At 28.7% G+C, this 57,671-nt stretch carries 56 protein-coding genes and 1 pseudogene (2 of these 57 running past the window's edge); 25 read left to right on the plus strand and 32 right to left on the minus strand.

Going from position 1 to position 57,671, the window contains the following annotated elements:
* The 7 genes from ACY2RW_RS06445 to ACY2RW_RS06475 all read left to right on the plus strand — a co-directional run.
* A protein-coding gene (locus ACY2RW_RS06445; protein WP_490121884.1) for an RNA polymerase sigma factor crosses the window boundary here: on the plus strand, positions 1-405 show its 3' portion. The gene continues 126 nt to the left of window position 1, outside the view; the window shows 405 of its 531 coding nt (coding positions 127-531); its start codon lies beyond the left edge, outside the window; it ends in the stop codon at positions 403-405.
* Positions 406-1,197, plus strand: a complete 792-nt coding sequence (locus ACY2RW_RS06450) for an anti-sigma factor (protein WP_490121885.1) — start codon at positions 406-408, stop codon at positions 1,195-1,197.
* A gap of 600 nt (positions 1,198-1,797) precedes the next feature.
* Positions 1,798-2,628 carry an ion transporter gene (locus tag ACY2RW_RS06455; RefSeq protein WP_490121886.1) on the plus strand — a complete coding sequence of 277 codons (831 nt, stop codon included), beginning with the start codon at positions 1,798-1,800 and terminating at the stop codon, positions 2,626-2,628.
* Between the two features lie 7 nt (positions 2,629-2,635).
* Positions 2,636-3,553, plus strand: a complete 918-nt coding sequence (miaA, locus tag ACY2RW_RS06460; RefSeq protein WP_490121887.1) for a tRNA (adenosine(37)-N6)-dimethylallyltransferase MiaA — start codon at positions 2,636-2,638, stop codon at positions 3,551-3,553.
* Positions 3,543-4,814 (plus strand): DUF2254 domain-containing protein, encoded by a 1,272-nt coding sequence (locus tag ACY2RW_RS06465; protein WP_490121888.1) that lies wholly within the window; start codon positions 3,543-3,545, stop codon positions 4,812-4,814. Before miaA ends, ACY2RW_RS06465 begins: the two co-directional genes overlap by 11 nt.
* A 77-nt stretch (positions 4,815-4,891) precedes the next feature.
* The gene (locus ACY2RW_RS06470; protein ID WP_490121889.1) at positions 4,892-5,413 is read left to right on the plus strand and encodes an OmpH/Skp family outer membrane protein; all 522 of its coding nucleotides are present in this window, start codon (positions 4,892-4,894) and stop codon (positions 5,411-5,413) included.
* 171 nt (positions 5,414-5,584) lie between these two features.
* Positions 5,585-6,382, plus strand: coding sequence for a carbonic anhydrase (locus ACY2RW_RS06475; protein WP_490121890.1), 798 nt, complete (start codon positions 5,585-5,587; stop codon positions 6,380-6,382).
* Positions 6,383-6,595: 213 nt separating this feature from the next.
* Here the strand turns inward: ACY2RW_RS06475 and ACY2RW_RS06480 are convergent, their stop codons facing one another.
* From ACY2RW_RS06480 to ACY2RW_RS06500, 5 genes are all read right to left on the minus strand, one after another.
* On the minus strand, positions 6,596-7,426 hold the full coding sequence (locus tag ACY2RW_RS06480; RefSeq protein ID WP_490121891.1) for a prohibitin family protein: 831 nt from the start codon (positions 7,424-7,426) through the stop codon (positions 6,596-6,598).
* Between the two features lie 44 nt (positions 7,427-7,470).
* A complete protein-coding gene (locus tag ACY2RW_RS06485) occupies positions 7,471-8,373 on the minus strand; it encodes a cation diffusion facilitator family transporter (protein ID WP_490121892.1) in 903 nt (300 codons plus the stop codon).
* 56 nt (positions 8,374-8,429) lie between these two features.
* Positions 8,430-10,586: a TonB-dependent receptor gene (locus tag ACY2RW_RS06490; protein WP_490121893.1), complete on the minus strand. Its 2,157-nt coding sequence runs from the start codon at positions 10,584-10,586 to the stop codon at positions 8,430-8,432.
* A 76-nt stretch (positions 10,587-10,662) separates the two neighbouring features.
* Positions 10,663-11,001, minus strand: a complete 339-nt coding sequence (locus ACY2RW_RS06495; RefSeq protein ID WP_490121894.1) for a hypothetical protein — start codon at positions 10,999-11,001, stop codon at positions 10,663-10,665.
* 28 nt (positions 11,002-11,029) lie between these two features.
* Positions 11,030-13,015 carry a VWA domain-containing protein gene (locus ACY2RW_RS06500; protein ID WP_490121895.1) on the minus strand — a complete coding sequence of 662 codons (1,986 nt, stop codon included), beginning with the start codon at positions 13,013-13,015 and terminating at the stop codon, positions 11,030-11,032.
* A gap of 193 nt (positions 13,016-13,208) precedes the next feature.
* On the opposite strand from ACY2RW_RS06500, the gene ACY2RW_RS06505 reads away from it, so the two are divergent.
* Positions 13,209-14,714: a hypothetical protein gene (locus tag ACY2RW_RS06505; RefSeq protein WP_490121896.1), complete on the plus strand. Its 1,506-nt coding sequence runs from the start codon at positions 13,209-13,211 to the stop codon at positions 14,712-14,714.
* Positions 14,715-14,835: 121 nt separating this feature from the next.
* Here the strand turns inward: ACY2RW_RS06505 and fabG are convergent, their stop codons facing one another.
* From fabG to ACY2RW_RS06555, 10 genes are all read right to left on the minus strand, one after another.
* Positions 14,836-15,576 (minus strand): 3-oxoacyl-[acyl-carrier-protein] reductase, encoded by a 741-nt coding sequence (gene fabG, locus ACY2RW_RS06510; protein WP_490121897.1) that lies wholly within the window; start codon positions 15,574-15,576, stop codon positions 14,836-14,838.
* A gap of 118 nt (positions 15,577-15,694) precedes the next feature.
* Positions 15,695-18,658 (minus strand): M16 family metallopeptidase, encoded by a 2,964-nt coding sequence (locus ACY2RW_RS06515; protein WP_490121898.1) that lies wholly within the window; start codon positions 18,656-18,658, stop codon positions 15,695-15,697.
* 103 nt (positions 18,659-18,761) lie between these two features.
* Complete coding sequence (sucD, locus tag ACY2RW_RS06520) at positions 18,762-19,634, minus strand: succinate--CoA ligase subunit alpha (RefSeq protein ID WP_490121899.1); 873 nt, start codon at positions 19,632-19,634, stop codon at positions 18,762-18,764.
* A gap of 107 nt (positions 19,635-19,741) precedes the next feature.
* Positions 19,742-20,671, minus strand: a complete 930-nt coding sequence (locus tag ACY2RW_RS06525) for a UDP-3-O-(3-hydroxymyristoyl)glucosamine N-acyltransferase (RefSeq protein ID WP_490121900.1) — start codon at positions 20,669-20,671, stop codon at positions 19,742-19,744.
* Positions 20,672-20,677: 6 nt separating this feature from the next.
* Positions 20,678-21,445 carry a class I SAM-dependent methyltransferase gene (locus ACY2RW_RS06530; RefSeq protein ID WP_490121901.1) on the minus strand — a complete coding sequence of 256 codons (768 nt, stop codon included), beginning with the start codon at positions 21,443-21,445 and terminating at the stop codon, positions 20,678-20,680.
* A 6-nt stretch (positions 21,446-21,451) separates the two neighbouring features.
* On the minus strand, positions 21,452-22,018 hold the full coding sequence (gene efp / locus ACY2RW_RS06535; protein WP_490121902.1) for an elongation factor P: 567 nt from the start codon (positions 22,016-22,018) through the stop codon (positions 21,452-21,454).
* Between the two features lie 85 nt (positions 22,019-22,103).
* On the minus strand, positions 22,104-22,889 hold the full coding sequence (gene lpxA, locus ACY2RW_RS06540; protein WP_490121903.1) for an acyl-ACP--UDP-N-acetylglucosamine O-acyltransferase: 786 nt from the start codon (positions 22,887-22,889) through the stop codon (positions 22,104-22,106).
* 3 nt (positions 22,890-22,892) lie between these two features.
* On the minus strand, positions 22,893-24,284 hold the full coding sequence (locus ACY2RW_RS06545) for a bifunctional UDP-3-O-[3-hydroxymyristoyl] N-acetylglucosamine deacetylase/3-hydroxyacyl-ACP dehydratase (protein ID WP_490121904.1): 1,392 nt from the start codon (positions 24,282-24,284) through the stop codon (positions 22,893-22,895).
* Positions 24,277-25,320, minus strand: a complete 1,044-nt coding sequence (gene lpxD, locus ACY2RW_RS06550; protein ID WP_490121905.1) for a UDP-3-O-(3-hydroxymyristoyl)glucosamine N-acyltransferase — start codon at positions 25,318-25,320, stop codon at positions 24,277-24,279. Before lpxD ends, ACY2RW_RS06545 begins: the two co-directional genes overlap by 8 nt.
* Positions 25,321-25,365: 45 nt before the next feature.
* A complete protein-coding gene (locus tag ACY2RW_RS06555; protein ID WP_490121906.1) occupies positions 25,366-26,589 on the minus strand; it encodes an HD domain-containing protein in 1,224 nt (407 codons plus the stop codon).
* Between the two features lie 143 nt (positions 26,590-26,732).
* On the opposite strand from ACY2RW_RS06555, the gene porX reads away from it, so the two are divergent.
* The 5 genes from porX (at position 26,733) to ACY2RW_RS06580 (ending at position 31,064) form a co-directional block, all read left to right on the plus strand.
* Positions 26,733-28,280, plus strand: coding sequence for a T9SS response regulator signal transducer PorX (gene porX / locus ACY2RW_RS06560; RefSeq protein WP_490121907.1), 1,548 nt, complete (start codon positions 26,733-26,735; stop codon positions 28,278-28,280).
* Between the two features lie 86 nt (positions 28,281-28,366).
* A complete protein-coding gene (locus ACY2RW_RS06565; RefSeq protein WP_490121908.1) occupies positions 28,367-28,945 on the plus strand; it encodes a DUF1287 domain-containing protein in 579 nt (192 codons plus the stop codon).
* A 43-nt stretch (positions 28,946-28,988) separates the two neighbouring features.
* Positions 28,989-29,396: a tRNA (adenosine(37)-N6)-threonylcarbamoyltransferase complex ATPase subunit type 1 TsaE gene (tsaE, locus tag ACY2RW_RS06570; RefSeq protein WP_490121909.1), complete on the plus strand. Its 408-nt coding sequence runs from the start codon at positions 28,989-28,991 to the stop codon at positions 29,394-29,396.
* Positions 29,397-29,403: 7 nt separating this feature from the next.
* A complete protein-coding gene (locus ACY2RW_RS06575) occupies positions 29,404-30,600 on the plus strand; it encodes an alanine dehydrogenase (protein ID WP_490121910.1) in 1,197 nt (398 codons plus the stop codon).
* Positions 30,601-30,695: 95 nt separating this feature from the next.
* Complete coding sequence (locus ACY2RW_RS06580) at positions 30,696-31,064, plus strand: DUF4258 domain-containing protein (protein ID WP_490121911.1); 369 nt, start codon at positions 30,696-30,698, stop codon at positions 31,062-31,064.
* Positions 31,065-31,260: 196 nt separating this feature from the next.
* Here the strand turns inward: ACY2RW_RS06580 and ACY2RW_RS06585 are convergent, their stop codons facing one another.
* Both ACY2RW_RS06585 and ACY2RW_RS06590 read right to left on the minus strand, forming a co-directional pair.
* Positions 31,261-31,854 carry a YdeI/OmpD-associated family protein gene (locus ACY2RW_RS06585; protein ID WP_490121912.1) on the minus strand — a complete coding sequence of 198 codons (594 nt, stop codon included), beginning with the start codon at positions 31,852-31,854 and terminating at the stop codon, positions 31,261-31,263.
* The gene (locus ACY2RW_RS06590) at positions 31,851-32,525 is read right to left on the minus strand and encodes a TrmH family RNA methyltransferase (protein WP_490121913.1); all 675 of its coding nucleotides are present in this window, start codon (positions 32,523-32,525) and stop codon (positions 31,851-31,853) included. Before ACY2RW_RS06590 ends, ACY2RW_RS06585 begins: the two co-directional genes overlap by 4 nt.
* A 34-nt stretch (positions 32,526-32,559) precedes the next feature.
* Here ACY2RW_RS06590 and ACY2RW_RS06595 point away from each other — a divergent pair, with 34 nt between their 5' ends.
* Positions 32,560-33,249, plus strand: a complete 690-nt coding sequence (locus ACY2RW_RS06595) for an SIR2 family NAD-dependent protein deacylase (RefSeq protein ID WP_490121914.1) — start codon at positions 32,560-32,562, stop codon at positions 33,247-33,249.
* Positions 33,250-33,282: 33 nt separating this feature from the next.
* Here ACY2RW_RS06595 and ACY2RW_RS06600 read toward each other — a convergent pair whose 3' ends face one another.
* The 4 genes from ACY2RW_RS06600 to rpsF all read right to left on the minus strand — a co-directional run bounded on the left by ACY2RW_RS06600 (position 33,283) and on the right by rpsF (position 34,940).
* Entirely contained in the window at positions 33,283-33,750 is a 468-nt protein-coding gene (locus ACY2RW_RS06600) for a DUF6495 family protein (protein ID WP_490121915.1), read from the minus strand.
* 85 nt (positions 33,751-33,835) lie between these two features.
* A complete protein-coding gene (gene rplI / locus ACY2RW_RS06605) occupies positions 33,836-34,282 on the minus strand; it encodes a 50S ribosomal protein L9 (RefSeq protein ID WP_490121916.1) in 447 nt (148 codons plus the stop codon).
* A gap of 16 nt (positions 34,283-34,298) precedes the next feature.
* Complete coding sequence (gene rpsR, locus ACY2RW_RS06610; protein WP_490121917.1) at positions 34,299-34,595, minus strand: 30S ribosomal protein S18; 297 nt, start codon at positions 34,593-34,595, stop codon at positions 34,299-34,301.
* 3 nt (positions 34,596-34,598) lie between these two features.
* Positions 34,599-34,940 carry a 30S ribosomal protein S6 gene (gene rpsF, locus ACY2RW_RS06615; protein WP_490121918.1) on the minus strand — a complete coding sequence of 114 codons (342 nt, stop codon included), beginning with the start codon at positions 34,938-34,940 and terminating at the stop codon, positions 34,599-34,601.
* A gap of 114 nt (positions 34,941-35,054) precedes the next feature.
* On the opposite strand from rpsF, the gene ACY2RW_RS06620 reads away from it, so the two are divergent.
* Positions 35,055-35,957, plus strand: a complete 903-nt coding sequence (locus ACY2RW_RS06620; RefSeq protein WP_490121919.1) for a sterol desaturase family protein — start codon at positions 35,055-35,057, stop codon at positions 35,955-35,957.
* Between the two features lie 189 nt (positions 35,958-36,146).
* Here ACY2RW_RS06620 and ACY2RW_RS06625 read toward each other — a convergent pair whose 3' ends face one another.
* The 3 genes from ACY2RW_RS06625 to ACY2RW_RS06635 form a co-directional block, all read right to left on the minus strand.
* Entirely contained in the window at positions 36,147-37,256 is a 1,110-nt protein-coding gene (locus ACY2RW_RS06625) for a hypothetical protein (RefSeq protein ID WP_490121920.1), read from the minus strand.
* Between the two features lie 112 nt (positions 37,257-37,368).
* A complete protein-coding gene (locus ACY2RW_RS06630) occupies positions 37,369-38,211 on the minus strand; it encodes a hypothetical protein (RefSeq protein ID WP_490121921.1) in 843 nt (280 codons plus the stop codon).
* Positions 38,198-38,758 (minus strand): RNA polymerase sigma factor, encoded by a 561-nt coding sequence (locus ACY2RW_RS06635; protein ID WP_490121922.1) that lies wholly within the window; start codon positions 38,756-38,758, stop codon positions 38,198-38,200. Before ACY2RW_RS06635 ends, ACY2RW_RS06630 begins: the two co-directional genes overlap by 14 nt.
* A 152-nt stretch (positions 38,759-38,910) precedes the next feature.
* Here ACY2RW_RS06635 and ACY2RW_RS06640 point away from each other — a divergent pair, with 152 nt between their 5' ends.
* Positions 38,911-39,849, plus strand: coding sequence for a putative phage abortive infection protein (locus tag ACY2RW_RS06640; RefSeq protein ID WP_490121923.1), 939 nt, complete (start codon positions 38,911-38,913; stop codon positions 39,847-39,849).
* A 121-nt stretch (positions 39,850-39,970) separates the two neighbouring features.
* On the opposite strand, the gene priA is transcribed toward ACY2RW_RS06640, so the two are convergent.
* The gene (priA, locus tag ACY2RW_RS06645) at positions 39,971-42,418 is read right to left on the minus strand and encodes a replication restart helicase PriA (protein WP_490121924.1); all 2,448 of its coding nucleotides are present in this window, start codon (positions 42,416-42,418) and stop codon (positions 39,971-39,973) included.
* A gap of 268 nt (positions 42,419-42,686) precedes the next feature.
* On the opposite strand from priA, the gene ACY2RW_RS06650 reads away from it, so the two are divergent.
* A complete protein-coding gene (locus ACY2RW_RS06650; RefSeq protein WP_490121925.1) occupies positions 42,687-43,562 on the plus strand; it encodes an alpha/beta fold hydrolase in 876 nt (291 codons plus the stop codon).
* Between the two features lie 223 nt (positions 43,563-43,785).
* Here the strand turns inward: ACY2RW_RS06650 and capB are convergent, their stop codons facing one another.
* The 3 genes from capB to ACY2RW_RS06665 form a co-directional block, all read right to left on the minus strand.
* The gene (gene capB, locus ACY2RW_RS06655; protein WP_490121926.1) at positions 43,786-45,033 is read right to left on the minus strand and encodes a cysteate-C-fatty acyltransferase; all 1,248 of its coding nucleotides are present in this window, start codon (positions 45,031-45,033) and stop codon (positions 43,786-43,788) included.
* 75 nt (positions 45,034-45,108) lie between these two features.
* Positions 45,109-46,104: a cysteate synthase gene (capA, locus tag ACY2RW_RS06660; protein ID WP_490121927.1), complete on the minus strand. Its 996-nt coding sequence runs from the start codon at positions 46,102-46,104 to the stop codon at positions 45,109-45,111.
* A 96-nt stretch (positions 46,105-46,200) separates the two neighbouring features.
* Complete coding sequence (locus ACY2RW_RS06665) at positions 46,201-48,306, minus strand: S9 family peptidase (RefSeq protein WP_490121952.1); 2,106 nt, start codon at positions 48,304-48,306, stop codon at positions 46,201-46,203.
* Positions 48,307-48,448: 142 nt separating this feature from the next.
* Here ACY2RW_RS06665 and ACY2RW_RS06670 point away from each other — a divergent pair, with 142 nt between their 5' ends.
* Together ACY2RW_RS06670 and ACY2RW_RS06675 are read left to right on the plus strand one after the other, a co-directional pair.
* Entirely contained in the window at positions 48,449-48,772 is a 324-nt protein-coding gene (locus tag ACY2RW_RS06670) for a YbaB/EbfC family nucleoid-associated protein (RefSeq protein WP_490121928.1), read from the plus strand.
* A 116-nt stretch (positions 48,773-48,888) separates the two neighbouring features.
* Entirely contained in the window at positions 48,889-51,480 is a 2,592-nt protein-coding gene (locus ACY2RW_RS06675; protein ID WP_490121929.1) for an AsmA family protein, read from the plus strand.
* An 82-nt stretch (positions 51,481-51,562) separates the two neighbouring features.
* Here the strand turns inward: ACY2RW_RS06675 and ACY2RW_RS06680 are convergent, their stop codons facing one another.
* The 4 genes from ACY2RW_RS06680 to ACY2RW_RS06695 form a co-directional block, all read right to left on the minus strand.
* On the minus strand, positions 51,563-52,003 hold the full coding sequence (locus ACY2RW_RS06680; protein ID WP_490121930.1) for a DUF5362 family protein: 441 nt from the start codon (positions 52,001-52,003) through the stop codon (positions 51,563-51,565).
* 156 nt (positions 52,004-52,159) lie between these two features.
* A complete protein-coding gene (rocD, locus tag ACY2RW_RS06685; RefSeq protein ID WP_490121931.1) occupies positions 52,160-53,434 on the minus strand; it encodes an ornithine--oxo-acid transaminase in 1,275 nt (424 codons plus the stop codon).
* Between the two features lie 149 nt (positions 53,435-53,583).
* Entirely contained in the window at positions 53,584-53,961 is a 378-nt protein-coding gene (locus ACY2RW_RS06690; RefSeq protein ID WP_490121932.1) for a DUF6768 family protein, read from the minus strand.
* Positions 53,958-54,509, minus strand: coding sequence for an RNA polymerase sigma factor (locus tag ACY2RW_RS06695; protein ID WP_490121933.1), 552 nt, complete (start codon positions 54,507-54,509; stop codon positions 53,958-53,960). Before ACY2RW_RS06695 ends, ACY2RW_RS06690 begins: the two co-directional genes overlap by 4 nt.
* Positions 54,510-54,927: 418 nt before the next feature.
* Here ACY2RW_RS06695 and rlmD point away from each other — a divergent pair, with 418 nt between their 5' ends.
* The 6 genes and pseudogenes from rlmD to ACY2RW_RS06725 all read left to right on the plus strand — a co-directional run.
* Positions 54,928-56,379, plus strand: a complete 1,452-nt coding sequence (gene rlmD, locus ACY2RW_RS06700) for a 23S rRNA (uracil(1939)-C(5))-methyltransferase RlmD (protein WP_490121934.1) — start codon at positions 54,928-54,930, stop codon at positions 56,377-56,379.
* Between the two features lie 61 nt (positions 56,380-56,440).
* Positions 56,441-56,665 carry a type II toxin-antitoxin system ParD family antitoxin gene (locus ACY2RW_RS06705; RefSeq protein ID WP_490121935.1) on the plus strand — a complete coding sequence of 75 codons (225 nt, stop codon included), beginning with the start codon at positions 56,441-56,443 and terminating at the stop codon, positions 56,663-56,665.
* Between the two features lie 2 nt (positions 56,666-56,667).
* Positions 56,668-56,976: a type II toxin-antitoxin system RelE/ParE family toxin gene (locus tag ACY2RW_RS06710; RefSeq protein ID WP_490121936.1), complete on the plus strand. Its 309-nt coding sequence runs from the start codon at positions 56,668-56,670 to the stop codon at positions 56,974-56,976.
* Between the two features lie 2 nt (positions 56,977-56,978).
* Positions 56,979-57,176 (plus strand): annotated as a pseudogene (locus tag ACY2RW_RS06715) (23S rRNA (uracil(1939)-C(5))-methyltransferase RlmD); the annotation flags it as partial.
* Between the two features lie 102 nt (positions 57,177-57,278).
* Positions 57,279-57,575: a 4a-hydroxytetrahydrobiopterin dehydratase gene (locus ACY2RW_RS06720; RefSeq protein ID WP_490121937.1), complete on the plus strand. Its 297-nt coding sequence runs from the start codon at positions 57,279-57,281 to the stop codon at positions 57,573-57,575.
* A protein-coding gene (locus ACY2RW_RS06725) for a DUF6452 family protein (RefSeq protein WP_490121938.1) crosses the window boundary here: on the plus strand, positions 57,559-57,671 show its beginning. The gene runs 385 nt beyond the window's last position; only the first 113 of its 498 coding nucleotides appear in the window; its start codon is at positions 57,559-57,561; the stop codon falls past the right edge of the window. Before ACY2RW_RS06720 ends, ACY2RW_RS06725 begins: the two co-directional genes overlap by 17 nt.

Consider the following 57,671-nt stretch of genomic DNA (forward strand, 5'->3'; position numbering starts at 1 on the left):
GCACAAGAAATTACGCAAGACGTTTTTATAAAAGCATGGCACAAAGCAGATACGTACTCTGCTAAAAAAGGTCGTTTTTTTACTTGGATACTCAACATCGCAAGAAATGCAGCCATAGATTATACACGATCTAAAAAATTTAAACAGTCTAAACAAAACCTTAACGCAGATTATTTCGTAGATATATTAGAGACTAATAAAAGTTTAGATACTTCTACAGATACAATTGGGTTAAAAGAATTTGTTACCAAATTAGGTGAAAAATGTAAAGCAGTTATAGAGCTTCTTTATTTTAAAGGTTTTACTCAAAAAGAAGTTTCAGAAGAATTAGATATGCCAATTGGTACAGTAAAAACAAGAAACAGAAATTGCATAGGCGACTTAAGAACTATGCTAGGCGTTTAAATGGATATAAAAAAATACATAGCATCAGGAATTTTAGAATTATACGTTGCAGGTTCACTTTCAGAACAAGAAAACGTAGAAATATTTAATGCAATAAATAGTAATCCAGAGTTATTACAAGAAGTTTTATCTATTGAAAATGCAATTGTAAAACTTACAGCTGCTACTTCTCAGTCTGATAAAAGTTATTTATTTACAACCATTAAAAAAGAAATTGATGGTAAAGAAACTCAAGTAATTTCTATTTCTAAACCAAAACGTAATTGGACACAATTTACAGGTTGGGCAGCAGCCATTGTTGTAGGTAGTGTTTTAGTATGGTCTATTTCTCAAAACAATCAATTAAAAGAACAAATTGCTAACGAAAAAATACAGTTAGAAGAACAAATAGAAAAAGCTTCTAACAGTTTGGCAGAAGCAGAAAAACTAATTACTATTTTTAGAGATAAAGATATTATTTCTGTTCCTTTAGCTGGGCAAAAAGTAGCACCAGAAGCTTACGCAAAAGTTTATTGGGATAAAAAAACAAACAGTATCTATTTAGATGCTAAAGGTTTACCTACTCCACCAAAAGGAAAAGTATATCAAGTTTGGTCTTTAAAATTATCTCCTTTAACACCTACAAGTTTAGGTACTATAGATACATTTACAGCAGATGCTAATAAAATATTTACCATAGATAATGACAACCAATCTGAAGCTTTTGGTATTACTTTAGAGCCAGAAGGTGGTAGCGTTTCTCCTACTCTAGAGCAATTGTACACTTTAGGTGCTGTTGCAGCTACACCATAAAATTAATTCTATTTTTAGTAATAAACGTTAATATTAAGTATAAGAAAACACCCATTACAAATTTGTAATGGGTGTTTTTACTTACTCAAAAGACCTAATTTTTATGGTTACTTTTTATTTTAAAAATAAAAAAAGGCACCTGTATCAAAAAAAAATAACCAATTCAATACTCGATAACAGATGCCATCATCCAACCAAAACTATCTTTAAACTCTTTTATAATTTCTATTGAGTTATTAGGTTTAAAACTGGGGTATTTTAAACTTTAAAATAAACCCCAGAAAACTTAGAGGTAATTACTTTGTTAAAAATACTGACACTATATCCCCCAATATAAGTGTCAGTTTTAATTTCCAATCTTTAATAGATTAGAAACAATTTTATAAATATTTACTATTGCTAGTACTATTTTTTTTCGTTTTAAGAATTTATAAATAATTCTTCATATATATTTACGAGAAAAAAAGAACTAAGGTTTTAAAAAAGTTAGTTTTTTTGTGTTTTTCTTAAAAAACCCTTATAAACAAAGAGAAAAACAAAAGAAAAAGAATTATAAATTCATTAAATATTTGTAGTATTGTATTATAAATCACTTTAAAATTGGAAAATAATTCACAAAAACCATCTTGGAAAACAAGACTTCATGAAATTATTTATGAGGCAGATACTAAAGAGGGTAAACTTTTTGATGTTGTATTATTAGTTGCCATTATTGCAAGTATCTTATTGGTTGTTTTAGAAAGTGTAAAAAGTTTTGATGCTAAATACCATGATTTTCTAAATATAAGTGAATGGATTATTACAATTCTTTTTTCTATTGAATATATTTTAAGAATTGTATCAATAAAAAAACCTTTTAAGTATATTTTTAGCTTTTATGGCATTATAGATTTTTTATCTACAATACCTAAATACTTATCTTTTATATTAGTAGGTACTCATAGTTTAGTTGCTTTAAGGGCTTTAAGACTACTTCGTGTTTTTAGAATTTTAAAATTAGGAAGATACATTGGTGCTTCAAATAACTTAATGCTAGCCTTAAAAGCAAGTAGAGCAAAAATTGCGGTTTTTCTATTTTTTGTAATTATAGTTTGTATTATTTTGGGTACAGTTATGTATATGATAGAAGGAGAAGAAAATGGATTTACCAACATTCCTGTTAGTATTTATTGGGCTATTGTAACCTTAACAACTGTGGGTTTTGGAGATATTGCCCCACAAACTCCTTTAGGACAATTTATTGCAAGTATTATTATGATTTTAGGATATTCGATTATTGCAATTCCAACAGGTATTGTTAGCTCAGAAATGACAAAAAAAGATGCTCATTTAGATACTACAAGTACGCAATCTTGCCCAAACTGTTTAAAAGAAAAGCATAAAGAAAAAGCCCAATTTTGTTATAACTGTGGTAGTATTTTAAATCCGTAAAAGATTTATGAAAAACACTTTAATTACCATTGTTGGTCCCACTGCTATTGGTAAAACAGCTTTGAGTATAGAATTAGCTAATTACTTTAAAAGCGATATAATTTCTTGTGATTCTAGACAATTTTTTAAAGAAATGACTATAGGCACAGCTGTACCAGAACCAGAAGAATTGGCAGCTGCTACTCATCATTTTATTCAAAATAGAAGTATTTTTGAAAACTATAATGTAGGACAATTTGAAAGAGATGCTTTAAAAAAATTAAATTTCTTATTTGCAGAAAATCCAGTACAAATTATGGTTGGTGGCAGTGGTTTATATGTAGATGCTGTTTTAAAAGGGTTGGATTATTTTCCTGAAGTTAGTATAGAAATTCGTAAAAAACTAACCCAAAAGCTAGAAGAAAAAGGTCTAGAAGCTCTTCAAAAACAACTAAAAGAATTAGATATAGAAACTTATAACTCTATTGCTTTAGACAATCCACATCGTTTAATGAGGGCATTAGAAATTTGCATTGGTACAGGAAAACCCTACTCTGTTTTTAAAAATAAGCCTAAAACAAAAAGAAATTTTAATTCTATAAAAATAGGACTAAAAGCAGATAGAGAAATTATTTATAACAGAATTAATAAACGCGTAGATTTAATGATTGAAAACGGTTTGTTAAAAGAAGCAGAAAATTTATATGCAAACAAAGACTTAAATGCTCTAAAAACTGTGGGATATAGAGAATTGTTTTCTTATTTTGATGGAGATTTTACAAAAGAATTTGCCATTTCAGAAATTAAAAAAAATACAAGACGTTTTGCAAAAAGACAAATTACTTGGTTTAAAAAAGATACAGAAATTACATGGTTTGATTATCAAGCAGAGTTGAAAGATATTATTTCATGCATCAACAAAAAAATTGTTTTAAATGAAAAATAAATTTATAAAATACATTCGTTTTATATATAATTTTAAAGACAAAATTGCCTTTTATCCCACAATAATATCAATTGGAGGCTGTTTGTTTGCTTATTTAATGATGCATTTAGAAAGTAATGGTATTTCTAAAACACTATTAAATAATTTTCCTGAATTGGTAATAAATAATATAGAAACTTCTAGAACTATCTTATCTACATTTATAGGCGGTTTAATTTCCATCATGGTTTTTAGCTTTTCTATGGTAATGATTTTGCTTAACCAAGCCTCTAGTAATTTTTCTCCAAGACTTTTGCCAGGTTTAATTTCTAATAGAAAACATCAAATAATTTTAGGTATTTATATTGCTACAATTTTATATTGTATCTTAATTCTTGTTTTTATAGAGCCAGAAGGAAAAAAGTATCAACTTCCTGGTTTTTCTGTACTATTTTCAATCATATTTATGATTGGTTCTTTAGGTGCTTTTATCTATTTTATACATTCTATTTCTCAAGAAATACAGATAGAGAATATTATGTTTAAAATCTTTTCTGAATCAAAAAGTAAAATTGAAAGTCAAATAGAAGATGAAAAAAAAATACAATTAAACTTACCAGAAACCGAAAAATGGAAACAATTTCTTTGCAAAGAAACAGGATATTACCAAAACATATCTTTTGATATTTTAAAAAAAATAGCAGAAAAGAATCATTTTAGAATAGAAATTGTCTCAAAAAGAGCAACGTATTGTAAAAAGGGAGATGTTTTATTTAAAGTTGATGCTGTTTTAGAGCCAGAAATAATTGATAGTATATATAGTTGTTTTCATTTTACAGTAAACGAAATTTTAGATAATAATTACCTATCTGCTTTTAAACAGCTTACAGAAATTGCTGTAAAATCTATGTCTCCTGGAATTAATGATCCTGCAACTGCTATAAACGCTATAAATCATCTATCACAATTATTTAATACTCTATTAAAAAAGAATGAAAAAGATTTAATATTAAAAAATAAAGAACCCCTAATAATTATAAACACAATTTCTTTTCAAAGACTATTATATACGATAATGGTTTCTTTAAGAACGTACTGTAAAAAGGACGTAATTTTAGTTTTAAAATTATTGGCAATGTTAAATTATTTAGAAACTAATGCCAATCGTAAAGAAATTAAAACATCTATAAAACTAGAAATAGACAATCTTCTTGTAGACGCAAAAGATGCTATAAAAAATGAACGTGATTTACAAAAAATATACGATGCTAAAAATATGTGATTTTTAGTTTTTTTTTATGATAGTCATATTTGGTTAGCAACCACACTTTTATATCTTTGTGCCACTAAAATTATAACATGAAATTAAAATTATTATGTATCTGTATGGCTTTTATCAGCTTTGCAGGTTTGTCGCAAACAAAAACAGGAACAATAGACAGCGATTATATTATTTCTATGATGCCAGAAACTAAAATCGTAATTAAAAGAGCTCAAGATTATGGAGCTAAATTAGACACTTCTTACACTAAAAAGTTAGAAATTTACAAAGTAAAATTAGAAAGCTTTAGAACAAACGAAAAAACGTTAGGAGAGTTGGCTAAAAAAACATCTATTAAAGAATTGCAAGATTTAGAAGCAGATTTAAATAAATATAGAGATACAGGAAGAAAATTAATTCAATTAAAAAGAGATGAATTAATGCGTCCTTTATATCAAAAATTAAATGATGCTATTGCTGAAGTTTCTAAAGCAAATAATTACACACAAATTCTTACAGTTACAGGAAACCAATTTGCGTATGCAGATCCCAAATTTGATATTACAGATTTGGTTATTAAAAAACTAGGAATTAAAATTCCAGAACCTACTAAAAAATAAATACAGTAAGTATTTTGTTTTTAAAGCCTCACTTTTCATTATGTATGAAAAGTGAGGCTTTTTTATTTTTAGTTACGAAACCGATTTCTTATTTTTTTTAAAAACATGATAAATGTTATATAACAAAATTGCTTTGTTCATTTACCTTTGTTATATATTATAACATTTAAAATGATGAAAAAAACTTCACTAATAATCGTAGTAGTTTTATTTTTTAGTAGTATTTCTTGCAATACAAACAAACCTTTAAAAAAAACTCATAAAAAGGAAGCAAATAACCATTGGACTTACAATGGAGAAACATCTCCAGAACATTGGGCAGCCATAGAAAAAGATTCAGATTGTGGTGGTAAAAAGCAATCTCCTATCAATATTATTGACATTCACACCCAAAAAAGAACTCAAAAAGATTCTTTACTAAATATAATGTATTCTCCAAAAACACAACTAAATAAGGTGGTTAATAATGGGCATTCCATACAATTCGATTTTGAAGCAGGAGATTCTATAAAATATCAAAACGCGACTTATCACTTATCGCAAATCCATTTCCATGAACCTTCAGAGCATACCATAAATGGAGTTCGCTATCCTTTAGAAATTCATTTAGTACATAAAAGTGAGTCTAAAAAATTTACGGTAATGAGTATTTTGGCTAAAGAAGGAGAAAAAAGTCAATTGTTTGAGTTTTTAGAAAGTTTTTTACCCATAAATGAACATGATACCAAAGAAATTCATCAATCTTTAGATTTATCTACTTTGTTTCCTAAAAGTACTAATTTTTATTCTTACGAAGGTTCTCTTACAACACCTCCTTGTACAGAAAATGTAAATTGGATTGTTTTTAAAGAACCTATTATCATTTCTTTAGAAGAAGTTTTAAAATTGAAAGAAAACATGCCAAAAGACAACTATAGAAACGAGCAACCTATTTATGATAGAATCGTATATCTTAACCAAAATCAGTAACCTTTTTTTTACAGAATGATTAAACTAAAAAGAGGCTGTCTGAAAAAGTATTAAAATTTGTCATTTTTGACTGTAATGGAGAAATCTTATTTATTCAAAATCAACTACATAGATTTTTTGACAAAGCCTGTCTTGAGCGAAGACGAAAGGCTCAAAATGACAACTAAATTAACTTTTTCAGACAGCCTCTTTTAAATTTGTTAAAAATATTTTTTATTGATTTCCTAAAATAATTGGCAAACCATCTTTTCCAGAACCAATAACAATTACTTTACTGTTAGGAGATTTAGACAACTCTAAAGTTGCATCAATTCCTTTTTCTTGTAATATTTTTTCAGTTAATGAAGCACTTAAAATTTTGTTTGCAACTGCTTTACCTTCTGCATCAATTTTTTGTCTTTCTGCCTCTTTTTTAGCTTTTGCTAATCTAAATTCATACTCTAAAGACTCTTGCTCTTGCTTTAATTTAGTTTCAATTGCAGTTCTAATAGTAGTTGGTAATTTTACGTCTTCTACCAAAACTCTTTTTACAGATAAAAATTGCCCTTTTAAAACATTTTGAACTTCGTCTAAAATTTCTTGTTCTATAACATCTCTTTTACTAGAATACAATTGTTCTGGTGTGTAGCGTCCAACAACACTTCTGGCAGCAGCATTTATTGCTGGGTCTAATAACTCACGTTCATAATCCTCTCCTTTTGTTTTAATTAATGAGCCTAAATTTACAAACTCTGGCTCATACCAAATTGTTCCATTTACTTTTACCTCTAATCCGTTTACAGATAGTACATTCATTTCATCAGAAATAGATTGCTGACGTACTTTTCTTACAATCATCTTGTTCCAAGGAGCAACAATATGAAATCCTTCTCCGTAAGTTTTATCAACATTAATACCATCTCCTAAAGTTTCAAAAATAACGCCTCCTTCTCCAGGACCAATTGTTACTGTTGATTTTGAAAATAAAATAATTGCTGCTATTGCTATTATAATAAATAAAATTCCCCCTTTTGGAAATTTTATATCTACTTGATTATTTGCCATTCTTATTTGTTTTAAAATTCATTCAAATTTACAACATAAGTTTATCAAACACAATGGATGTACTCACAATCTTCATTAGAAATTTCTAACTCTAATGTTACGTGTTCTAGACTAAAATTATCATGCAAAACCTTTCTAATTTTACTTTTTAGAGTTTTTGCTTGTTTCCAGGTTAAAGATTCATCAACAATTAAATGCATTGTTAAAACATTATATTCGCCATCCATACTCCATAAATGACAATCGTGAATGTTTTTCACCTCAGTATAATTTAAAATTTGTGCTTTTATTTTATCTACAGACAATTTTACTGGTGCTCTCTGTAAAATAATTTGGATGCTTTCTTTCCCATTTTTAAATACATTGTATAAAATATAAATGGCAATTAATAGTGATAAAATAGGGTCTAATACAGGAATATCCCAAAATTGCATGATAATGCTGGCTATTAAAACTGCAACCCAACCTAAAACATCTTCTAATAAATGCAAAGAAACAACCCTCTCATTAATAGAGGTGCCTTTTTTAAGTTTAAATACTGCAGCTCCGTTAACAATAATTCCTAAAATAGCAAACCACATCATTCCTTTAGCATCAGATTGCTCTGGGTTTATAATTCTTGGAATAGATTCTTTAATAATATAGATGGTACCAATTAATAAAACAATAGAATTTATGATTGCCCCTAACAAAGAAAGTCTTTTAAAACCATAAGAATACTCTTTGGTTGCTTTCTTTTTTGAGGTTTTTTGGAGATACCAAGCCAATCCTAAACTTAAACTGTCTCCTAAATCGTGAATAGCATCTGAAGTAATTGCTAAACTATTGGTGTAAATTCCGCCTATAAATTCTACAATTGTAAAAAATAGGTTCAGAAAAAAAGCAGTGCTTATATTTTCTGTAGAACTATGATTGTGATTATGACTGTGAGTGTGATTGTGTGACATGTTTTATGAATAGACCAATAATTACTTGTAAAGATGCAATTATTGGTCTAATTTTTTTATAGTTTTATTAATATTCCTGTATTAAATATAAATCCGTCTGTTGGAGCCCAAATATCTGTAAATGTTGGGTTGTTATGTGGAGCTTCAATCATAGATTGATAATTTTGCTGTTTTGTATCTGTAAAGTTTTCAAAATTAGCATACAAACTTATTTTATCAAATGTTTTCATCAGCATAAAACCCATTGTCCAGTAATCTGGAGTTGCTGTTAAATTATTTCTTAATTGAGAGCTTTTATAATAAGTTTCATAACCTATTCTCCAAGAATCATGTACTTCATACATTAAAACACCACCAAAACTATGTTTAGGAGTCAATGCTTTTTGGTTATTATCCATTTTGACATCATTAAATGCATAGTTTGTGAATAAAGTAAAGTCATTATACTTCAATTTTAAATTTGTTTCAAAACCTATACTGTTTAATGGTTTTTGGGCATTTACAAATTCAAAATCAGTTCCTTTTTGTTCTAAAATTAATGAATTTTCTAATTTTGTATAGAAAAACAATTGATTTAAAGAAAGAGAAATATAGTCATTCAAAATTTTAGCATTGTAATTAATATCTGCATTCAAACCAAAAGATGTTTCTGCTTTAAAACCTGTAGTGTTAATTGGTAAAACATTTTGGTAAGACCTTAACTCTGCATCTTCTGTAAAAATTGTTGGAATTTTATACCCCAATCCACCACCAATTCTAGAGGTGAGAGCATCATTAAATTCGATAAAAAGCGAGGCTCTTGGCAAAATAAAAGCTCCATAATTATTAGAAAAATCTGTTCTTAAACCACTTTCTAAAGTCATATTCTCTTTAAATTTCCAGCTATTCTGTACAAAACCACCAAAAGTATTTTGATTGTAACTTCTATTTATGGCAGTTGTTGGGTTTTCTTTAAATTTTTCTGTAATAATGTTACCTCCAAAAATCCACTCAGATGAATCAGAAAACATGGTATAACTTCCTTCTGTAAATGTTGCCAATTGATTTCCTAAAAACTGATAATTAGGTAGTAATAAATCTCTATTAAAATAACTGATACTATTTTTTAAAATAAAGGTTTTTGTATCGGAAATTTCTTTATTGTAAGTTAATTGTGTTGCATAACGTTCTGATTTATTTTCTTCAAAAAAGGTGTGTTGTGCACTAGAATTACCAGTTATTACGTCTAAATCTCCTCCAATTCTATTTTCTATGTTGGCATTTACACTTAACCTCCAAGTTTCTTTTTCATTTGGATAATAAAACAAAGAAGGGTTGATACTAAAACTCTTTACTTTAGGAATATCAGAAAAATGGTCTGCATTAACATCTGTAACTTTTTGAAGGTTTCCAGAAGTGTAAAATGTAAGCCCAAATTTGCTGTTTCTCTTACTGTAAAAAGCGTTTAAAGTTTTTCCGTTTCTAGAAGTAACATCTAACATAATATCTAGCTCTGCTTCCTCTTTTGGTGTTTTAGAAACTAAATTTACCAAGCCAGCAATGGCTCCACCACCATATAAAGTAGAAGAACTTCCTTTAATAATCTCAACTTGTTTTAAATCTAAAGGTGGAATTTGCATGATACTTAAACCACTAGAAAAACCACCAAATAAAGGAAATCCATCTTTTAAAAGTTGTGTAAATCTGCCATCTAAACCCTGTATTCTAATACTTTGGTTTGCAGAATTTGCAGATGTTTGTTGCATTTGTATTCCTGTGCTTTCTCTTAAAATCATAGCAATATTGGCAGAATTCATAACTGCTTTTTCGCCCAATTCTTCTAAGCCAACAACTTCTATTCTTGTAGGTATTTTAGCAATACTTCTTTTACTTCTAGTAGACTGAATTACAATTGTTTCTAACATTTGTTCGTCTTCACGTAAAGCAATTATTAGCATTGGATTTTCTACAGGGAATTCTACTTGTTTTTCCACAGTTTTAAAACCAACATAAGAAACTACAACTGTTTGTTTTCCACTTTTAATGTTCTGTAAAATAGCTAAACCATCAAAATTTGTTGTATTGCCAATTGTTGTGTTTTTTATAAACACGTTTGCCCCAAAAATTATTTCTTTTGTTTCTTCAGAAATTACTTTTACTTGTATCTTGTTTTGTGCCAATGATGTATTGACAAATAACCCTATAAATAGGATTACGAATATATTTTTAATCATTTTAATTAATTTTTAAATTATAATTGTGTAGTAAATAGACATCTTTAATTGACTAAAGATGCATTTTAAATATAATTTAAGAATTTTTTGGAGGCTGAAAAACAGTATCTAAATAAGAAGAATAATTAGGGTTTTCATAATAAATAATAGCTTCCTTTAGTTGGTAAGTTGCTATTAAATCTAATTGATTTTCAGTGGAAATAAAAACATTTACAAGGTTTACAGAATTACAATGATGATGATGTTCTGTATTCTTTTCATGTTCAGTATCGTTTTTATGATGCTCTTCTTCATGAGTATTCGCTACATCTACATGATTTTCTATGACATCATTATAGACAATAGTATCTGTATGCGCTTGAATTGGAGGTGCAAGCAACAATAAACTGAATATTATGATAAAGAAATTTTTCATAATTTGATACTACAAAAATACGGAAAATTTAGATTTTTCCATAGTATTTTCTCACAAACCATTCTGTACTAAACAAAATAATAATAAAAAATAATATCCATTTCCAATCGATTAAGTTTTGCTCTTTTACAACAGACTTTTGAGAAGTATAATACGTTTTATTAGCTAATAGTTCTTGTTTTAAAGCTTCTAATTGATTTTTATAAAAAGACTTCCCTCCTGTTCTATTGGCTAATTTTTGAAGTTTATTTGTATTTGCATTTGTAAACTGCTCTTCAATTTGATAATCTGTAATTTTAAATCTTCCGTATTTATGAATGTTTTGTCCAAGTACAGAAACCTTATAATTATAATCTCCAGAAGGAAGATTTTCTATTGCTGTTTGATAGGAAGAATTTAATAACGAAAAAGGAACCTTTGTTACTTTTTTAGTTTTAGAATTTGTAATTGTAGCTTCTAAAGACGCTCTTGCATCAAATTTATAGTTTTTATCTGTGTAAAATGCAGCTATATTAATTGTTGAATTAGCAGGATACAAGCTTTCTGCATTTATTTCTAAACGACTTCTTTTTCTGTTTGATGCTAAATATTGAACCAAATTTCCTAAAAATTCATCAAAATCTTGAAAAGAATTTGTATTTAAAAAACTTGCTGCTCTCCATTTCCAAATACCTTCTCCAAATAAAACAGCCGTTTTTTGATTATTTTGCTCAAAAGTAGTAAGAAAAGGTTGTTGTGTTTCTACTCCATTTATATTTTGATATAATAAATTTTGATGTTCTTTTGTTATAGTTATCTCTCCAAACTTGTCTTTTAAAGGTGGCAACTCATTAAAACTGATGTTTTTTTGTAAAAAAGTTAGAAATCCATCATTATAAATAGCTCCATAATTTTCAGTTTGATTGATGCTTTTTTTTGTAAAACCCAATTGTTTACTATTGATAAAATTCCAATCTGTACTTGCTCCAGAAATTAAAAAATAGTTGCTATTTTCTTGTAAAATTTGATTAAAAAAAAGATTAAATCTATTATTTGGCTGATACAATATAACTAATTGATAGTCTTTTAATTGATTTTTAAATTTGTCTATATTAAAAATGTCTATAGAACGTTGTTTATTACTTTCTATAGACTTTTTAAAAGCTCCTAAATCTGGATGCAACACTGAAGTTAAAATCAAAACTTTGGTTTGCTCATCAATAACTTCTACAGAGAAGTTTTTCGTATTATTTTTTGTGTTTTTTTCTCCATCAATTTTAGCAATTGAAGCAGTATAATATTGAAGTCCTTCTTTGGTTGAAGTTAAATTTGTGGTAATACTTCTAGAGTTTTCTTTCTCAGAAAACTGTAATCGTTTACTAAAAACTGTTTTTCCGTTTTTATAAATAGAAAAACGTGAAGAAACAGCTTCTTTTCCATCATAATTAATAAATACTTCTACAGGAAATTTATTTTTAATATAACTGTATTTATTAACGTTTAACTGGCTTATTTTTAAATCTTTATAACTTACAGTATCTCCAAAAGCAATAGGATATACATTTTGTTTAGAGTTGATAAACTCATAGCTATTACCAACTGTTTGATTTCCGTCTGTTAATAGTAAAATTGGCGCAATTTTATCTTTATACAGTTCATTAGTCTGTTTAATCGCTTCAGAAATATTGGTTTCGCTTTCATTAAAAGAAATGGAATCTTTTATGTTTAAAGATTTACCAAAAGTGAATTCTTTAATATCAAACTTATCATTTAATAGATTGTCTTTTTTAATAAATTCTGCAACTTCTTTTACAGAAGCATCTTCTTTAAAAAAAGGTAAAGACTTAGAGTTGTCAACCAAAACTGCTAAAACTGGTTTTGTGTTTATAATTTCAGTATTTTTTATTGTGGGGTTTATCCATAGTAAAATCAATAAAAAAAGCGCTAAAGTTTTTAATAAAGCCAGTAAAATATGAATCTTTGGAGTATTTTTAACTTTATAATAATATTGAAAATAGGCAATTGCTATACTCAATAAAAATGCTAAAATGATATATAAAATGGAAGTAGTTTGCAACGATTTTTATTTATTGTGAAAGATATAAATAACTATTTTAAAAAGAAAATCTGTACTACTTAAATAAATATAATTTTGCTGAAGTTTATTAAAAAACTAATAGTTTATTAATTATAAATTAATTATTAGTTTTGCGAAAAACAAAAACTTTATGAAGATTATTTTAAAATCATTTATTTTCTTAATTCTTATTAATCTAACTCAATTATATTCTCAAACTTCTCATTTTAAGATAATAGAAAGTCAGAAATATAAAGATCAATTCTCTAAAACTAGTATTTTAAGTATTTATTCTACAAAAGAAAAACTGTCTGTTATTGCTAGAAAAAGTAAAGATTATCTTATTTTTGAAACTTTTGATGAGAATGCTAAAGGAAAAAAAATTCTAAATATTAAACTTTCTAGAAAAGAAAATTTTGTTGGAGAATTAATGTCCAATAATAAATTAAGAATTTTTATGGTAGAAAGTCCTACAAAAAAAATAAGAATACTAAAATGTTATACTTATAATATAGATGCTAATAGTATACAAAAAACTATTTTACTAGAAAAAGAAGTAAAAAAGAAATCACCACTATTTTCTGGTGGAAATAAAAGACAAACAAATTTTTCTATATCACCTAATAATAACTTTATTGCAATAGCTACAGATAATGTTAAAAGGAATTCAAATTCTTACGACATACATGTTTTTAATGCAGAAGATTTATCATTATTATACACTAAAAATTATTTTAATAATAAGGACAAATATTACACTTCTAGTGACATGATAGTCGATAATAACGCTATTGTCTATAACATTGGTAAGGAGTATTTTAAAGGGAAAAGAGAGCGTAAAAATAATAAAGCTAATTATTCTTATATTATTTGTAAAATAGATAAAAACAATATAGAAACTGGTGTTATTAAATTAACGGAAGATGAATATATAAAGGATTTAAATGTATCGTTCTACAACAATCAACTTAGGTTAATTGGGTATTATTCACAAGATAAAGTTTTTGGGATTAAAGGTGTTAGTATATTTGATGTAGATAAAAATAAATTGGCCAATATCAATAAAAAAAAGCAGAGATTGCCAATTAAAGTTTTCGAAGATTTATATGGTTATAGGAATATGAATAGAAAAAAAGATTCTGAATTAACCAGTTTTTATTTAGATTATATATTAGTAGATTCAGAAAACAACACCTATTTAATAGCAGAAGAGTTTTACATAACACAATCTTATGTTAACAATGGTATGAATGGAGGTTATTATATAACAACTTATAATTATAATGATATTTTAATAACAAAGTTAGACCAAAATGGAAATTTAGTTTGGGGAAGAAGTCTATTTAAACGTGATAATAAACCATCTTACAACGTTTTCTTGCATAATGATAAACTACATGTGCTTTTAAATTCTGGTAAAAATTTAGTTAAAAAAGATGATGGTCGCTTAAAGGTTTCTCAAGGCTTGTTCGAATCCAGTTCATTATATCTATTTCTATTTGATAAAGAAGGTAATGTTACTCATGAGAAAATTCAAAATAATAAAGGTAAGACACTTTACATTCCTTACAGAGGTTCTTATGCAGATGGAAAATTTTTAATGTATAACCATTCAAGAGGTAAGAAGCGAATCATGATGCTAAAGTGTTTAGATTAAATTTTATCCATTATATAATGTTTGTGGTGTAAAACTATTTTAGGAAGAGACAAATATCTTTAAAAAACCTGTAACGTTAAATTGTTACAGGTTTTTATATTTTTTTGTTTTTTATCCTATTTTACATTCCTCCATCTACAGATAATGTTTGTCCTGTAATATAAGCACTCATATCTGAAGCTAAAAATACACATGCATTTGCTACATCTATTGGCTGTCCTCCTCTTTTTAAAGGAATTCCATCTCTCCAACCTTGTACAACTTTTTCATCTAATTTATCTGTCATTTCAGTTTCAATAAAACCTGGAGCAATTACATTACTTCTAATATTTCTTGACCCTAATTCTAAAGCCACAGATTTAGAAAACCCAATAATACCTGCTTTTGAAGCTGCATAATTAGCTTGACCCGCATTTCCATTTAAACCAACAATAGAACTCATATTTATTATAGAACCCGCTCTTTGTTTCATCATAGGACGAATAACTGCTTTGGTTAAATTAAATACAGATTTTAAGTTTACCTCAATTATTTTATCAAAATCATCTTCAGAAATACGCATTAACAGATTGTCTTTTGTAATACCAGCATTGTTTACTAAAATATCTATTGTACCAAATTCTGCTAAAACTTCTTTTGCTAGTTCTTGAGCTGCATCAAAATTTGCTGCATTAGATTGGTATCCTTTTGCAGAAACTCCAAAAGCTTTCAATTCTTCTTCCAAAGCATTTGCAGCGTCTACAGAAGAACTATAAGTAAAAGCTACGTTTGCACCTTGTTTAGCAAATTCTACTGCAATACTACGTCCTATACCTCTTGTAGCACCAGTAATAATTGCAGATTTGTTTTCTAATAATTTCATTTGTTTCCTTATTTTTAAAGTGACAAAGATACTAAAATAAAAAAACTCGTAAGTGATGTTATACTTACGAGTTTTGTATTTTACTAAATTAAATTTTGTAAAATAATGAGAATTAAAATTATTGTTTTACTTCTTTATTATCTACATAATTAAATAGATAATCTACTTCTAATTCTTTTATTTTACCTAATTTTTTAAGTGATTTTACATCTAAATCTTTCTTGTTACCAATAACCATAACATTGTAAGATTCTCCCTTAATATTTTTGTTAAAGAAATCTTTTAAATCTTTCATTGTCATATTTTTTATGGTGTTGTACATCACTTCTCTATTATCATTATCTATACCTAGCTTTTTTAACCTTTCATAAGACCAGAAAATATTAGATTTTGTAATTCTTTGTGCTGCTAATTTCTTTAAAGTAGCTTCTTTTGCTGCATTAAATTGCTTTTCTGCTTCTGGCATATTGTTCATTAAATCCATCATTGCATCTACAGCCTGTTCTAATTTATTAGCTTGTGTACCCACATAAGCCATTACATAATTAGGAGAATTCTTTTTAGAAGCATTACTATAAGAAGCAAATGCAGAATAGGCTAAAGATTTAGATTCTCTAATTTCTTGGAATACAATAGATGATAAACCACTACCAAAATAGGTGTTAAATAATGATGATGCTGCCATATTTTCTGCTTTAAATGGCTCTCCTTTGGCTAAAAATAACATTTCTGTTTGCACCATATCATAATCTGTAAAGAATACATTGCCTCCAGTTTCTGTTTCTTTGTACTCTTTTGGTGCTGGGTATTCTTTTAAATCTCCATAAATTTTATGATGATTATTTAAAGCACTTACTGCATTGTCTATGTCTTTACCATAGTAAAAAATACGCTGTTTGTAATTTTTCATGTCTTTTACTAAAGCCACTAACTCTTCTGGGTTCAAAGCTTTTAATTCATCTATTTGGATAATATCTCTTAAAGGAGAATCTTCACCATATTTTCCATAATTCATTAAACCATTCCAAAGAATATTTCCTTTTTGGGTTTTTCCATCTTGACGACCTTTGTAAATTTTTTCTACATATTTGTCATACGCTTCTTGGTCTGCTTTTGCATTGTCCCATAAATGCTCTAACAACTCTAAACCTTTAGGTAAGTTTTCTTTTAAACCATTTAAACCAACATAAGTTTTATCTGCTGCAGTACTTACATAGTAAGAAATTCCTAATTTGTAAAACTCTTTTTTTAATGCTTCATTAGTATATTTATCTGTACCTAAATACTCTAAATAACCAGCAGCTAAAGATAATTTTTTATCTGTATCACTACCCATATCAAAAATGATGTTCATATTAAACAAATCATTTTTTTCATTTAAAACGTAAGAAACTTTAATTCCGTTTTTGGTTTTAGTTTCTTTAATAGCTGTTTTATAATCTACAAATTTTGGTTGTAAAGGAGCAGATTCTATTTTATTAAAGGCTTTAATGTATTCTGAACTTTTGTCTCTGTTTAAGTTTACTGGTGTAATACCTGGGTTTTGTACTTTAACAATATTTTTATCTTCTCCTTTTCTTTTATAAGTTACAACATAGTTATTTTGATAAAATTTATTTGCAAAATCTACCAATTCTTGTTTAGAAACTTTCTTTAAATCGTCTAAAAACTTTACTCTATCTGCCCAGTTTTGTTGATATATAAATGCTTCTACGTATTTATCTGCTAAAGCAGAATTATTTTCATATTGTCTTGTTTCACTCAATTTTAAATCATTTACAACAGCATCAATCATCCACTCATCAAACTCTCCTTTTTTTAATTTTTCTATTTGTGCTAAAAGTAAATCCTTCACTTCGTCTAAAGTCTGTCCAGATTTTGGAGAACCTGTAAAAGTATGATATCCATAATCATTTAAAAATGTAGGAGAACAACCAGCTCTTTGCACCAATTGTTTTTGATTCAAATTTAAATCGATAATACCTGCATTTCCATTAGACATAATCATATCTACTAAAGTTACCATTTTTTCATCTTCTGTATTTACACCTCCAGATCTGTAAGCAATAGAAATTGATTCTGATGTTGGTCCAAAAACTTCATTAACAACAGGAGTTGTAATTGGTTCTTCTTTTGGTAAAGTAGGGTGCGTTAATTCTTTTCTTTCAAACTTACCAAAAGTATCATTTACTTTTTTGATAGTTGGTTCAAATTCAAAATCACCTACTAAAACTATTGCCATATTATTTGGCACATAATATTTATTAAAATAATTATGAATATCTACCATAGAAGGATTTTTTAAATGCTCTCCTGTACCAATAGTAGTTTGTTGCCCATAAGGATGCTTTGGGAATAAACCATTTAACATAGCTGCATAACGTTTTCTAAAATCGTTATCTTGACCTCTGTTAAATTCTTCAAATACAGCTTCTAATTCTGTATGAAACAGTCTTAAAACCAATGTGCTGAAACGTTCTGCTTCTAAATCTACCCATTTATTAAATTCATTCGCAGGTATTTTATTTGTATAAACAGTTTGCTCAAACCAAGTGTAAGCATTTGTTCCTGTAGCACCTAAAGATGCAGTCATTTTATCATACTCATTAGCAACAGAATAGTTAGATGCTTCTAAAGAAACCTTATCTATTTCTTTATATAGTGCTAATTTTTTTGCAGGATCTTTTTCTGCTCTATGTTCTTCGTATAAAGTCGAGATTTTGTCTAAATAGGTTTTCTCTTTTTCCCAATCTACAGTTCCTATTTTATGAGTTCCTTTAAAAACCATGTGCTCTAAATAATGAGCTAAACCTGTAGATTCTTTTGGATCATAATTAGACCCAGCTCTAACAGCAATATAGGTTTGAATTTTAGGCTCATCAGAATTTTGACTTAAATATACTTTTAAGCCATTGTCTAAAGTATAGAGTCTTAAACCTGTAGGATCATTTTCTACAGTTTCATAAGTTAATCCGTTAGTATCTTTTTGAGAAGTAACATTGTACGTTTTTTCTTTATCAGTTTTACAACTTATTGCTGCAACCAATAAAAAGCTAATACATAGCATTTTAAATTGTTTCATAATGTTTAATTTGGGTTGAAATAAAAAATCCGTTGAATTTACAAATTCAACGGATTTTAGAAGTATATATTGTTAAAATTTAACTTTAATTTATCATTATTGTTTAATTTAAAACATTTGCAACCATTTCTCCTATTTTAGCTGGTGAGCTTACAACATGAACTCCATTTTCTGCTAAAATTTTCATTTTTGCTTGTGCTGTATCATCTGCTCCACCAACAATTGCTCCTGCATGACCCATTGTTCTTCCTGCTGGTGCTGTTTGTCCTGCAATAAAACCAACAACTGGTTTTCTATTACCATCTGCTTTAATCCATTGTGCAGCTTCAGCTTCAAGATTTCCACCAATTTCACCAATCATTACAATTGCTTCAGTTTCATCATCATTCATTAACAACTCTACAGCTTCTTTAGTAGTGGTTCCAATAATTGGATCTCCACCAATACCAATTGCTGTTGTTATTCCAAATCCTTGTTTTACAACTTGATCTGCAGCTTCATAAGTTAAAGTACCTGATTTAGAAACGATACCTACTTTACCTTTTTTAAAGATAAAACCTGGCATAATACCTACTTTAGCCTCATCTGGAGTAATAACTCCTGGACAGTTAGGACCAACTAATCTACAATCTTTATTTTCTATATAAGCTTTTACTTTTACCATATCTGCAGTAGGAATTCCTTCTGTAATACAGATAATTACTTTTATACCAGCATCAGCAGATTCCATAATTGCATCTGCAGCAAAAGCTGGAGGTACAAAAATGATAGATGTGTCTGCTTTTACTTTTTCTACAGCTTCTACAACTGTGTTAAAAACTGGTTTCCCTAAGTGTTCTTGACCACCTTTTCCTGGAGTAACTCCTCCAACAACATTGGTTCCATAATCAATCATTTGACCTGCGTGAAAAGTACCTTCACTACCAGTAAAACCTTGTACAATTATATTTGAATTCTTATTTACTAAAACACTCATTGGTTTGTTTATTTTTATTTAATGATGCAAAAATACTCCTTTGTAATCTTTTTAAAAAAGAAAATTGAACAATTATCTAATTTAAAATCTATATAAAAAGTTAAAATTTAACTCCCTTTTTTTCTTTCTTTAAGAAAACGCTTTATTTCTGCTAACTCTTTTAATTTTTCTCTAGATTCAGAAATAGGTGTTCCAAAATAAGATTTTCCTCCAGGAACAGATTTTGTAACTCCTGTTTGCCCTAAAATTACAGCTCCTTTTCCTATGGTAATTCCACTATTTGTACCTACTTGACCCCAAATGGTAACTTCATCTTCTATAATAACACAACCTGCAATACCTGTTTGTGATGCTATTAAACATTTTTTGCCAATTACAGTATCATGCCCAACATGAACTTGATTGTCTATTTTGGTGCCTTCTCCAATAGTTGTATCTCCAGTTACACCTTTATCAATAGTACAAGAAGCGCCTAAATCTACATTATCTTCTAATACTAGTCTACCTCCAGAAATTAATTTATCAAATCCTGTTGGTCTGTTCTTATAATAAAAAGCATCTGCTCCTAAAACTGTATTTGCATGAATGGTTACATTGTTTCCAATAACAGAATTATCATAAATAGTAACATTAGGATGAATAACACAGTTTTTTCCAATAGTAACATTGTTACCTATAAATACATTGGGTTGTATAATTGTTCCTGCTCCAATTATTGCTGAGTCTGAAATACTTTCTTTAGATGCTATAAAAGGATTAAAATGTTTGGTTATCTTATTAAAATCGCGAAAAGGGTCATCAGAAATTAACAATGATTTTCCTTCTGGACATTCTACTTTTTTATTAATTAAAATTGTAGTTGCAGCAGATTGCAGCGCTTTGTCATAGTACTTTGGATGATCTACAAAAACAATATCTCCTTTTTCTACAACATGAATTTCGTTAATTCCTAAAATTTCAAAATTTTTATCACCAATAAAATCAGTATTGATAATTGTTGCAATGCTTTGAAGTGTTTGTGGAAATTGAAATTTCATTGCTTTCTATTTTTTACTTCCATAAATTATTACTCTTGCAAAAAGAGAGTGTAAAAAAGGGATTTTAGAAAAGAAAACATCTAAATTATAACCGAATTTGTTTATCCAGTTGTCATAATTTTTATCTCCAAAAATCTTTAAAGAAATAAAACCAAAAGCAACTGTAAAAAAGTCGAAGAAATAATGATTGAAAGTGAACTTGTTTCTAATTATTTTAAAGTCTTTAGAAACCAAAGCATGTTCATCTGGAGTTCTTTCTTGTGGGTTCATCTTTCTGTACAATTTGTACAAAGGATTCATGTTTAAAGGTTCTAAGAAAACAACTTTTCCTCCTGGTTTTAGAACTCTATATATATGACCTATCGATTTTTCGATATCTAAATGATGTAAAATGGCTCCTCCAAAAACAATATCAAAACTTTCGTCTTCAAAGGTTAAATTATTGGCATCCATTAAATAATGATTCACAGGAAATGACTGCTTATTTGCATGTTGTTTCCCATTTTCTAACTCTACTTCAGAGATATTGATACAGGTTAAACTTTTAGGTTTGGTATCTTTATTAAACCAAGCAGCCCAAGTATAAGAACCAATTTCTAGCACATCTTGTCCGTTAAAATCTTCTAAAAGTTTATTAAGAATCTTTTTTTCTCTTTTGTAAGAATAGAAAAAAGCATGTCTTCTTAATTTTTTAATCTTAGTCCTATCAAGTTTACCTTCATTCCAGTAATCTTTTTCGGTCTGATTAATTTCTTCTCTGGTTTTAGTAGCCATTAACAATTATTCTTTGATACGTTCTTGGTACGTACCTTTTGTAGTTTCTACTTTAATTTTATCACCTTCGTTAATAAACAAAGGCACATTTACACTTGCACCAGTTTCTACAGTTGCTGGTTTTGTTGCATTTGTAGCTGTATTTCCTTTAACTCCTGGTTCTGTATGGGTTACTTCTAAAATAACACTTGCTGGCATTTCTACAGAAAGTGGCATGTTATCTTCTGAGTTGATAATAATGGTTACAATTTCTCCTTCTTTCATTAAGCCAGGATTGTCTAAAGCAGCTTCTAAAAGACGAATTTGAGAATAATCTGCTTCGTTCATAAAATGATAAAACTCTCCATCATTATACAAATACTGAAATTTATGTGTTTCTACACGAACATCATCAATTTTTCTACCAGCAGGAAATGTATTGTCTACCACTTTTCCATTGGTAACACTTTTTAATTTTGTTCTTACAAAAGCAGGTCCTTTTCCTGGTTTTACATGTAAAAATTCTACGATTTTATAGATGTCATTATTATATCTAATACACAATCCGTTTCTAATATCTGATGTTGTAGCCATTTATAGTTTTTGTATTTTATTTTTTTTTTGATGTTTTAAAACTGAATAATTAATCTTTTTAACACCATGTTTATTTTATGTTTTGTTAACTCGCATTAAAGTATCCTTTCATAATTCCTCTATGAGAGTCTTTTATAAATTGAATTATTTCGTCTCTTTCTGGAGTTGCTTCCATTTCTGCCTCAATTATATCTATTGCTTGGGTATAATTGTAATTTTTTTGAAATAGAATTCTGTATATATTTTGAATTTCTCTAATTTTTTCTGTGGAATAACCACGTCTTCTTAACCCTACAGAATTAATACCAACATAGGATAAAGGCTCTCTTGCTGCTTTTACATAAGGTGGAACATCTTTTCTTACCAAAGAACCACCTGTTACAAAAGCATGTTTACCTACTGAAGCAAATTGATGCACTGCAACCATACCTGCTAAAACAACATTATCTCCAATAGTTACATGACCAGCCAAAGTAGAATTGTTTGAAAAAATACAATTGTCTCCAACAAGTGAATCATGAGCAATATGACAATATGCCATGATTAAACAATTGTCTCCAATTTTAGTTTTCAATCTATCTGAAGTTCCTCTGTTTATGGTAACGCATTCTCTTATGGTAACATTATCACCAATTTCTACAGTGGTTTCTTCATCATCAAATTTTAAATCTTGAGGAATTGCAGATATAACTGCTCCAGGAAAAATTCTACAGTTTTTTCCAATTCTAGCACCTTCCATTATAGTTACATTCGAACCAATCCAAGTTCCTGAACCTATAATAACGTTATTATGAATAGTTGTAAAAGGCTCTATAACTACATTTCTAGCAATTTTTGCTTGTGGATGAACGTATGCTAATGGTTGATTCATGTGCTATTTTTTTTTTGCAATTTGTGCCATTAATTCTGCTTCTGCAACTAATTTACCATTTGCATAAGCGTAAGCTTGCATGTGACAAATTCCTCTTCTAATAGGTGTAATTAACTCGCATTTAAATGTTAAAGTATCTCCAGGTAACACTTTTTGTTTGAACTTAACATTGTCCATTTTCATGAAAAAAGTCAAGTAATTTTCTGGATCTGGTACTGTACTTAAAACTAAAATCCCTCCACATTGAGCCATTGCTTCTACCTGTAAAACACCTGGCATTACTGGAGCTCCTGGAAAATGACCTACAAAGAAATTTTCGTTCATTGTTACATTTTTCATTCCAACTACATGCTTATCAGAAAGTTCTAATATTCTATCAATCAATAAAAATGGAGGTCTATGAGGAAGAATGTCCATAATTTGATGAATATCCATTAATGGAGGTTGATTCAAATCATATTGAGGAACATTATTTCTTTTTTCTTGCTTTATAATTTTTGCTAATTTTTTTGCAAAAACTGTGTTTACAAGGTGCCCAGGTTTGTTGGCAATAACTTTACCTCTAATTCTTGTACCAACTAAAGCTAAATCTCCAATAACGTCTAATAACTTATGTCTTGCAGCCTCATTTGCCCAATGCAAAGTAAGATTGTCTAAAATACCATTTGGTTTTACAGTAATATCGTCTTTATTAAAAGCTTTTTTAAGTTTTTCCATTGTACTTCCTGATAATTCTTTATCAACATAAACAATGGCATTATTTAAATCACCTCCTTTAATTAAGTCGTTTTCTAACAACATTTCAATTTCATGCAAAAAACTAAATGTTCTTGCTGCAGCAATTTCTTCTTTAAAATCAGAAATGTTTTCTAGGTTAGCATTTTGTGTTCCTAAGATTTTAGTACCAAAATCTACCATTGCTGTAACTTGGTATTCATCAGAAGGCATTAAAATAATTTCACTTCCGCTAATTTCATCCTTGTAAGAAATGATTTCTTTTACAACATATTCTTCTATCTCTGCATCTTGTTCTTCAATCCCTGCTTTTTCTAAAGCTTCTACAAAATATTTTGATGAACCATCCATAATTGGAGGCTCAGAAGAATCTATTTCTATTAATAAATTATCTATATCTAAACCTACAGCAGCAGCTAAAACATGCTCTGAAGTTTGTATTTGCACTCCATTTTTTTCTAAGTTGGTTCCTCTTTGTGTATTTACAACATAATCTGCTTTTGCCTCTATTGTTGGGGTACCTTCTAAATCTATTCTGCTAAATGCAAATCCATGATTTACAGGTGCAGGTTTTAAAGTCATTGTAACTGTATTACCTGTGTGCAATCCAACACCAGATAAACTAACTTCTTTTTGTATGGTTTTTTGTTTCTTACTCATTTAAAGTAGATTTTTGAGTATTCAACTCTTTTTCTATATTATTTATTTTTGTTGCTATTTTAGGTAAATTTCTAAAATAAACATAACTTTTGTTAAAATCTGAATAACCAAATGCTGGTGTTCCTTGTACTACTTCATCATCTTTATGATTTTTTGTAATACCAGATTGTGCTTGTATTCTTACATTATTACCAATTACTAAATGACCTACAATACCAACCTGACCACCAATCATACAATTTTCTCCAATTTTTGTAGATCCTGCAATACCAGTTTGAGCTGCTATAACAGTATTCTTACCAATTTCTACATTATGAGCAATTTGTATTTGATTGTCTAATTTTACGCCTTTTCTAATAATGGTAGATCCTAAAGTTGCTCTATCTATTGTTGCTCCAGAGCCAATATCTACATTATCTTCTATAACTACATTTCCTATTTGTGGTATGGCTTTAAACTCTCCTTTTTCATCTGGAGCAAAACCAAAACCATCAGAACCAATAATTGCACCTGAATGAATTTTACAAAAATTACCAATTTCTGTTTCTGAATAAATTTTTACACCAGAAAAAATGATACAATTATTTCCAATAACAGTATTATCTCCAAGATAACAATTAGGATATATTTTTACATTATCTCCAATAATTACATTTTCTCCTATATATGAAAAAGCACCTAAATAAACATTTTCTCCTATTTTAGAAGAGTTAGAAATAAAACTGGGTTGTTCTATACCAGTTTTATTATTTTTAACTTGATTATAAAATTCTAATAATTTAGAAAATGCCTTGTATGCATTTTCTACTTTTATTAAAGTGGTATTAATTTCTTTTTCGGGCTCAAAACTATTATTAACAATAGCTATAGAAGCGTTTGTAGTATATAAATAGGAATTGTATTTTGGGTTGGATAAAAAAGTTAAAGACCCTTTTTCTCCTTCTTCTATTTTAGAAAGTTTAGAAACTTCTTCATTAGGATTCCCAACTACATTCCCCTCTAAAATATCCGCTATTTGTTGTGCTGTAAATTTCATTAAACGCAAAAATATAAAATTTATAGTGATTTGACTAATCTCATTTTATTTAGGATAACAAATAAAATGCTTTATCACAGGTTCTGAAAGTGCTTTTATATTTAATTGGTCTGATGCTTTAGCAATATCTTTAAGTTTTCCTTTTTTATTTAAAATAAAAATTGGTTTTTTAGAATTGTAAGCCTGATTGATGATTTGCTTAGAAAAAACAAAAAATTGGCTTTCATTTTTATCTAAATTTAATTTTTGAGACGTTTTATGCAACCTCTTTTTATAGTATTCGTCTTCAAAAGGATTGTTTTGAATTTCTATGCGAAATAAATTTCTATTGATGATCATTTTTGATAATAATGACAATACTTTGTCTGGATGATTTGTCCACTCTTTGATAGCAGACAAAACATCATAATCATCTAATTTAGAGAACATTTCTAGAGTATTAGAGTCAAAGTTATTTTTACCTATATGATTTTTTAAAAAGTAGCTTAAAGCAGTGCTTGCAAACAATTCCTGTCCTTTTTCAGACAACTCTTTAGCTCTTTTAAGCACATTAACCAACATATTTTCTGCAACCAAACCTGTTTTGTGCAAATACACTTGCCAATACATTAATCTTCTGGCTATCAGGAATTTTTCTACAGAATAAATCCCTTTTTTTTCGATAACCAAAGCATCATTTTTTACATTCATCATTGCAATTAATCTGTCTGATGAAATGTTTCCTTCTGTAACTCCTGTATAAAAACTATCTCTTTTTAAATAATCTAATCTATCTATATCTAACTGACTTGAAATAAGTTGACATAAAAACTTGCGAGGATATTTTCCTTCAAATATTTTAATTGCTAGATCTAATTCACCTTTAAATTCTTCATTTAATTTCTTCATAAATTTTAAAGAAATTTCTTCGTGAGAAATACCATTTACAATACTGTGCTCTAGTGCATGAGAAAATGCACCATGACCAATATCGTGCAACAAAATAGCAATATATAAGGCGTTTTCTTCTTTTTTAGAAATATCTACTTGCTTAAATCGTAAAACTCTTACTGCTTTTTGCATTAAATGCATACAACCAATAGCATGATGAAAACGTGTATGATTAGCTCCTGGATAGACTAAATTAGAAAATCCCATTTGAGTAATTCTTCTTAATCGCTGAAAATAAGGATGTTCTATGATATCAAAGATTAAAGAATTTGGAATTTGAATAAACCCATAAATTGGGTCGTTTAAAATTTTTAGTTTGTTGGGTGCTTTTTTATTCAAAAGATGTTTTTTATCAATCTATGGCAAAATACAATTTAATGTCATAAAATTGGCAATATTTTATCATTTTTAAAATCTAAAAAGTATAACAAATACTTACATTTAACGTTAAATATTAATATCTCTAAATTAAAAAACTAAATATGAGCAGCATACATATTTTATGGGTTGATGATGAAATTGAATTACTAAAACCACACATTCTTTTTTTAGAACGTAAAAATTACAAAGTAACCACTTGTACAAATGGTGCAGATGCTATAGATTTAGTAGATGATGAAAATTTTGATATTGTTTTTTTAGATGAAAACATGCCTGGGTTAACTGGTTTAGATACGCTTTCTGAAATCAAACAAAAACAAGCCAATTTGCCTGTAGTTATGATTACTAAAAGTGAGGAAGAATATATTATGGAAGAGGCTATTGGCTCTAAGATTGCAGATTATTTGATTAAACCTGTAAATCCGAGTCAGATTTTATTGAGTTTAAAAAAGAACTTAGATAATTCTCGTTTAATTTCTGAAAAAACAACTTCTAGCTACCAACAAGAGTTTCGTAAAATTGCCATGGATTTGGCAATGGTAAATTCTTATGAAGATTGGATAGAATTATATAAAAAACTCATTCATTGGGAATTAGAGCTAGAAAACATTAGTGATCCTGGTATGTTGGGCATTTTAGAAAGTCAAAAACAAGAGGCGAACAATCAGTTTTTTAAATTTATCAAAAAGAATTATGAAGATTTTTTAACGGCTCATGACAAACCTACTTTTTCTCATACTTTATTTAAAGATTACGTAGTTCCAGAATTAAGCAAAGATCAAGGTGTTTTATGGATTGTGATTGATAATTTACGCTATGATCAATATCGAATTTTAGAGCCATTCATTAATAATCATTACAAAAAAGAAGAAGAATACACCTATTTTTCTATTCTGCCTACTGCAACTCAATATGCTAGAAATGCCATTTTTTCTGGTTTAATGCCTTCAGAAATGGAAAAACGTCATCCAAATTTTTGGAAAAACGATACAGATGAAGGAGGAATGAATTTATATGAAAACGAATTTTTATCGGCTCAAATAAAACGTTTAGGCTTAGACATTAAACACGAATATTATAAGATTTCTTCCTTAAAAAATGGTAAAGAATTAGCTGATAATTTTAATGGTACCAAACAAAACGATTTAACTGCTGTTGTGTATAATTTTGTAGATATTTTATCTCATTCTAAAACAGAAATGGAAGTAATTAAAGAATTAGCTGGAGATGATAAAGCGTATAGAAGTTTAACTTTGAGTTGGTTTAAAAATTCGCCTTTGTTTGAAATCATTCAAAAAGCGCAACAATTAGGACAAAAATTAATTATTACTACAGATCATGGAACTATTAATTGTAAACACCCAACCAAAGTAATTGGTGATAAAAACATTAGCGCAAATTTAAGATATAAAACAGGCAGAAGCTTGTCTTACGAAGAAAAAGATGTGTATGCTGTAAGAAATCCAAAAGATATTTTCTTACCTACAATTGCTATGAATGCTCCGTTTCTTTTTGCAAAAGAAGATTTGTTTTTTGCATATCCAAACAACTTTAATCATTTTGTAAAATACTATAAAAACACCTATCAACATGGAGGAGTTTCTTTAGAGGAAATGATTATTCCTTGTGTGGTTTATAGTCCGAAATAAATTAGTTGGCAGTATCAGTTTTCAGCCTCAGTAAATCTATATTTTCTATGAAATTATGTGGTAAATTTTAAAAAATAGCTAGATATATGAAAAAAATATTCTCAATTCTACTTCTTTTCTTATCAGTAAATATTCTTTTTTCACAAGTTGATGAAGATAAACTATCTATTGCTGCTTTAGAATTAACAAAAGACAAAATTACTTACGACCCAAGTTACTTTTCTATAGATTATCCTAATGGAGACGTACCCAAAGATAAAGGTGTTTGTACGGATGTGGTAATTAGAGCTTACAGAAAATTAGGTATAGATTTACAGAAAGAAGTTCATGAGGATATGAAAAAAAACTTCAGCAAATACCCTAAAATTTGGGGTTTAAAAAAAACCGATAAAAATATAGACCATAGAAGAGTACCAAATTTAATGACTTTCTTCTCAAGAAAAGGGATTGTAAAATCAATTACTAAAAATCCTAAAGATTATATTCCTGGAGATGTTGTTTGTTGGAATTTAGGTGGTGCAATTACACATACAGGAATTGTAGTCAACAAAAAATCGAAAGACAATAAACGTTATTTAATTGTCCACAATATTGGTGCTGGTCAAGTTTTGGAAGATTGTTTGTTTTCTTTTAAAATTATTGGGCATTATCGATATAAAAACTAAAAATTAAATTTGAGAGTTTAATTTCTTCACTATTTTTGTTTTTATGAATAAAAACTATTCTTTAGAAAATTTAGCAGAAGTTGCAAAAGAAATTATTGCTGTTGCAAAAAACAAAAAACTGTTGTTTTACGGACAAATGGGTGTTGGAAAAACAACGCTTATTAAAGAGTTGTGCAAGCAATTAAAAGTTTTGGATAACATCTCCTCTCCTACTTTTTCTTTGGTAAATGAATATCAAACTTCTGAAAATGAAAAAGTTTTTCATTTTGATTTTTATAGGATAGAAGATGAAAATGAAGCATTAGATATGGGAATTGAAGAATATTTTGATAATAATGATTGGTGTTTCATTGAATGGCCAGAAAATATCGAAAATTTACTACCTTTAGATGCTGTTCAGATTCATTTAACTATTTTAGAGGACGGACAAAGAAACATCAACCTAAAATAACCAAACTATGAGTTCATTTTCTCCTTTTAGTAAAGAAGAATTGCTTCCACAAGAAGAAATGCTAGAAATTAAAAAGCAAAAAGGAGAATTGTTTATTGGCTTACCTAAAGAAACCTATTTAGGAGAAAAACGCGTTTGTTTAACACCAGATGCAGTTTCTGCTCTATGTACTCATGGACACAGAATTGTTATAGAAACTGGTGCTGGAGACAATGCAAATTATTCTGACAATGAATACTCTGAAGCTGGTGCAAAAATTTCTTATGATGTAGAGGAAGCTTTTAAATGCAATATTGTTTTAAAAGTAGCACCTCCAACAGAAAAAGAAATTGAATATATGAATCCGCAAACGGTTCTTATTTCTTCTTTACAATTAAAAACTCAGAACAAGAAATACTTTGAAAGTTTAGCTAAAAAAAGAATTACAGCTGTTGCTTTCGATTATATAAAAGATGAGCATAATACGTATCCTATTGTAAAATCTTTAAGTGAAATTGCTGGAACTGCTTCTGTTTTAATTGCTGCAGAATTAATGAGCGGAACAAACAAAGGAAATGGTTTATTATTAGGAAATATTGGTGGTGTGCCTCCAAGTAGTGTGGTTATTTTTGGAGCAGGAACTGTGGGAGAATATGCTGCAAGAACTGCTTTAGGATTGGGAGCTAGAGTTAAGGTTTTTGATAATTCTATTAGTAAACTACGTAAGTTACAACATTCTTTAAACGCGCCAATTTATACATCAACTTTACAGCCAAAATCGGTTGCAAAAGCATTAATGCGTGCAGATGTTGCAATTGGAGCCATTAGAGGAAAAAATAGATCGCCAATTTGTGGTACAGAAGAAATGATTGAAACCATGAAAGAAGGTGCTGTTATTATTGATGTGAGTATAGATAGAGGTGGATGTTTCGAAACTTCTAATGTAACAACACACAAAACACCAACATTTATAAAACATGGGGTTGTGCATTATTGTGTACCTAACATTCCTGCACGTTATGCAAGAACTGCTTCACTTTCTATTAGTAATATTTTTACACCTTATTTATTAAATATTGCAGATGAAGGCGGATTCGAAAATGCAGCTCGTTTTGATAAAAGTCTTAGAAACGGAATGTATTTTTATCACGGAATTTTAACCAACAGAACAGTTGCAAATTGGTTTGATTTGCCTTTTAGAGATATAAATCTGTTGATTTTATAATACTCTGTCTGCTCGAGCGCAGTCGAGAACTATTTCTCTAATAATTTCGAATAACTTGCTTTTAAAATATTAAATTTGCAGTTCAAAAATCTACCATGTTAATTAAAAGAATAGGATATTATTTAGTGGGTTTATCAATAGGTTCTATTGGTGTCTATTTTTTCTGGCAAAAGAAACAAGCTACTTTCGATTATGGTATGGATGCAAGAACACTAAAAACCATAAGAATTAGAAAACGATTATTTTCTGATGAAGCTAAAAATGCAATGGAAAAGCACAATATTGATACTCTTAAAATAGCAACTATTCTTTACAATGGTGATGTTGATTTTGGCAAAGGAAAACCAAGGCAAAAACCCTGTGCAGAATACTATATTACAGGAAAAAAAGAGTTAGCAAACGTGAATTTGTATGTAATAAGGTGTGATTCTACTGCTACTATTGATAAAATTATTGTTGATTAATCCTCCAATGTTATTTGGAAATGAATGAAGAATGAACGATTGAAAAATCTTCCAACCAATACTGTATAAGATTCTTCAATTCTTAGGCAAGATAAAATAAACTGAATGTCATTTCGAAATGAGTGAAGAATGAGCGATTGAGAAATCTTAAAAGGTAAATGAGATTCTTAATCATTTTTCGTTAAAATAACAAAAACTAACAATTCCGATACTTATCATTCAAACCAACTTTATTCAAAATCATTGGAATAATTTTTTCTAATCTAGATTGTTTGGTAGCTGCTCTTTTTGCTAATGATATATACTCACAAAACTCTCTTTGTTTAGATTTTGTAAAGTCATTAAACATATATTTTAATTTTTCATCTTTATCTAAAACTACTTTTAATTCTTCTGGAACAACAACAGGTTTTGTATTTCTTTTGAGTTTAATTTCTAAGCCTGCTTCAGAATTTGCCATCGCTTCTAAAACATATTGCTTAATTATGTTTGCATCAATTTCAGCATCAACTGTAAATCGCATTTGACGCATTCCTTTGGTTTTATCTTCTTGCGCATTGATTAAAATATTTGCTTCGTCTTTTAAAAAACACCCATGATGAAACCAAATTCCACAATAATTTTTAAAAGCAGATAACCCTAAAATGTTCTTTTTCTTATAAATATAAGCTGGAATTCCCCATTTTATATCTTCCTCCAGGTTAAGTTCTAATAAAACGTTTCTAATTATTTCAAGTTCTTTTTCCCATTTTGAGTTTACAGAAATGTAATCGGTTACTTTTGGATTCATGAGTTTAAATTTTGATAGTAATACTGTTCAATTTTACCAACATTTTTAATGGTTTTCTTTACCCAATCAAAATACAAAATTTCTTTTTCTTCTTTTGATAATTGCCAGTTAACATTAGAATTCCTGAGCTTTGTAGTTACATTTTGTAAAATAATTGCAGCAGCCACAGAAATATTTAAACTCTCTGTAAAACCAACCATTGGTATTTTTAAAAATCCGTCTGCATTTTCCATCACATAATCAGAAACTCCCTCTGCTTCTACTCCAAACACAAAAGCAGATTTTTTAGTTACATCAAAATCTTGTAGTAAACAAGAATCGTTATGAGGTGTTGTTGCAATAATTTGATATCCTTTTTCTCGTAAATTATCTAAACAGATCTTGGTATTATCTCCATCAGATTTATAACGTTTTTGTGTAATCCATTTTTGAGAACCTTTTGCAACATGCTTAGAAACCTTGTTTGTGTACTTGTTTTCAATTGCATGCACATCTTGTACCCCAAAAATATCTGCAGTTCTTACAACTGCACTTGCATTATGAGGTTGATAAATATCTTCTAAAACAACAGCAAAATGTCTAGTTCTATCTTCTAATACCTTTTTAAAAAGGTTTTTTCTTTTGTCTGTTAAATATCCTTCAAAATATGCTAAAAGCTTTTTATCAATCATATTTACAAACATAAAATTATTATTTTAGCTTTTAATGAAAAAAATAGTGGTTTTAACAGGCGCAGGAATTTCTGCAGAAAGTGGTATCAAAACATTTAGAGATGCAAATGGTTTGTGGGAAGGACATAATGTTATGGAAGTGGCTTCTCCAGAAGGTTTTGCTGCAAATCCGAATTTAGTTTTCGATTTTTACAATCAACGTAGAAAGCAATTATTAGAAGTTACTCCAAACAAAGCACATTTTAATTTAGCTGCTTTAGAAAACGAATTTGATGTAGAAATCATCACTCAAAATGTAGATGATTTACACGAACGTGCAGGAAGTAAAAACATTATTCATTTGCATGGAGAGCTTTTAAAAGTTAGAAGTACATTTGATGAAAACTACATTTTAGACTGGAATAAAGATTTGGTTTTAGGTGATGTTTGTCCAAAAGGCAACCAATTAAGACCACACATAGTTTGGTTTGGAGAAATGGTTCCAATGCTAGATAAAGCCATACAAATTACAGCTACAGCAGATATTTTAGTAATTATTGGCACTTCTATGCAAGTCTATCCTGCTGCAAGTTTAGTAAACTATATAAAAACTAATACACCAATTTATTTTATAGACCCAAAGCCATCTGTTACTAAAAACGATTTTAATAATTTAACGATTATTAAAGATGTTGCAAGTTCTGGTACTGATAGATTAATCAAACTTCTACAAGGTAGATTTTAAAGATTTCTCGACTGCGCTAAATGACAAAATAAGTTAAGAAATTAACTGATTAAAATACTCAAAAATTTCTCCTTTAGAAATAGAGCTTCCTTTTTCTATTAAATCGAAAATTTCTATGTTTCTTTCTGTATGATAAGGTTTGGTTCCTTTAAAAATATCTACAGAATTATCCATAGGGTTTTTCATTAACCAGTCAAAACCTTTTTGTTCTAGTAAATTAATATCCCAATTAATTTTAATGGCAATTCTATGAATTTCGTTTTCATCGCACTTAAATAAATTTGCAGAAGTTTCTGAAAAATGCTCTATATAATTCGTTTTTGTGAGCACATCATCCCAAACAACATCAGAAAAAACATTCATTTCTTCTTCTGCAATAGTTGGTTTTTCTTTTTTAATGGTATTCCATTCTTTTACATCAATACTTTGCGTTGCTAAAAAACGTGCAAATTCTTCATGTAGACTTTCGAATTGTTCTTTGGTTAATTGTCTATATTTCATTTGGAGTTGGAAGTATGAAGTTGGAAGTAAAAAAGCTCGTTATTTCTAACGAGCTTTTATTTTTTAATACTTAAAAGTTTATTCCTTATTCTGCAACAACTTCAAAAGTAATATCAGCAACTACTGCTCTGTGTAATCTTACAGATGCTTCGTATTTACCTAATCTTTTTACAGAACCACCAACAACTTTTATAAATTTCTTGTCAATTTCTGTACCTGCTTTTGCAAGTGCTGCAGCTAAATCTATGTTATTTACAGAGCCAAATAATTTGTCTCCAGAACCAGTTTTAGATGTAATTTTAATTTCATATCCTTTAATTGTTTCTGCAGTTGCATTTGCATCTTCAATTAATTTAGCTTCTTTGTAAGCACGTTGTTTTAAATTCTCTGCTAATACTTTCTTTGCAGATGAAGTAGCTAAAACTGCTTGCCCAGAAGGAATTAAAAAGTTTCTACCATAACCGTTTTTTACAGATACAACGTCATCTTTAAATCCTAAATTTTCTACGTCTTGTCTTAATATCAATTCCATGTCTCTACTTCTTTAATTATTTTAACAAATCTCCAACGTAAGGCATTAACGCTAAATGACGCGCTCTTTTAATTGCTTGTGCAACTTTACGTTGATATTTTAATGATGTTCCTGTTAAACGTCTTGGTAAAATTTTACCTTGTTCGTTTACTAAATACATTAAGAAGTCTGCATCTTTATAATCGATATATTTGATACCTTTTTTCTTAAATCTACAGTATTTTGATTCTTTTTTAGTGTCTATATCTAATGGCGTTAAATATCTAACGTCAGCAGATTTACCACCTTTTGCTTGTTGTTCTATTGATGCCATTTTTTATTTTTTTGAAGATTTAACACGTTCACTTCTTACTCTAGCCCAAGCTGCAGCATGTTTGTCTAATCTAACAGAAAGGTAACGCATAACGCTATCATCTCTTCTAAACTCTAACTCAAATGCAGCAATTTCTTCTCCAGCTACTTTGTACTCTAATAAGTGATAAAAACCACTTTTTTTCTTTTGGATTGGGTATGCTAATTTTTTTAAGCCCCAGTCCTCTTTAGAGATCATTTCAGCTCCTTTAGAAACTAAATAATCTTCGAACTTTTGTACTGTCTCCTTTATCTGAGTATCAGATAAAACGGGATTCAAAATGAAAACAGTTTCGTAATGATTCATAAATTAAATATTTATTGTTTATTTTTAAGGCTGCAAATATAGTAACTTTTTCTTATTTAAAGACATCTTTTTTGCTTAAAAATTTATTTTTTAAAAACACCATAATTTACTGATATGCAAATTCCTGAATTCCCAAATTTAATTCATTATGCAATTCCTTTTTTTGTTATAACTGTACTTATAGAAGTTATATTAACTGTAAAAGTAAAGTTAGAGGATTATGAATTTAAAGATGCAGGTACCTCTATTTTAATGGGTTTAGGCAATGTTGCTATTAGCCTTTTTACAAAAGGAATAATTTTAGCATTGTTTTTATTGATATACGAATATCGTTTTTTTACCATTCCTTTTACTTGGTGGGCTTGGGTTTTGATTTTATTTGCTGAAGATTTAGCTTATTATTGGGCACATAGAATTGGCCATGTAAGCAGGTTGTTTTGGGCGAGTCATGTTGTACATCATTCTTCAAAAAAATACAATTTAAGTACTGCTTTAAGACAAACCTGGACTGGGGGTTTTTATACTTTTATTTTTTGGATTCCAATTATTTTAATTGGTTTTCATCCAGTTATGCTTTTAGTCCAAATGTCTGTAAGTTTAATTTATCAATATTGGATTCATACAGAAATGATTGATAAAATGCCAAAATGGTTTGAAGCTGTTTTTAATACACCAAGCCATCATAGAGTACATCATGCTACAAACCCACAGTATTTAGATAGAAATTTTGCTGGGATATTAATTATTTGGGATAAACTTTTTGGCAGTTTTGAGCTAGAAGTAGAAAAACCAAAATATGGTTTGGTAAAAAATATAGAAACTTATAACCCATTAAAAATTGCTTTTTTAGAATGGTATACAATGCTAAGCGATTTTTTTTCTTCGAAAACATCCTTCAGAAATAAATTAAAATATTTACTAAAGCCTCCAGGATGGAAACATGATAATACTGGAGTTTTATCTAAAGACTTACGAAAGGATTGGGAAGAAAATAAAAAAGGCTGTCTGAAAAGTTAATTTAGCTGTCATTTTGAGACTTTTGTCTTCGCTCAAGACAGGCTTTGTCGAAAAATCTATGTAATTAATTTTGAATAAATAAGATTTCTCCATTACAGTCGAAATGACAAATTATAACACTTTTCAGACAGCCTCTAAAAAAATAATTCAAATTTATTTTCTTAATAAAGGTTAAATATGGTTTGTTTATTAATTTAAATCTAATCGAACACCTATAGAAATATTTCTAGTTTGAGTGTTTTCAAATAATGGATTTAAATCATATTTTACGTAAAGACTAGTATCTCTGTATCCTAAATAAGCACTCAAACCATAGTTTACAGTATTCATATTAAAATTATTAAATTGTACCTCTTTCACGTTTACACCATTTGCATCTTTGTATTCTAAATATTGTCTTGTGCCTAATTTAAAACCTATAAAACCTCCAACTCCAAAACGAACAGATCTATTTGTTCTATCTCTTACAGTACCATCATCATAAATTTTATTTCTAGAAAAATCCCATTCTAAATGTACAGGAAAAGTCATTTGCACGTGACGTAATCTACTTTCTGACAATTGATTATTAAATGTTTGTATCTCTGTAGTATTTCCATTGTTAACATGAATTTTGTTGCCTTCTAATCGCAAATTGTTCCACAAAAAAGAAGCACCATATTTTAGATATAAATGAGAGGGTCTTTTAGAAAAACGAGTTTTCCAAGTCCATCCTAATTCGTAAAAACGAGAACGCCACAATTGGTATTCAGAATTTTCTAAAGAATTTAATTGATCATCATTTAAAACATTGTTAACTCCCATAGCAAAAACAAATTGAGTAGTTGTAGCTCTTTGTATTTTGTTCTTTTTACGCCATCTTTTTTTTCTTCTATCATCTCTTTCTTTATCATCACTATCTTTTATATTTAACCTAAAAACTTTATTACCAATAGTAAAAATGTTTTCATCATCATCATCAGAATTTATAACATCATCTGAACTAGCAATTTTACCATTGGCTTTGTTTTGCACCAGTTGTTGTAATAAAAGTTCTTGTTCTCCTACCAATTTTTCTATTCTTCTTGCGTGATAAGAAGCAACTTCTTTTTTAAGAACATCTGCTGTAGTATTGCTAATTTCTCCTTTTTCTAAACGCTTATCTATAGCAACTACTTTCATTTTTAAAGAATCTTTCTGAGATTTGGTAATCTGTTCTATCTTTTTTGATATTTTTTTGACTTCTTTCTCAAAAGTTTTTTGCTGAGATAAGGCAATAGTTGTGCTAAACAACACTAGTATTAGTAGTATTCTTTTCATTTTATTTTGGTTTTTAAATTTGTTTTTAATGGGTTATTTACGTGGATATAGAGATGAGATAATCTGTTTTTTTTTACTAAAAAAATACTTTTCTCTGCTCTTAATAATTGATTTAATCGTTTCTACTTGCAATGGCAGTTGCTAATGTTGATATTTTTGATTTTAAAGATTTCATAAAATTGTTCTGAAAATCATCATCATCTATAGTACGTTCTACTTCTGCTAAAATAGTATCTGGATTAATTTTAATATTCGATTTTTTGAGCTCACTTTTAATCGTTTTTAAAACATCTTCTCTACTTACATTATACTTTGCATAATATTCTTTAACTTCTTTTGATGAGTGTGTTACCGCGAATAACAAATCATCACTATTTATTTTAATTCTACTATTTGGGTCTTGTTTTAAAATTTTTATTTTTTGGGGCTTATCAACTTCATTCAAAATGGCGTTTGAATTCTCTACTTTATGTATCTCTTTTGCATCTACTTGCGCAAAACCTTTTTTGTCATTATAAAGAATTTCAGAAGAAGTAATTTTATTATTCGAAACAGACTGCTTTACTGTATTTGCAACAACATTCTTCTTTGTATTTTTAATGTGCTCTTGCCTCTGTTTTATTTTATCATTTTTTACAATTGCTTCTTCTACAGGAACCTCTTTAAACATTTTATCAATTTTCTCATCAATTGTATTGGTATCTATTATAGGTGTTTTAACAATAATTTCTTTTGGTTTAAATGTGTTTTCTTTATCAGAAAAAATCTGAATTCCTATAGAAACCAATAACAAAATAGTTGCTGCTACTCCTATATAAAAAAACCAGCCTTTTTTCTTTTCTTGTGGATGGTTGTCTAATTGATTAGACAAACGCTCCCAAGCAGAATTTGATGGCTTAAAAGTTCTGTTCTGGAACTTTTCTTTTATATTTTTATCTATACTATTTGTTTTCATTTACGGTTTTATTCATTTTGTAATAATTTTGTTGCAATAATTTACGTGCTTTAAATAATTGCGATTTTGATGTACTTTCAGAAATATTTAATTGCTCTGCAATTTCTGAATGCTTATATCCTTCTATGGCGAATAAATTAAACACCATTTTGTAACCTTCTGGTAATGTATCTATTAGTTTTTGAATGTCTTCTACAGATGTATTTTCTAAACTTTCTGTAGCAGCATCATTAAAAACATAGTCTTCATCAGATAGATCTATTACATTTTTTTTACGGAGGTAAGAAATGCATGTATTTACCATAATTCTGCGAATCCAACCTTCAAAACTACCTTCGTGTTTGAACTTGTGTAAGTTGGTAAAAACTTTTAAAAAGCCTTGTAATAGTAAATCTTCTGCATGATGTAAATCTTTTACATACTGCCTGCAAACTCCCAACATTTTAGGCGAATGCTGCTCAAACAATTGTTGTTGCGCTTCTCTATTGTTGTCTATCGCTTTCTTAATAAGCGATTTTTGTGGGTTATGCAATTTGATAATTTTCAAGCCTCTTAATTCGTTTTTTATTGCCTTACAAATATATAGACTACCAAAGTTTTAAAAAGGTTGCTTGGAAGAAAAAAGTTTTTACAAACTTTTTTAGTTTTTTGTTATTGTATGTTGGTTTTAAGTTGGTATATTTATTGGAAATCGAAACTATGGATATTGAAAAAGAAATTAAAGATTCAAAAAACAGAATTGAAGAAAGACAGAGTAAAATCGAAATTAATTTATCAAAATTAGATTCTAAAATTAAAACTTACTCAAACTGGGCTTGGGGATTTGTATTTTTTGGAGTAATTATTACTATTATTTCATCAATTTATTTTGTAAGAATGACTTATGGAGATAAATTTGAACTAAACTTATTAGGAGATTTTTTATCTGGTTCTGTTGCCTCTATTTGGTCTTTAGCTGGTTTGTTTTTTATATATATAGCTTTTCTTGGGCAAAAACAACAATTATTAAATCAACAATTAGAAATTATGTATAGCCAATTAGAAGTTAAATATACTAGGTTAGAATTAGCTGGGCAGAAAGTTGAAATGAAGTTACAAAATGAAACTTTAAGAGTTCAAAAATTTGAAAATACATTTTTTCAAATGTTAAATTTATTGCGAGATTCTGTTAATTCTCTGGATGTCCTTGACGACCATAACAAAACAATATCAGGAAGAGATTGTTTTAAAAGATTTGATTCAGAAGTTAGGAGCAATATTTATTTCTTAAAAAAATTAAAAAATTGGGTTGAATTAGAATCTGTATCAATAAAAGATGCAATAAACTCATATGAGAATGTCTATTATGAAAGAAAATCTGATTTAGGCCACTATTTTAGGACTCTTTATCACATCGTAAAGCTTGTAGATAAATCAAAAATAAAAAATAAAAAACAATATATTTCTATTATTAGAGCGCAATTATCAAGTTTTGAACAAATCCTTTTATTCTATAACTGTTTACACGAAAATGGAAATAAAAAATTCAAGTCATTAGTAGAAAAATACACTCTTTTTAAAAATATTGATGAATCATTAATTTTTAATTTTGAACATAAAAAATCTTATAATTGTTCTGCATTTAAAAATGATAATTAATAAGTTATAATAGATTCTTTCAGAATGACAAACTGTATAAAAAACAAGAGGTAAAATAGAAAAGAAGAGATAATATAAACACAACAGTGTTTCTTCCCTTTGGGAAGATTAAGATGGGCTTTTAATAAGCATCCACATCAATAATAAATCTTATTGGTCTAAAATCTTTAACAGCCTCAAACGTATTTTTAATCTTTGAAACCTGATTTTTTGTATTGGCTAAACTCTGTTTTGGCGGAATTTTAATCACTAAATTCTTAATATATTGATTACGAATCCTAGCAACTGCAGGAGCTGTTGGTCCTAAAACATGTTCTCCAAAAGAGTTGTACAAGGCTTTAAATAGCCAATTGATGCCACTATCCACTTTGTTAAAATCTCTGTGTTTTAAGGTTATTTTTATCAACCTATAATAAGGAGGATATTTATATTGCCAACGTTCTTGCAATTGCTCTTTATACATTGCTACGTAATTTGTTGTTGAAACTTGCTGCAATATTTGATGATAAGGATTATAGGTTTGTATTGCCACATTTCCTTGTTTTTTGCTTCTTCCAGCTCTTCCAGAAACCTGCACCATCATTTGATAGGCTCTTTCATGTGCTCTAAAGTCTGGGAAATTTAACATAGCATCTGCATTTAAAATTCCGACTAAAGAAACATTGTCAAAATCTAACCCTTTAGAAAGCATTTGAGTTCCTACCAAAATATCTATTTCTCTAGCTTCAAAAGCACCAATTATTTTTTGATAACCGAATTTTCCACGAGTAGTATCTAAATCCATTCTTCCAATTTTAAAATCGGGAAATAATTCTTTTAATTCTAACTCTATTTGTTCGGTTCCAAAACCTTTGGTATCTAGGGTATTGCTTCCACAAGCTGAGCATGAATTTGGCATTGCTCTTTGATAATTACAATAATGGCACTTTAACTCGTGTCTAAATTTATGAAACGTTAATGTAACATCACAATTTGGGCATTGAGGAGCAACACCACAAGTTTTACATTCGACTACTGGAGAATATCCACGTCTGTTTTGAAATAAAATAACTTGCTCTTTTTCGTCTAATGCTTCTTGAATTAGTTTGAGCATTCTGTCCGAAAAATGCCCTTTCATTTCTTTTTTTCTGTGCTTTTCTTTTACATCAATCAACTCAATTTTTGGTAGTTGTACATTTCCAAAACGTCTATTTAACTCAACAAAACCATATTTTTTTTGTGAAGCATTAAAATAACTTTCTAAAGACGGAGTTGCAGAACCTAACAATATTTTAGCATTATGTAATTTAGATAAAACAATTGCTGCATCTCTTGCATTGTATCTTGGTGAAGGTTCAAATTGTTTGTAAGATGTTTCGTGTTCTTCATCAACCACAATTAAACCTAAATTTGAAAAAGGTAAAAATACGGATGATCTAGCTCCTAAAATAATTTGTGCTTTTGTTTTGTTTTCTAATACATTATTCCAAACCTCTACTCTTTCATTCATGGAGTATTTTGAGTGAAAGACAGATATCTGGTCTCCAAAATAAAATTGCAAACGCGTTATAATTTGCGTAGTTAATGCTATTTCTGGTAATAAAAACAACACTTGTTTGCCAGCGTCTAAAACTTCTTGAATCAACTTTGTATACACTTCTGTTTTACCAGAACTTGTTATTCCATGCAAGAGAGTTACGTCTTTTTTTGTAAAAGTTTCTTTAATTTCTTTTAAAGAAACTTCCTGAAATTCATTTAGTTGTTTTAAATCGTTAATATCTCCTTTAAAATTAATTCTATCTGTTTGAATTTCGTAAAACTCAAAAATATTTTTATCTACTAACGATTTTAAAATAGTGGATGAAACATTAGCTTTCGCTTCTAAATCTTTTGCTTTTATTGGTTTTTTAGAAGTTGATAATTGAAAGAACGTTAAAACTGCATCTCTTTGTTTTTTTGCCCTAGAAAGTTTTTCTAACAAAGAGTTTAAAGCATCATCAGAAGCATAATCAGCATGCAAGCGAACATATTTTACCAATTTTGGTTTGTAGGTTTCGTAAATTTCTTCTTTGATATAAATGGCCGATTTTTTAATCAACTCATTTACAATAGGCATTACTTTTTTCTTTCCTAAAATATCTACTACTTGGTGTATGGTTAATTGTGATTGATGTTGTAAAGCTTCAAAAATGAGAAATTCATCATCTTCTAAAATAGATTCGTTAGAAAAAGCTTCATTTTTATAAATAATCGTTTCGCTTTCTAATAAAAATGCAGATGGCAAAGAAGCTCTATATACATCACCTAAAGAGCACATATAATAATTTGCAATCCATTGCCAGTGTTGCAATTGTAGTTCATTTACCAAAGGCTTCTCATCTAAAATTTGATGAATGTCTTTGGCTTCATACAAGGTTGGTGCGTTTTGATGAATGTTAAACACCAATCCTGTATACATTTTGGTTTTACCAAAAGAAACTGCTACACGCATTCCTTTTTTTAGAAAATTTGCTTCATCTTCAGTTACAGAGTATGTAAATGTTCTTTGGATAGGAATTGGCAATATAACGTCTATAAAGTGTGCTGTCACTTCGAGTGATTTTTCGATTGAAATGAGAAAAATTGTATCGAGAAGTACAACTTTTAAAAAGTTTTTGAAAGAATTCCGACAAAAAATCGGAATCAGTCGAACTGACATTCTCAATAATTATTATGTTTCAATGTCATTTTAACCATAGTAGAAATCTAATAAATTTTCAAAAATTAAAGATTTCTTCTCATTCTTCGTTCGGAATGACACTTAAGAACCAAAGCTACATAAAAATCACTACATTGTAATCATAAATTTATAAACAAATATGACTTCTGAAGATTGGAAAAATAAAGGTAAATTTATAACTGTTTTTAAAAGAAAACTATTTGTTATTGATTCTCTTACTTTGTCTCCTGGAGAGCAGTCAAGAGGTCAAGAAACACTTGTAATTCTCCATGGCTACCCAACTTCTTCTTATGATTATTACAAGGTTTTGCCCCAACTTTCAAAGAAATATCGCGTAATAATTCACGATCATTTAGGTTTTGGACTTTCTGATAAACCTTTAGATTATTCTTATTCTTTAATTGAACAAGCAGACGTTGCTTTACAACTCTGGAAACAATTAGGGTTGACAAAGGTTACTTTATTAGCTCACGACTATGGTACAAGTGTTGCTACAGAAATTTTAGCAAGACATAATAAGCAACAAATTGACTTACAAATAGATAAACTAATTTTATGCAATGGTTCTATGCATATCGAATTGTCGAAATTGCGAATGATTCAAAAATTATTAAAGAATAAATTTACTGGAAAATTTATAGCAAGTTTAACTAACTACTCTATTTTTAGGAAAAATATGCGTAATATTTATTTTGATAAAACAAAAGCCACAAATAAAGAATTAAAAGAAATATGGACACTTTTAGAACATAATAATGGGCGAAAAGTAATTCATAAACTCACAAACTATATAAACGAACGTTATTATTTTTGGCACAGATGGATTGGTGCTTTAAAAGAAACACAAATTGCTACAAAAATAATCTGGGCTAAAAACGACCCAATTGCTATCCCAAAAATTGCAATTTTACTTTCTGAAGAAATACCCAATAACAAATTAATTTGGATGGAAAATTGTGGGCATTTTCTAATGTTAGAAAATCCTGATGAATGGAGTCAGTTGGTTTTGGAGTAAAATTAATTATGATGAAATTTACTGGAAATATCAGCTTTATAGCAATAGATAAAAGTAAGTTTTAATAAAAAGAGGCTGTCTGAAAAGTCAAAAAATTAACTACTTGTCATATTGAGCTTGTCGAAATATAATTGATAATCAATGAATTATAAAACTTCGACAAGCTCAGTTTGACATACTTAACTACTTTTTACACAGCCTCTTTATCAAATTATTATAAAAATTACATCATTGCTGCTGCAATTTTTTTATAAGTCCCATTTTCTAAATTTTCTCTAATCGCAGAAAAAGCAGTTATGGTTTCATCTATATCTTCTTGTGTGTGAGTAGCTGTAGGAATTAATCTTAAAATAATTAATCCTTTAGGTATTACTGGATATACTACAATAGAGCAGAAAATTCCGTGGTTTTCACGTAAGTCATTTACCATTGCCATCGCTTCTGGAATATCACCTTTTAAATATACAGGTGTAATACAGGTTTGTGTGGTTCCTAAATCGAACCCAGCATTACGCAATCCAGATTGTAACGCATTTGTGTTTTCCCACAACTTCTCTTTAAGTTCTGGCATTGTACGAATCATATCCAATCTTTTTAATGCTCCTTTAACCATTGCCATTGGTAATGATTTTGCAAACATTTGAGAACGCATATTGTATTGCAAAAATTGGACAATATCTTTATCTCCAGCAAAGAAAGCTCCAATACCTGCCATAGATTTTGCAAAAGTTGCAAAATATACATCTATTTGATCTTGAACTCCTTGTTCGAAACCTGTTCCTCTTCCTCCTTCTCCAAGGGTTCCAAATCCGTGAGCATCATCAACTAATAAACGGAAATTATATTTTTCTTTTAAAGCACAAATTTCTTTTAAACGTCCTTGTTCTCCTCGCATTCCAAAAACACCTTCAGAAATTGCCAAAATTCCTCCACCTGTTTTTTCAGCTAATTTTACTGCACGCTTCATGTTTTTTTCAAAACTCTCAATATCATTGTGTTTGTAAACAAAACGTTTTCCTGGGTGTAAACGAACACCATCAATAATACATGCATGCGTATCTACATCATATACAATAATATCGTCTTTAGAAACCAAAGCATCAATGGCAGAAACCATTCCTTGATATCCAAAATTTACTAAATAAGCAGCTTCTTTATCTACAAATTCTGCACATTCTCTTTCTAATTGTTCGTGATAAGGAGTATGACCAGACATCATTCTTGCTCCCATTGGATAAGCCATTCCATGCTCTTTAGCAGCAGCTCCATCCACTTTTAAAACCTCTGGATGATTGGCCAAACCTAAGTAATCATTTATACTCCAAGTAACTACTTTTTTACCATTGAAAGACATTCTGTTAGAAATTGGTCCTTCTAATTTAGGAAACACATAATAGCCTTCTGCTTTCTCTGCCCAATTTCCTAAAGGTCCTTTATCTTCCTTAATTCTTTCAAATAAATCTTTCGTCATTCTATCTACTGTTTTTGAGCGGGCAAAGATAAGAAATTTTAACAGTATTACAAATTAAGAAAAATAGGAAGTTTTTTATAAAAAGCCTTGTGCTTTCATCCAATCATCGCTATAAATTTTATTCATATAACGTGATCCATGATCTGGAAAAATTACTACTACAAAACTATCTTCTGTAAAAAAACCTTTTTCTGCATATTGTTTGGTAGCTTGCATTACTGCTCCACTTGTGTAACCTGGAAACATGCCTTCTTTTTTAACAATTTTTCTAGCTTCTAAAGCTGCGTCTTTATCAGATACTTTTTCATAAATATCTATGATATCAAAATCTGTAGCAGTGGGAATTAAATTTTTACCTAAACCTTCAATTTTATAAGGACTTACCTCATTTAAATCTAGCTCTCTAGTTTCATGGTATTTTTTTAATACAGAACCAATTGCATCAACACCCAATATTTTTATGTTAGGATTTTGTTCTTTTAAGTATTGACCTGAACCAGAAATTGTGCCACCTGTTCCACTTGCAACTACTAAGTGTGTAATTTTACCATCTGTTTGTTGCCAAATTTCTGGACCTGTAGTTCTGTAATGTGCTTCTGTATTTAACTCGTTAAAATATTGATTGATATAAACAGAATTCTTTGTTTTCTTGTGAATTGTTTTTGCAACTTCATAATAAGACCTTGGATCTTCTGGAGGTACATTTGCTGGACAAACATGCACTTCTGCACCCATAGATTTTAATAAATCAATTTTATCTTTAGAGGATTTATCACTTACTGCCAAAATGCACTTATACCCTTTTACAATACTAATCATTGCCAAACTAAAACCTGTATTTCCAGAAGTAGTTTCTACAATTGTGGCTCCTTTTTTTAAGATTCCTTTTTTTTCTGCGTCTTGTACAATATGAAGTGCAATTCTATCTTTTGCAGAATGACCAGGGTTAAAAGCCTCGAACTTTGCATAGTAATTGCCAGGTAAATTTTTGGTAATTTTATGTAACTTGATTAGTGGAGTTTCTCCAACCAATTCTAAAATTGAATTTGTAATTCCTTGATTCCTTGTCATTCTATCTTGTTATCGAAAAAAACTTAAGAATTTTGTTTATTCCGATTTCGTTTGCAAAAGTACATTTATTAATGAAATTTGAAAAGTGTTTTGCTACTAATTTATAGGTTTTAACTTGTTTTCTAAACTTAGTAAAAAAGTATAATCTTTTGCAGTTTCTTTTAAGGCATCAAAGCGTCCAGAAGCTCCTCCATGACCAGCTTCCATATTGGTATGCATTAATAAAACGTTATTATCGGTTTTTAATTCACGTAGTTTTGCAACCCATTTTGCAGGCTCCCAATATTGCACTTGAGAATCATGATAACCTGTAGTTACTAGCATATTTGGATACGCCTTTTTTGTTACATTATCATAAGGAGAATATGATTTTATATAATCGTAATATTGTTTATCATTCGGATTTCCCCATTCGTCATATTCTCCTGTTGTTAAAGGAATACTTTCATCAATCATTGTAGAAACCACATCCACAAAAGGGACTGCAGCAATAATACCATTATACAATTCTGGATTTAAATTGATGATTGCTCCCATTAACAAGCCTCCAGCAGAACCACCCATAGCATATAAATGTTTTGGTGATGTATAATTGTTGTCTATTAAAAATTGAGAACAATCTATAAAATCGTAAAATGTATTTTTCTTGTTCAACATTTTACCATCATCATACCAGTCTCTTCCTAAATATTCGCTTCCACGTATGTGTGCTAAAGCATAAACAAAACCTCTATCTAACAAACTTAATCTTGTTGTAGAAAAACTATCTGGAATTGTATATCCATAAGAACCATAAGCATATTGTAACAATGGAGTTTTGCTATTTAACTGAGTATTTTTATGATACACCAAACAAATAGCAATCTTTTTGCCATCTCTGGCTGTTGCCCAAACTCTTTTGCTGATATAGTTTTCTTTATTGAACTTCCCACCCAACACTTCCTGCTCTTTTTTGATGTCTTTTTCTTGTGATTTCATATTAAAATCTATCACAGAATTGGGTGTTGTAAAAGAATTGTAAGCATAACGAATAATATCTGTATCAAAATCTGGGTTTGCATAGACGTTTGCAGAATAGGTTTCTTCATCAAAAGGCAAATAATAATCTTCTAAATTATCCCAACGTTTTATTCTTATTTTACTCAAACCATTATTACGTTCTTCTAAAACCAAATAGTCTTTAAAAATGGAAAAGTCTTCTAATAACGTGTCTTTTCTATGTGGAATTACATCAACCCAATTTTCTTTTAAAGTCTTATGAATTGATGTTTTCATTAACTTAAAGTTGGTTGCATTGTCTTTATTGGTCAACAAATAAAAAGAATCTCCAAAATGCGAAACATTGTATTCTAAATCTCTTTCTCTGGGTTGTAAAATGGTGAATTTTCCTGTTGGATTATCTGCATTTAAAAAACGAGCTTCTGTAGAAACAGTGCTGTAAGAACCAATAATAATATATTTTTTAGATTTTGATTTGGTAACATACGTTCCGAAAGTTTCATCTTTTTCATGAAACACTTCTACATCCTCAGAAGTTGGAGTTCCTAAAACGTGTCTAAATATCTTTTCGCTTCTTAATGTTACTGGGTCTTTTTTAGTGTAAAAAATGGTTTTATTATCATTTGCCCAAACAGAACCACCTGTAGTGTTTTCTATAATGTCTTTATAAATTTCTCCTGTTTCTAAGTTTTTAATTCTTAAAAAATACTGTCTTCTACTTACAGTATCTGTTGCAAAAACAGCTAATTTATTGTCTGGAGAAACGTTTAAACCACCCAATTGATAATAATCGAAATCTTTTGCCATTTCATTTACATCAAACAAAATCTCTTCTGGAGCTTCTAAATTTTCTTTTTTACGGCTATATATTGGGTATTGTTTGCCTATTTCAAAACGAGTAATATAATAATAGCCATTACTTTTGTAAGGCACTGAAGCATCATCTTCTTTAATTCTTCCTTTCATTTCATCAAATAAATTTTCTTGAAAGGCTTTTGTATCTGCAGTTACTGCATCATAATAATCATTTTCTGCTTCTAAATAAGCAACTACTTTTTGAGTTTGTTCATCTTTTATTTCTGATAATTTTTGTTCATCAGACAAACGCATCCAAAAATAATTATCTATTCTAACATCACCATGTTTTTCTAATTTAGTTGGGTTTTTATCAGCAATTGGTGCTTTGGCTGCAATCGTTTTCATCATTTTATTTTTAATGAGCGATTGCAAATGTAAGATTTATAATCATTAGCAAAAGAAATATTTATAACTAGATTCAATTTTCATTTTTACTAGAGAAAGTGTTAATTTTGCATTATAAATAATTTAAAAAAAATTAAAGATTATGTTTGGAGATTTAGGTGGAATGATGGGCAAATTAAAAGAAGCTCAACAAAAAGTAGAAGAAACAAAAACTAGATTAAATTCGGTTTTAGTTGATGAAGTTGCTGCAGATGGGAAATTAAAAATTACATTAACTGCAAATAGAGAAATAAAATCGATTACTATTGATGAAACTTTACTTTCTGATGCAGAAGAACTAGAAGATTATTTAATTATTGCTTTAAACAAAGCTATTACAAAAGCAACAAATATTAATGAAGCAGAAATGGCTGCTGCTGCCAAAAGCGGAATGCCAAACATACCAGGAATGGACATGTTTAAATAATACAATTAAAATTATAAGCAACTCTTTTTGAGTTACTTTTAACATGAAATAAGCAAAGATACTTTTACACTTAAAGTATCTTTGTTGCGTTTTAAAAGTATAAATACATTCATAAAATGAACAAAAAGAAGAAATCTATTGGTAAAAAAATCCTAAAATGGTTTTCTATCACGCTTCTAACCTTACTTATTGCATTAATTGCTATTCCTTATTTTTTTAAGGATAAAATTGTTGAAATGGTAACCAATACCATTAACAATAATATAAATGCAACTGTAACTTTTACTGATAGTGATTTAAGTTTATTAAAACATTTTCCGTTAGCAAGTTTAACTGTAAATAATGTTGCTGTAGCTAATAAAGCACCTTTTGTTGGCGATACTTTGTTCCGTTCAGAAAAATTAAGTTTAGATATGAAAATAACTGAACTTTTTAAAAAACCCAATGAAACTATCGAAATTAAAAGCATCAATTCTGAAAACGGAGCCATAAACATCATTTTTAATAAAGAAGGCAAAGGAAATTTTGACATTGCAAAAGAAAACAAAGAAGCAACAAAACCAACATCAGAAAGTTCTTTTTCTTTTAATATTAATGAATATGAATTGGCAAATATCAATTTTAATTATCTAGATAAAGCTACTAAAACAAAATTAAAAATTGATAGTATTTATCATTCAGGAAAAGGAAATTTTGAAAAAGATATATTTAATTTAGATACAAAATCTACTGGTTTTTTATCCTTTAATTTAGATAAAACCAATTTTTTAAATGATGTAAAAATTTCTTTAGATGCTATTTTAGAAATCGACCTAAAAAACTCAAAATATACCTTTAAAGAAAACACAGGTTATGTAAATCAATTGCCTTTAGAATTTGATGGTTTTATTCAGTTGATAGATGAAACCCAATTGTATGATATTCGTTTTAAAACACCAACTTCTTCCTTTAAAAATGCGTTGGCTTTGTTGCCAAAACAATATTCTGGAAATTTAAAAACGATTAAAACAGAAGGTAATTTTGACTTAAATGGTGTTGTAAAAGGAACGTTGTCAGAAACAACAATTCCAACTTTTGACATTAATTTATCATCAAAAAACGCATTGTTTAAATATGCAGATTTGCCAAAAGCTGTAAAAAATATAAATATCAACTCTAAAATTATTAATACAACTGGCTTTACAAAAGATACTTATGTAGCTGTAAATCAGTTAAATTTTAAAATAGATGAAGATGTTTTTTCTGCAAACGGAAATATTAAAAACCTTACTACAAACCCAAGAATAAACCTAACAGCAAAAGGAACTATTAATTTAGCAAATATTGGAAAAGTATATCCTGCTCCATTAAAAAAAGAATTAGCAGGAATTTTAAAAGCAGATGTAACCACAAATTTTGATATGAATTCTGTTGATAAAGGAAATTATAACAACATTAAAAATGCTGGAGAAATTACAGTTCAAGATTTTAAATACGAAGGAAAAGATGTTGCAAATCCTTTTTACATTCATAAAACAGGAATTTCATTTAACACCAACTCAATTAAGTTAAATGAGTTTGATGCCAAAACAGGAACATCAGATTTATCTATGAAAGGAAATTTAGATAACTTTTATGGTTTTATTTTTAAAGATGAAGTTTTAAAAGGGAATTTTAACGTAAACTCTAATAATTTAAAAATTGCAGACTTTCTAAGTGAAACAAATACGACTGATGATAAAAAACCAGCTTCGACATTAAAAATTCCTGCTTTTTTAGACATAAAACTTTCTGCAAATGCTAAAAACGTAGTGTATGACAACATAAATCTTACCAATGTTACTGGAGATTTACTTATTTACGATGAAACTATAGATTTAAAAAACCTAAAAACAGAGGTTTTTGGTGGTAATATAGGTTTTAGTGGAAATGTTTCTACTAAAAACGAAACCTCTAAGTTTAACATGAATTTAGATTTAAAAGAACTAAATGTAGCAGATTCTTTTGGGAATTTAGAAATGCTAAAAGCCATTGCTCCTATTGCAAAAACAATTCAGGGTAAAATAAATTCTAAGATTAATGTTTCTGGGAATTTAGACAAAAATATGAGCCCAAATTTAAATACAATTACAGGCGATTTATTTGGAAAACTATTAAATCCAAAATTAAATGGAAGCAACTCTAAAGTATTGTCTTTGCTTAAAGAAAAAGTAAATTTTATAGATTTAGATAAATTAAATTTAGATGGTATCAATGCTTTTTTCTCTTTTAAAAATGGGCAAGTTAATGTAAAACCAATTCCTTTAAAATACAAAGATGTTGGTATCGAAATTTCTGGAAGTCACAATTTTAACAATACAATTAATTATGATATTATTTTTGATGTGCCTGTAAAATATCTAGGTACAGAAGTAACGAATATCATTGCAAAATTAGCTGCAAAAGATGCTGCCGATTTTAAAAGCATTCCTGTAAAAGGAAATTTAACTGGTAGTTTTGGTAGCCCTAATTTTTCTACAAACATCAAAGGAGCCACTTCTGATTTAATGAAATCTTTGGTAGAAAGACAAAAACAAAGTTTAATAGATAAAGGAAAAGATAAACTGAAAGATTTGATAGGTGTCAAAAAAGATTCAACTAAAAAAGAAGGTACTAAAGACAAGATTAAAAATGTTTTAGGTGGTCTTTTTGGTAAGAAGAAAAAAGATACAGCAAAGAAGAAAAACTAATTTAAAATTTTGCCACAAATTCACGAATAATCTATCTCATAAAATGATATTCATGAATTTGTGGCTAATTAATATAATCTAACTACAATGCCCCTAAAGTAGCAACAATAAGCAACAAAATATAAAGTGAGATTGTAATAATTGTAAAAACTCCAATAAATTTATAGTGCGATTTTAACATCTCAAAAGCATTTGCTAAAGTTTCATCATTTTTAGTTTGCAATGCTTTTTTCATTTTATTAGAAAATTGCATTAAATAATACACAGGAAAAAAGTAAATAACTGCTAAAATTAAATACGTTATTGTAACTGTCATTCCAATGCCACTTGGTAAAGGTTGTGGATAAGACATTTGCAAAATATCTACAAAACTACTTGCAAAAGCTGCAAAAATTAAAATAAAGAAAATACCAATAAAACCTAAAATTGATAAAAAGAAAGACCATTTTGCAGTTTCTCTTAAAAAACGTTTAGATGCACTGTTTAAAGTTAATTGTTCTAATTGGGTAATTGGGTTATTCATAATAATTTTAGTTTTTTGGTTTTATAAAAATCAAAAGTAAAAAAAAAGTAGCTATAAATTCATCAATTTTAAATTGTGATTTTATAGCTAATATTTTATAACTGTTATTACTATACTTTAACTGAACTTAATTCAATTAAAAACAGCAATATTTTATTAAAAATCAGAAATTGTTTTCTTAATAATAGAAATACAATCCATTAATTGTTCTTCATTCATTACCAAAGGTGGTGCAAAACGTATAATATTTCCATGAGTAGGTTTTGCTAGTAAACCATTGTCTCTAAGTTTTATACAAATATCCCAAGCAGTAGAACTCTCTTCAGAATCGTTAATTAAAATAGCATTTAACAATCCTTTTCCTCTAACAGATTTTACCAAATCGTTCTCTTTAGCAAATGCTGATAATTCTGCTCTAAATATTTCTCCTAATTTATCGGCATTTATAGCTAATTTTTCTTCTGCAACAACTTTTAAAGCTGCAATTGCAACTGCAGCAGCTATTGGATTTCCTCCAAAAGTAGAACCATGATTTCCTGGTCTTATTACATTCATAACATTATTATTTGCTAACACTGCAGAAACAGGATAAGCTCCACCAGAAAGTGCTTTTCCAAGAATTAAAATATCTGGCTTTACTTCTGGAGTTCCAGAACAATTTTTCTCTGGACAAGAACAATTTCCACAAGTAGCTAACAAACGACCTGTTCTTGCAATTCCTGTTTGCACTTCATCAGCAATAAATAAAACATTATGGTCTTCACACATTTTTTTAGCTGCAGCTAAATATCCTTCAGAAGGCACGTAAACTCCAGCTTCACCCTGAATTGGTTCTACCAAAAATGCAGCAATATTATTACTACTTTCTAACGCTTCTTGTAATTCCTGCAAATTATCGTATTCAATTTTTAAGAAACCTTTTGTATAAGGTCCAAAGTTTTTACGAGCAACAGGATCATTAGAAAAAGAAATTATAGTGGTTGTTCTTCCGTGAAAATTGTTTTCACAAACAATAATTTCGGCTTTGTTCTCATCAATTCCTTTTACTTCATACGCCCATTTTCTTGCTAGTTTTAAAGCAGTTTCTACAGCTTCTGCACCAGTATTCATTGGTAAAAGCTTATCAAAACCAAAGAGTTCTGTGGCAAATTTCTCATATTTACCTAACATATCGTTATAAAAAGCACGAGAAGTTAAGGTTAATTTTTTTGCCTGATTTACCATTGCATCTACAATTTTTGGATGGCAATGACCTTGATTTACAGCAGAATATGCTGATAAGAAATCGTAATATTTCTTACCTTCTGCATCCCAAACATACACACCTTCTCCTCTACTCAAAACCACTGGAAGTGGGTGGTAATTGTGTGCTCCATACTTGTCTTCTAATTCAATCGCTTGTTGCGAACTTAATTTGTCTAAAACAGTCATTTTTTATTGTTTTAAATTAAATAATAACCATTCCTGTTCTACCTTTATCCTTCTGATGAGTATCAGAAATTCAGCGTGGGAAAGAAATCATCCCCGAAGTTGAACAAAAATAGCAAAATTTATTAACTAACAAAAAATTCTATTTTAAACTATTTTGATGAAGCAGATGAGATTAATAATTCTAAACGTTTCATCTCTCTTAACAATGCTTTTTTGTCCATTTGCATCCAAGCAAAAATCTTTAACATACTTACCCCTAACAAAAAAATTAACGTTCCTGTGGCCCATTTTATCATTTCTTTTGTTTCTTCTGCATTAAAAAACTGAATGATACAATAAATAAAAAGTCCAAAAAACACGAGTGTCATAAAATTCATTAAAATCATAATCCATTTATTTTTGCCTTTAAATAAGCCAAAAATCATTTGAAAAACATTCTGTTCATCTAAATCTTCATAAAACTTAGACTCTTCTTTTGTTAACGTTTCTTTAATCAACTTGTCTATTTCTTCTATATTATCTTTCATAATTTGTTCTTTATATTTTTTTTTAATTTTTCTCTTGCGTGAAATAATCTTGATTTAGTAGTACCCACAGAAATATTTAAAACTTTACTTATTTCTTTTAAACTATAATTTTCTCTATAAAATAATCGAATTACCATTTGGTGTTCTACAGATAGTTTTTTAATTGCTTGTAAAAGTTTTGTTATTATTTTTAAGTTATCATCAACTCCAGAAAACGAATCTTCTTTTTCACTTTCATTAAAATAATTCATCAATTTATTTTGTTCTCTGTTTTTGGTTCTCATCCAATCAATAGCCTTTCTGTTTACAATACTAATAGCCCAACTTTTAAACTTATCAGGCTCTTTTAGTGTTTTTAGTTGATAAATAATTACAGTCCAACTTTCTTGAGCAATATCTTTGGCTACATCTGCATCCTTTACAATCCAAAATGCCAAATTACAGAATTTTAAATGCCATCTTTTTACCAAATAATTTAAAGCATTTGTATCTCCTTTTTGATATTTTTCAATCAAAACTGCATCCGATAAATTGTTGGTTTTATTCATAATCGATTACACAACATAGACGTGTAAAATTTGAAAAGGTTCAAATTATTTTGCTTCCTGTTTTTACAGGAATGATATTTTCAAATAAAATCCATGTCGAAAGCGTTTAAAAACTATTTTCGATTAAAGATAAATTAAATATAATTCATTGTGCATTTTGATAATATTCGTCACTTCAAGTTGATTTTTTTTGAATGGAAATGAGAAAAATTTGTATCAAAAAGTAGAATTTTATCTATAAAAAGTTCTCGATACATTTTTTTTACTCAAAATGTAATAGGTAAATCATAATAACTCATTCAAAAACTTTTACTTTTCTTCCAATTTCAAACTTCCAACTCCCAACTTCAAACTTCCTTCCTCAAACTTCCACCTTCACTCTTTTTTGACTAATTTTGTAATCCAATAAATTTAGAGAATGCCACGTAGAGAACGAAATAAATTTGTAAAAAAGAATCAAGTTTTAGAATTAAAAATCGAAGATTATGCTTTTGGCGGAAAAGGAATTGCAAGAATTCATTCTGAAGAAGGTAGTTTTGTTGTTTTTGTGCCAAATACGTTGCCTGGACAATTGGTAAAAGCACAAATAAGCAAATCAAGCAAAAAATACGCAGAAGCAAAGTTGATTGATGTTTTACAACCTTCTAAAGAAGAAGTCGAAGTTCCATATCAAGATATTCCTGGAGCACCTTACATTCAATTGCCTATAGATTTACAACATCAATATAAAAAAGAAAGTACGCTTTCACTGTTTAAAAGAATAGGAAAAGTAGAAAATATCGAAAATTTATTTGATGAGTTTGTGACTTCGCCTAACGTGTTTCATTACAGAAATAAAATGGAGTATGGCTTTTCTGCCATTGGTTATGATCGAATAAATAAAACAGACAAAGACGAATTTACACTTGGTTTTAAAAGACGTGGAGTTTGGTGGATGGGAGATAATTTGGAGAAAGATTCTGGTTTGTTTGACAAGCAACTAGAAGACAACCTAAAAAACATTAGACAATATTGTATAGAAACTGGTTTGGCTCCTTGGCATGGCCCTAAAAAAGAAGGTTTCTTTAGATATTTTGTAGTTAGAAAATCTTTTAAAACTGATGAGTTACTTTGTAATTTAGTAACAACTTCTCCAGATTTGGATAAGTTCGATTTAAACAAGTTTGCCAACTTCTTAAAAGATATTTTTGGAGATCGTTTAGCAGGTTTATTGCATACCATAAATGATGAAACTGGCGATAGAACCATCGCAACTTCTGGCAGTTTACAACTCGTTTACGGAAAAGATAAAATTGTTGAAGAATTGCTCGGCTTGAATTTTGAAATCAGTATGAAAAGCTTTTTTCAAACCAATCCAAAATGTGCAGAAAAATTGTACAATAAAGTTGTAGAATATGTCTTGGAAGACAAAACAAAAGTAGACAATACTGTAGTTATGGATTTGTTTTGTGGAACAGGAACCATTGGGCAAATAGTTGCTTCTAAAAGTGATAACGCAAAAATAGTAGGTGTAGATATTGTTGCTTCAGCTATTGCAGATGCTAAAAAGAATGCCAAAAGAAATAATATTGAAGGATTAAAATTCTTCGCTGCAGATGTTGGAAAATTTTTACAACAAAATCCTGAATATCAAAATAAAATAAAAACGATTATTTTAGATCCTGCAAGAGCAGGAATTGCACCTAAAACATTGCAAAAAATCATCAACTTAAATGCAGATAGAATGGTGTATGTTTCTTGTAATCCTGCAACACAAGCAAGAGATACAGAATTATTAGCAGAGGCTGGTTACCAAATGAAGAAAATTAGTTTGGTAGATCAGTTTCCACATACAAGTCATATAGAAACTGTGGTTTTGTTTGAAAAATAATTTTATCCATATTTGCTAAATATGGATAAAAATTATATATTTATTTTTTAAAAAAGCAAATATGAATATTAGTTTTACAAAACAACAAGAAGAATACATATCTACTCAAGTAAAATCTGGAGATTATCAAAATAATAGTGAAGTTATTAGAGATGCATTACGTCTTCATATTATTTATAGGAATAAAGTTATAAATGACCTTAAAACCGAAATTGAAAAAGGGCTTGAGAGTGGAATAAGTAAACGTTCAGTTCAGGATATTATAGAATCTAAGCGTACTAAATAAGTATGATTAGTGTCAATAGGTATGAATTAACTAATGAAGCAGATACAGATTTAGAAAATATATTTGATTATACAGTAAAAAGATATAGCCAAGACCAAGCAATCCTATATCTTTCAAGTATCGAAAATGTGTTTTTCCAATTATGTAAACAGCCAAATTTAGGTAGATTAAGAAATGACATTAAAGAAAATATCTTTAGTTTACCTATTGAAAAACACATTATCTTTTATAAAATTGATTCTGATAAATTAATTATTATTAGAGTGTTACATAGCAGTAGAGATATGCCTAATCATTTTAAAAATAAATAAAAATAATTTTAGACTTTTCAAGGACAGGAATTTTGCTAAAAACATTGCAAAAAATCATCAACTTAAATGCAGATAGAATGGTGTATGTTTCTTGTAATCCTGCAACACAAGCAAGAAATACAGAATTATTAGCAGAGGCTGGTTACCAAATGAAGAAAATTAGTTTGGTAGATCAGTTTCCACATACATGCCATATATAAACTGTGGTTTTGTTTGAAAAGAGTTAAAATTATTCTTAATTTCTAATGATTTTGATATTATTTAATAGAATGATTATATATTGGTCCTAATTAAAATAAATTATGAAAAAACTTACAGATTTCGAGATAAATAAAAAACTAGAAAACCTATTAGATTGGGAGTATTATGACAATGCTTTACACACAGATTTCGAGTTCGATAATTTTAAAGATTGTATGTCTGCCATGAACAGAATTGCTTTTGAGTGTGAGGCTTTAAATCATCATCCAGAATGGACAAATGTTTACAATACTTTAGAAATTACATTAACTACGCATGATGCAGATGGTGTTACAGAATTAGATTTTAAATTGGCGACAGCTATTAATAAAATTGTAGAAGTTGAAGAAGAAGAATAATTTAAGAAAATTTGTATTTCTTTTTGGGTTTCTTTTGTTGTTAAACAGCGCTTGCGAAAAAGATGATTTTTGTTTGCAAAATCCTGTTACTCCAAA

It is taken from the genome of Polaribacter sp. 2305UL8-11, from assembly GCF_058147165.1.

Bases quoted from the DNA above. Each gene is read 5' to 3' on its own strand.
- ACY2RW_RS06450 (WP_490121885.1), top strand. From the start codon at position 406: ATGGATATAAAAAAATACATAGCATCAGGAATTTTAGAATTATACGTT.
- miaA (WP_490121887.1), top strand. From the start codon at position 2,636: ATGAAAAACACTTTAATTACCATTGTTGGTCCCACTGCTATTGGTAAA.
- ACY2RW_RS06465 (WP_490121888.1), top strand. From the start codon at position 3,543: ATGAAAAATAAATTTATAAAATACATTCGTTTTATATATAATTTTAAA.
- ACY2RW_RS06470 (WP_490121889.1), top strand. From the start codon at position 4,892: ATGAAATTAAAATTATTATGTATCTGTATGGCTTTTATCAGCTTTGCA.
- ACY2RW_RS06475 (WP_490121890.1), top strand. From the start codon at position 5,585: ATGATGAAAAAAACTTCACTAATAATCGTAGTAGTTTTATTTTTTAGT.
- ACY2RW_RS06480 (WP_490121891.1), bottom strand. From the start codon at position 7,426: ATGGCAAATAATCAAGTAGATATAAAATTTCCAAAAGGGGGAATTTTA.
- ACY2RW_RS06485 (WP_490121892.1), bottom strand. From the start codon at position 8,373: ATGTCACACAATCACACTCACAGTCATAATCACAATCATAGTTCTACA.
- ACY2RW_RS06490 (WP_490121893.1), bottom strand. From the start codon at position 10,586: ATGATTAAAAATATATTCGTAATCCTATTTATAGGGTTATTTGTCAAT.
- ACY2RW_RS06495 (WP_490121894.1), bottom strand. From the start codon at position 11,001: ATGAAAAATTTCTTTATCATAATATTCAGTTTATTGTTGCTTGCACCT.
- ACY2RW_RS06505 (WP_490121896.1), top strand. From the start codon at position 13,209: ATGAAGATTATTTTAAAATCATTTATTTTCTTAATTCTTATTAATCTA.
- fabG (WP_490121897.1), bottom strand. From the start codon at position 15,576: ATGAAATTATTAGAAAACAAATCTGCAATTATTACTGGTGCTACAAGA.
- ACY2RW_RS06515 (WP_490121898.1), bottom strand. From the start codon at position 18,658: ATGAAACAATTTAAAATGCTATGTATTAGCTTTTTATTGGTTGCAGCA.
- sucD (WP_490121899.1), bottom strand. From the start codon at position 19,634: ATGAGTGTTTTAGTAAATAAGAATTCAAATATAATTGTACAAGGTTTT.
- ACY2RW_RS06525 (WP_490121900.1), bottom strand. From the start codon at position 20,671: ATGAAATTTCAATTTCCACAAACACTTCAAAGCATTGCAACAATTATC.
- ACY2RW_RS06530 (WP_490121901.1), bottom strand. From the start codon at position 21,445: ATGGCTACTAAAACCAGAGAAGAAATTAATCAGACCGAAAAAGATTAC.
- efp (WP_490121902.1), bottom strand. From the start codon at position 22,018: ATGGCTACAACATCAGATATTAGAAACGGATTGTGTATTAGATATAAT.
- lpxA (WP_490121903.1), bottom strand. From the start codon at position 22,889: ATGAATCAACCATTAGCATACGTTCATCCACAAGCAAAAATTGCTAGA.
- ACY2RW_RS06545 (WP_490121904.1), bottom strand. From the start codon at position 24,284: ATGAGTAAGAAACAAAAAACCATACAAAAAGAAGTTAGTTTATCTGGT.
- lpxD (WP_490121905.1), bottom strand. From the start codon at position 25,320: ATGAAATTTACAGCACAACAAATAGCGGATATTTTAGAGGGGAATGTA.
- porX (WP_490121907.1), top strand. From the start codon at position 26,733: ATGAGCAGCATACATATTTTATGGGTTGATGATGAAATTGAATTACTA.
- ACY2RW_RS06565 (WP_490121908.1), top strand. From the start codon at position 28,367: ATGAAAAAAATATTCTCAATTCTACTTCTTTTCTTATCAGTAAATATT.
- tsaE (WP_490121909.1), top strand. From the start codon at position 28,989: ATGAATAAAAACTATTCTTTAGAAAATTTAGCAGAAGTTGCAAAAGAA.
- ACY2RW_RS06575 (WP_490121910.1), top strand. From the start codon at position 29,404: ATGAGTTCATTTTCTCCTTTTAGTAAAGAAGAATTGCTTCCACAAGAA.
- ACY2RW_RS06580 (WP_490121911.1), top strand. From the start codon at position 30,696: ATGTTAATTAAAAGAATAGGATATTATTTAGTGGGTTTATCAATAGGT.
- ACY2RW_RS06585 (WP_490121912.1), bottom strand. From the start codon at position 31,854: ATGAATCCAAAAGTAACCGATTACATTTCTGTAAACTCAAAATGGGAA.
- ACY2RW_RS06590 (WP_490121913.1), bottom strand. From the start codon at position 32,525: ATGATTGATAAAAAGCTTTTAGCATATTTTGAAGGATATTTAACAGAC.
- ACY2RW_RS06595 (WP_490121914.1), top strand. From the start codon at position 32,560: ATGAAAAAAATAGTGGTTTTAACAGGCGCAGGAATTTCTGCAGAAAGT.
- ACY2RW_RS06600 (WP_490121915.1), bottom strand. From the start codon at position 33,750: ATGAAATATAGACAATTAACCAAAGAACAATTCGAAAGTCTACATGAA.
- rplI (WP_490121916.1), bottom strand. From the start codon at position 34,282: ATGGAATTGATATTAAGACAAGACGTAGAAAATTTAGGATTTAAAGAT.
- rpsR (WP_490121917.1), bottom strand. From the start codon at position 34,595: ATGGCATCAATAGAACAACAAGCAAAAGGTGGTAAATCTGCTGACGTT.
- rpsF (WP_490121918.1), bottom strand. From the start codon at position 34,940: ATGAATCATTACGAAACTGTTTTCATTTTGAATCCCGTTTTATCTGAT.
- ACY2RW_RS06620 (WP_490121919.1), top strand. From the start codon at position 35,055: ATGCAAATTCCTGAATTCCCAAATTTAATTCATTATGCAATTCCTTTT.
- ACY2RW_RS06625 (WP_490121920.1), bottom strand. From the start codon at position 37,256: ATGAAAAGAATACTACTAATACTAGTGTTGTTTAGCACAACTATTGCC.
- ACY2RW_RS06630 (WP_490121921.1), bottom strand. From the start codon at position 38,211: ATGAAAACAAATAGTATAGATAAAAATATAAAAGAAAAGTTCCAGAAC.
- ACY2RW_RS06640 (WP_490121923.1), top strand. From the start codon at position 38,911: ATGGATATTGAAAAAGAAATTAAAGATTCAAAAAACAGAATTGAAGAA.
- ACY2RW_RS06650 (WP_490121925.1), top strand. From the start codon at position 42,687: ATGACTTCTGAAGATTGGAAAAATAAAGGTAAATTTATAACTGTTTTT.
- capB (WP_490121926.1), bottom strand. From the start codon at position 45,033: ATGACGAAAGATTTATTTGAAAGAATTAAGGAAGATAAAGGACCTTTA.
- capA (WP_490121927.1), bottom strand. From the start codon at position 46,104: ATGACAAGGAATCAAGGAATTACAAATTCAATTTTAGAATTGGTTGGA.
- ACY2RW_RS06665 (WP_490121952.1), bottom strand. From the start codon at position 48,306: ATGAAAACGATTGCAGCCAAAGCACCAATTGCTGATAAAAACCCAACT.
- ACY2RW_RS06670 (WP_490121928.1), top strand. From the start codon at position 48,449: ATGTTTGGAGATTTAGGTGGAATGATGGGCAAATTAAAAGAAGCTCAA.
- ACY2RW_RS06675 (WP_490121929.1), top strand. From the start codon at position 48,889: ATGAACAAAAAGAAGAAATCTATTGGTAAAAAAATCCTAAAATGGTTT.
- ACY2RW_RS06680 (WP_490121930.1), bottom strand. From the start codon at position 52,003: ATGAATAACCCAATTACCCAATTAGAACAATTAACTTTAAACAGTGCA.
- rocD (WP_490121931.1), bottom strand. From the start codon at position 53,434: ATGACTGTTTTAGACAAATTAAGTTCGCAACAAGCGATTGAATTAGAA.
- ACY2RW_RS06690 (WP_490121932.1), bottom strand. From the start codon at position 53,961: ATGAAAGATAATATAGAAGAAATAGACAAGTTGATTAAAGAAACGTTA.
- ACY2RW_RS06695 (WP_490121933.1), bottom strand. From the start codon at position 54,509: ATGAATAAAACCAACAATTTATCGGATGCAGTTTTGATTGAAAAATAT.
- rlmD (WP_490121934.1), top strand. From the start codon at position 54,928: ATGCCACGTAGAGAACGAAATAAATTTGTAAAAAAGAATCAAGTTTTA.
- ACY2RW_RS06705 (WP_490121935.1), top strand. From the start codon at position 56,441: ATGAATATTAGTTTTACAAAACAACAAGAAGAATACATATCTACTCAA.
- ACY2RW_RS06710 (WP_490121936.1), top strand. From the start codon at position 56,668: ATGATTAGTGTCAATAGGTATGAATTAACTAATGAAGCAGATACAGAT.
- ACY2RW_RS06720 (WP_490121937.1), top strand. From the start codon at position 57,279: ATGAAAAAACTTACAGATTTCGAGATAAATAAAAAACTAGAAAACCTA.